62 protein-coding genes and 1 tRNA gene (2 of these 63 running past the window's edge) are annotated in these 57671 nt (G+C 38.2%); 8 read left to right on the top strand and 55 right to left on the bottom strand.

Features of this window, described 5'->3' with window-relative positions; genetic code table 11:
- Window positions 1-542 carry the 5' portion of a UV DNA damage repair endonuclease UvsE gene (uvsE, locus tag LI241_RS00900; RefSeq protein ID WP_008689013.1) on the bottom strand. Its footprint begins 415 nt before the window's first position, so 542 of the gene's 957 nt are visible here — the first part of the coding sequence; it begins with the start codon at window positions 540-542; its stop codon lies off the left edge, out of view.
- Between the two features lie 47 nt (window positions 543-589).
- On the opposite strand from uvsE, the gene LI241_RS00895 reads away from it, so the two are divergent.
- Both LI241_RS00895 and LI241_RS00890 read left to right on the top strand, forming a co-directional pair.
- Complete coding sequence (locus LI241_RS00895; protein WP_008689014.1) at window positions 590-1366, top strand: HAD hydrolase family protein; 777 nt, start codon at window positions 590-592, stop codon at window positions 1364-1366.
- Window positions 1363-1908 carry a GNAT family N-acetyltransferase gene (locus tag LI241_RS00890; RefSeq protein WP_119957486.1) on the top strand — a complete coding sequence of 182 codons (546 nt, stop codon included), beginning with the start codon at window positions 1363-1365 and terminating at the stop codon, window positions 1906-1908. The genes LI241_RS00895 and LI241_RS00890 overlap by 4 nt, the downstream gene beginning before the upstream one ends.
- 118 nt (window positions 1909-2026) lie before the next feature.
- On the opposite strand, the gene LI241_RS00885 is transcribed toward LI241_RS00890, so the two are convergent.
- From LI241_RS00885 to hrcA, 8 genes are all read right to left on the bottom strand, one after another.
- On the bottom strand, window positions 2027-3400 hold the full coding sequence (locus tag LI241_RS00885; protein WP_008689018.1) for an MATE family efflux transporter: 1374 nt from the start codon (window positions 3398-3400) through the stop codon (window positions 2027-2029).
- Window positions 3401-3609: 209 nt separating this feature from the next.
- Entirely contained in the window at window positions 3610-5673 is a 2064-nt protein-coding gene (locus LI241_RS00880) for a sensor histidine kinase KdpD (protein WP_008689019.1), read from the bottom strand.
- A gap of 9 nt (window positions 5674-5682) precedes the next feature.
- Window positions 5683-6399 (bottom strand): response regulator transcription factor, encoded by a 717-nt coding sequence (locus tag LI241_RS00875; protein ID WP_008689020.1) that lies wholly within the window; start codon window positions 6397-6399, stop codon window positions 5683-5685.
- A 137-nt stretch (window positions 6400-6536) separates the two neighbouring features.
- Window positions 6537-6740, bottom strand: coding sequence for a hypothetical protein (locus LI241_RS00870; protein ID WP_008689021.1), 204 nt, complete (start codon window positions 6738-6740; stop codon window positions 6537-6539).
- 274 nt (window positions 6741-7014) lie between these two features.
- Complete coding sequence (gene dnaJ / locus LI241_RS00865) at window positions 7015-8124, bottom strand: molecular chaperone DnaJ (RefSeq protein WP_008978936.1); 1110 nt, start codon at window positions 8122-8124, stop codon at window positions 7015-7017.
- Window positions 8125-8361: 237 nt separating this feature from the next.
- Window positions 8362-10173 (bottom strand): molecular chaperone DnaK, encoded by a 1812-nt coding sequence (dnaK, locus tag LI241_RS00860; RefSeq protein WP_008978935.1) that lies wholly within the window; start codon window positions 10171-10173, stop codon window positions 8362-8364.
- An 18-nt stretch (window positions 10174-10191) separates the two neighbouring features.
- Window positions 10192-10869: a nucleotide exchange factor GrpE gene (gene grpE / locus LI241_RS00855; RefSeq protein WP_008978934.1), complete on the bottom strand. Its 678-nt coding sequence runs from the start codon at window positions 10867-10869 to the stop codon at window positions 10192-10194.
- 9 nt (window positions 10870-10878) lie between these two features.
- Complete coding sequence (hrcA, locus tag LI241_RS00850) at window positions 10879-11895, bottom strand: heat-inducible transcriptional repressor HrcA (protein ID WP_020991171.1); 1017 nt, start codon at window positions 11893-11895, stop codon at window positions 10879-10881.
- A 248-nt stretch (window positions 11896-12143) separates the two neighbouring features.
- Between hrcA and pgeF the strand changes: the two genes are divergently transcribed.
- Window positions 12144-12908: a peptidoglycan editing factor PgeF gene (gene pgeF, locus LI241_RS00845; protein WP_117547284.1), complete on the top strand. Its 765-nt coding sequence runs from the start codon at window positions 12144-12146 to the stop codon at window positions 12906-12908.
- Between the two features lie 108 nt (window positions 12909-13016).
- Here pgeF and LI241_RS00840 read toward each other — a convergent pair whose 3' ends face one another.
- The gene (locus tag LI241_RS00840; RefSeq protein WP_040013871.1) at window positions 13017-14213 is read right to left on the bottom strand and encodes a cation diffusion facilitator family transporter; all 1197 of its coding nucleotides are present in this window, start codon (window positions 14211-14213) and stop codon (window positions 13017-13019) included.
- A 180-nt stretch (window positions 14214-14393) separates the two neighbouring features.
- Between LI241_RS00840 and LI241_RS00835 the strand changes: the two genes are divergently transcribed.
- Both LI241_RS00835 and LI241_RS00830 read left to right on the top strand, forming a co-directional pair.
- Window positions 14394-15287 (top strand): membrane protein, encoded by an 894-nt coding sequence (locus LI241_RS00835; protein ID WP_008689030.1) that lies wholly within the window; start codon window positions 14394-14396, stop codon window positions 15285-15287.
- A 69-nt stretch (window positions 15288-15356) separates the two neighbouring features.
- Complete coding sequence (locus tag LI241_RS00830) at window positions 15357-16208, top strand: NAD(P)-dependent oxidoreductase (protein ID WP_008689031.1); 852 nt, start codon at window positions 15357-15359, stop codon at window positions 16206-16208.
- A gap of 69 nt (window positions 16209-16277) precedes the next feature.
- Here the strand turns inward: LI241_RS00830 and LI241_RS00825 are convergent, their stop codons facing one another.
- The 3 genes from LI241_RS00825 to LI241_RS00815 all read right to left on the bottom strand — a co-directional run bounded on the left by LI241_RS00825 (window position 16278) and on the right by LI241_RS00815 (window position 18774).
- Window positions 16278-17438: an iron-containing alcohol dehydrogenase gene (locus tag LI241_RS00825; RefSeq protein WP_008689032.1), complete on the bottom strand. Its 1161-nt coding sequence runs from the start codon at window positions 17436-17438 to the stop codon at window positions 16278-16280.
- Between the two features lie 90 nt (window positions 17439-17528).
- On the bottom strand, window positions 17529-18272 hold the full coding sequence (locus LI241_RS00820; RefSeq protein WP_008689033.1) for a copper homeostasis protein CutC: 744 nt from the start codon (window positions 18270-18272) through the stop codon (window positions 17529-17531).
- 121 nt (window positions 18273-18393) lie between these two features.
- Window positions 18394-18774, bottom strand: coding sequence for a desulfoferrodoxin family protein (locus tag LI241_RS00815; protein ID WP_008689034.1), 381 nt, complete (start codon window positions 18772-18774; stop codon window positions 18394-18396).
- A gap of 235 nt (window positions 18775-19009) precedes the next feature.
- Here LI241_RS00815 and LI241_RS00810 point away from each other — a divergent pair, with 235 nt between their 5' ends.
- Entirely contained in the window at window positions 19010-19891 is an 882-nt protein-coding gene (locus LI241_RS00810; RefSeq protein ID WP_008689035.1) for an RluA family pseudouridine synthase, read from the top strand.
- A gap of 31 nt (window positions 19892-19922) precedes the next feature.
- Here LI241_RS00810 and LI241_RS00805 read toward each other — a convergent pair whose 3' ends face one another.
- Entirely contained in the window at window positions 19923-21227 is a 1305-nt protein-coding gene (locus LI241_RS00805) for a sensor domain-containing diguanylate cyclase (protein ID WP_008689037.1), read from the bottom strand.
- A gap of 279 nt (window positions 21228-21506) precedes the next feature.
- On the opposite strand from LI241_RS00805, the gene LI241_RS00800 reads away from it, so the two are divergent.
- Window positions 21507-22832, top strand: coding sequence for a class II D-tagatose-bisphosphate aldolase, non-catalytic subunit (locus LI241_RS00800; protein WP_008689039.1), 1326 nt, complete (start codon window positions 21507-21509; stop codon window positions 22830-22832).
- An 82-nt stretch (window positions 22833-22914) separates the two neighbouring features.
- Here LI241_RS00800 and LI241_RS00795 read toward each other — a convergent pair whose 3' ends face one another.
- The 13 genes from LI241_RS00795 to LI241_RS00735 all read right to left on the bottom strand — a co-directional run bounded on the left by LI241_RS00795 (window position 22915) and on the right by LI241_RS00735 (window position 34398).
- Window positions 22915-23703, bottom strand: a complete 789-nt coding sequence (locus tag LI241_RS00795; protein ID WP_008689041.1) for a nucleoside phosphorylase — start codon at window positions 23701-23703, stop codon at window positions 22915-22917.
- 21 nt (window positions 23704-23724) lie between these two features.
- Window positions 23725-24537 (bottom strand): GDSL-type esterase/lipase family protein, encoded by an 813-nt coding sequence (locus tag LI241_RS00790; RefSeq protein WP_008689043.1) that lies wholly within the window; start codon window positions 24535-24537, stop codon window positions 23725-23727.
- On the bottom strand, window positions 24515-25732 hold the full coding sequence (locus LI241_RS00785; RefSeq protein ID WP_008689044.1) for an AI-2E family transporter: 1218 nt from the start codon (window positions 25730-25732) through the stop codon (window positions 24515-24517). The genes LI241_RS00790 and LI241_RS00785 overlap by 23 nt, the downstream gene beginning before the upstream one ends.
- Before the next feature lie 301 nt (window positions 25733-26033).
- A complete protein-coding gene (locus LI241_RS00780; RefSeq protein ID WP_008689045.1) occupies window positions 26034-27338 on the bottom strand; it encodes a patatin-like phospholipase family protein in 1305 nt (434 codons plus the stop codon).
- Entirely contained in the window at window positions 27335-27886 is a 552-nt protein-coding gene (locus LI241_RS00775; RefSeq protein ID WP_008689046.1) for a glycerol-3-phosphate responsive antiterminator, read from the bottom strand. The genes LI241_RS00780 and LI241_RS00775 overlap by 4 nt, the downstream gene beginning before the upstream one ends.
- Window positions 27886-28248, bottom strand: a complete 363-nt coding sequence (locus LI241_RS00770) for a DUF1667 domain-containing protein (RefSeq protein WP_008689047.1) — start codon at window positions 28246-28248, stop codon at window positions 27886-27888. Before LI241_RS00770 ends, LI241_RS00775 begins: the two co-directional genes overlap by 1 nt.
- Window positions 28245-29495: an NAD(P)/FAD-dependent oxidoreductase gene (locus LI241_RS00765; protein WP_008689048.1), complete on the bottom strand. Its 1251-nt coding sequence runs from the start codon at window positions 29493-29495 to the stop codon at window positions 28245-28247. The genes LI241_RS00770 and LI241_RS00765 overlap by 4 nt, the downstream gene beginning before the upstream one ends.
- Entirely contained in the window at window positions 29492-30922 is a 1431-nt protein-coding gene (locus tag LI241_RS00760) for an NAD(P)/FAD-dependent oxidoreductase (RefSeq protein WP_008689049.1), read from the bottom strand. Before LI241_RS00760 ends, LI241_RS00765 begins: the two co-directional genes overlap by 4 nt.
- Before the next feature lie 388 nt (window positions 30923-31310).
- Window positions 31311-31748: a MarR family winged helix-turn-helix transcriptional regulator gene (locus LI241_RS00755; RefSeq protein WP_008689050.1), complete on the bottom strand. Its 438-nt coding sequence runs from the start codon at window positions 31746-31748 to the stop codon at window positions 31311-31313.
- A gap of 15 nt (window positions 31749-31763) precedes the next feature.
- Entirely contained in the window at window positions 31764-32132 is a 369-nt protein-coding gene (gene rplT, locus LI241_RS00750; protein ID WP_008689051.1) for a 50S ribosomal protein L20, read from the bottom strand.
- A gap of 18 nt (window positions 32133-32150) precedes the next feature.
- On the bottom strand, window positions 32151-32345 hold the full coding sequence (rpmI, locus tag LI241_RS00745; RefSeq protein ID WP_008689053.1) for a 50S ribosomal protein L35: 195 nt from the start codon (window positions 32343-32345) through the stop codon (window positions 32151-32153).
- 22 nt (window positions 32346-32367) lie between these two features.
- Window positions 32368-32919, bottom strand: coding sequence for a translation initiation factor IF-3 (infC, locus tag LI241_RS00740; protein ID WP_020991162.1), 552 nt, complete (start codon window positions 32917-32919; stop codon window positions 32368-32370).
- 312 nt (window positions 32920-33231) lie between these two features.
- On the bottom strand, window positions 33232-34398 hold the full coding sequence (locus LI241_RS00735) for a DUF6348 family protein (protein WP_008689058.1): 1167 nt from the start codon (window positions 34396-34398) through the stop codon (window positions 33232-33234).
- A gap of 295 nt (window positions 34399-34693) precedes the next feature.
- On the opposite strand from LI241_RS00735, the gene LI241_RS00730 reads away from it, so the two are divergent.
- Window positions 34694-34769 (top strand) — tRNA-Lys (locus LI241_RS00730).
- Between the two features lie 560 nt (window positions 34770-35329).
- Here LI241_RS00730 and LI241_RS00725 read toward each other — a convergent pair.
- The 28 genes from LI241_RS00725 to LI241_RS00590 all read right to left on the bottom strand — a co-directional run.
- Complete coding sequence (locus LI241_RS00725; protein ID WP_196030026.1) at window positions 35330-35659, bottom strand: hypothetical protein; 330 nt, start codon at window positions 35657-35659, stop codon at window positions 35330-35332.
- Window positions 35660-36296: 637 nt separating this feature from the next.
- A complete protein-coding gene (locus LI241_RS00720; RefSeq protein ID WP_196030025.1) occupies window positions 36297-37112 on the bottom strand; it encodes a DUF3825 domain-containing protein in 816 nt (271 codons plus the stop codon).
- A 102-nt stretch (window positions 37113-37214) separates the two neighbouring features.
- Window positions 37215-37895: a CHAP domain-containing protein gene (locus LI241_RS00715; RefSeq protein WP_227150843.1), complete on the bottom strand. Its 681-nt coding sequence runs from the start codon at window positions 37893-37895 to the stop codon at window positions 37215-37217.
- Window positions 37896-37910: 15 nt separating this feature from the next.
- Window positions 37911-38201 carry a hypothetical protein gene (locus LI241_RS00710; protein WP_008978910.1) on the bottom strand — a complete coding sequence of 97 codons (291 nt, stop codon included), beginning with the start codon at window positions 38199-38201 and terminating at the stop codon, window positions 37911-37913.
- Window positions 38202-38207: 6 nt separating this feature from the next.
- Window positions 38208-38471, bottom strand: a complete 264-nt coding sequence (locus LI241_RS00705) for a phage holin family protein (RefSeq protein ID WP_196028282.1) — start codon at window positions 38469-38471, stop codon at window positions 38208-38210.
- Window positions 38472-38558: 87 nt separating this feature from the next.
- Window positions 38559-38693 (bottom strand): XkdX family protein, encoded by a 135-nt coding sequence (locus tag LI241_RS00700; protein ID WP_196028284.1) that lies wholly within the window; start codon window positions 38691-38693, stop codon window positions 38559-38561.
- The gene (locus LI241_RS00695; RefSeq protein WP_196028286.1) at window positions 38686-39063 is read right to left on the bottom strand and encodes a long-chain fatty acid--CoA ligase; all 378 of its coding nucleotides are present in this window, start codon (window positions 39061-39063) and stop codon (window positions 38686-38688) included. The genes LI241_RS00700 and LI241_RS00695 overlap by 8 nt, the downstream gene beginning before the upstream one ends.
- Window positions 39064-39072: 9 nt before the next feature.
- Window positions 39073-41268 (bottom strand): hypothetical protein, encoded by a 2196-nt coding sequence (locus tag LI241_RS00690; protein WP_196028287.1) that lies wholly within the window; start codon window positions 41266-41268, stop codon window positions 39073-39075.
- A complete protein-coding gene (locus LI241_RS00685; RefSeq protein ID WP_227150845.1) occupies window positions 41269-42270 on the bottom strand; it encodes a siphovirus ReqiPepy6 Gp37-like family protein in 1002 nt (333 codons plus the stop codon).
- A complete protein-coding gene (locus LI241_RS00680) occupies window positions 42261-43079 on the bottom strand; it encodes a hypothetical protein (protein WP_227150847.1) in 819 nt (272 codons plus the stop codon). Before LI241_RS00680 ends, LI241_RS00685 begins: the two co-directional genes overlap by 10 nt.
- Window positions 43079-46291, bottom strand: a complete 3213-nt coding sequence (locus LI241_RS00675) for a phage tail tape measure protein (protein WP_227150849.1) — start codon at window positions 46289-46291, stop codon at window positions 43079-43081. Before LI241_RS00675 ends, LI241_RS00680 begins: the two co-directional genes overlap by 1 nt.
- A complete protein-coding gene (locus tag LI241_RS00670) occupies window positions 46288-46884 on the bottom strand; it encodes a bacteriophage Gp15 family protein (protein ID WP_227150851.1) in 597 nt (198 codons plus the stop codon). The genes LI241_RS00675 and LI241_RS00670 overlap by 4 nt, the downstream gene beginning before the upstream one ends.
- Window positions 46868-47209 carry a hypothetical protein gene (locus tag LI241_RS00665; protein WP_227150852.1) on the bottom strand — a complete coding sequence of 114 codons (342 nt, stop codon included), beginning with the start codon at window positions 47207-47209 and terminating at the stop codon, window positions 46868-46870. The genes LI241_RS00670 and LI241_RS00665 overlap by 17 nt, the downstream gene beginning before the upstream one ends.
- A gap of 12 nt (window positions 47210-47221) precedes the next feature.
- A complete protein-coding gene (locus tag LI241_RS00660) occupies window positions 47222-47743 on the bottom strand; it encodes a phage tail tube protein (protein ID WP_227150854.1) in 522 nt (173 codons plus the stop codon).
- Between the two features lie 4 nt (window positions 47744-47747).
- Entirely contained in the window at window positions 47748-48200 is a 453-nt protein-coding gene (locus tag LI241_RS00655; RefSeq protein WP_227150856.1) for a hypothetical protein, read from the bottom strand.
- Entirely contained in the window at window positions 48190-48600 is a 411-nt protein-coding gene (locus LI241_RS00650; RefSeq protein WP_227150858.1) for a minor capsid protein, read from the bottom strand. The genes LI241_RS00655 and LI241_RS00650 overlap by 11 nt, the downstream gene beginning before the upstream one ends.
- Complete coding sequence (locus tag LI241_RS00645; RefSeq protein WP_227150860.1) at window positions 48593-48940, bottom strand: hypothetical protein; 348 nt, start codon at window positions 48938-48940, stop codon at window positions 48593-48595. Before LI241_RS00645 ends, LI241_RS00650 begins: the two co-directional genes overlap by 8 nt.
- Window positions 48941-48990: 50 nt before the next feature.
- Window positions 48991-49227, bottom strand: a complete 237-nt coding sequence (locus tag LI241_RS00640; protein ID WP_227150861.1) for a hypothetical protein — start codon at window positions 49225-49227, stop codon at window positions 48991-48993.
- Window positions 49228-49425: 198 nt separating this feature from the next.
- On the bottom strand, window positions 49426-49644 hold the full coding sequence (locus tag LI241_RS00635) for a hypothetical protein (protein WP_227150863.1): 219 nt from the start codon (window positions 49642-49644) through the stop codon (window positions 49426-49428).
- Between the two features lies 1 nt (window position 49645).
- Entirely contained in the window at window positions 49646-50605 is a 960-nt protein-coding gene (locus tag LI241_RS00630; RefSeq protein WP_227150864.1) for a major capsid protein, read from the bottom strand.
- 12 nt (window positions 50606-50617) lie between these two features.
- Entirely contained in the window at window positions 50618-51151 is a 534-nt protein-coding gene (locus tag LI241_RS00625) for a phage scaffolding protein (RefSeq protein ID WP_227150866.1), read from the bottom strand.
- A 300-nt stretch (window positions 51152-51451) separates the two neighbouring features.
- Window positions 51452-51652 (bottom strand): hypothetical protein, encoded by a 201-nt coding sequence (locus LI241_RS00620; protein WP_167871391.1) that lies wholly within the window; start codon window positions 51650-51652, stop codon window positions 51452-51454.
- Window positions 51653-51665: 13 nt separating this feature from the next.
- Window positions 51666-53186, bottom strand: coding sequence for a phage minor capsid protein (locus tag LI241_RS00615; RefSeq protein ID WP_227150868.1), 1521 nt, complete (start codon window positions 53184-53186; stop codon window positions 51666-51668).
- Window positions 53186-54739 (bottom strand): phage portal protein, encoded by a 1554-nt coding sequence (locus LI241_RS00610; protein ID WP_227150869.1) that lies wholly within the window; start codon window positions 54737-54739, stop codon window positions 53186-53188. Before LI241_RS00610 ends, LI241_RS00615 begins: the two co-directional genes overlap by 1 nt.
- Window positions 54740-54749: 10 nt before the next feature.
- Window positions 54750-55976: a terminase large subunit domain-containing protein gene (locus LI241_RS00605; protein ID WP_227150871.1), complete on the bottom strand. Its 1227-nt coding sequence runs from the start codon at window positions 55974-55976 to the stop codon at window positions 54750-54752.
- Window positions 55954-56682 carry a phage terminase small subunit gene (terS, locus tag LI241_RS00600; protein WP_227150873.1) on the bottom strand — a complete coding sequence of 243 codons (729 nt, stop codon included), beginning with the start codon at window positions 56680-56682 and terminating at the stop codon, window positions 55954-55956. Before terS ends, LI241_RS00605 begins: the two co-directional genes overlap by 23 nt.
- Before the next feature lie 39 nt (window positions 56683-56721).
- Entirely contained in the window at window positions 56722-57105 is a 384-nt protein-coding gene (locus LI241_RS00595; RefSeq protein WP_227150874.1) for a hypothetical protein, read from the bottom strand.
- 192 nt (window positions 57106-57297) lie between these two features.
- A protein-coding gene (locus LI241_RS00590; protein WP_227150876.1) for a hypothetical protein crosses the window boundary here: on the bottom strand, window positions 57298-57671 show its 3' portion. It continues 91 nt past the right edge of the window; 374 of the gene's 465 nt are visible here — the last part of the coding sequence; the start codon falls outside the window, past its right edge; the stop codon is at window positions 57298-57300.

Here is a 57671-nt window from a genome sequence, read left to right as displayed (position 1 = left end):
TCTCGATATTCTGCCATAAAACGTTTCATCGCTTCCTGTTTATCGCCATATACCCCACCCACATGTAACACCATCTTATGCGTGGCATCCTCACATAAAAGATCCAAAAGCGCACAATGATATTGTAAATCAACTATCGCTCTTTGTACCACTTCCGGATTAGGAGAATTTATAATCGTATATTGTCCAGGATGCATAGAAACCCGCATATCATAGCGTTTAATTTGTTCTTGTAAGAAAGTAAAGGCTGACTGAAACAAAGTCTGCCAGTCAACACTGTTGATAGGACTAGAGCCAAAAGGTATGATGTCTGAACTAATGCGAAACATTTTAATTCCCTGTTGATGATTATATGTCAGAATATTTGATAAAGCGGTTAAATTGTGATCTATCAGTTCTATTAAACGCAACTCACTCGCATTTTTTGCGATACAGCTACGCATTTTTGTATCATCCTGTAATGCCAGTGTACAAGCATATCCAATTTTCATCTTATCACCTATTGTTAGGATGGCTCTTGTATGGCCCACTATTCTTGTCAAAATTCTTTGTTTCCTGTATGATAATACCAAATAGAAAGGTGATTACAATGAAGAAGAAATATATCTTTTTTGATATTGATGGTACATTAACCGACAATGCTACTAAAAAAATCGTACCTAGTGCTCAGAAAGCACTAGATGAGCTGCAAAAAAACGGACATTTTGTGGCGATTGCCACAGGGCGTGCACATTATAAGGCACGACCCTTTATGGAAAGCGTCCATCTGCATAACATGGTTTGTTGCGGAGGAAATGCACTCGTAGTAAACGATGAACTTATCCAAAACATTCCCTTAGATCGTGAACAAAGTATTACCTTATATCATCAAGCAATCAATGCTGGATATGGTGTATTAGCAATGCTAGATGATTCTATTGACCTTTATGGGATAGATGACACGTTTGTAAAACAATGTGGAGAACGTCAAGAACCTACACGCTATGTGTATGATCAAAACTTTCGCATTGAGGATGCAAAAGATATTTATAAACTATATATCTCCGTACCTATTGATGAAGAAGATCGCATTCCTTTATTAAAAGAAGTCGGCCAACTCCGCTTCGTCGATGCTTACTTAACAATTCAACATGACCGAAAAAAAGATGGTATTATAGACATGTTGCGCTATATTGATGGAAAAGCTGAAGATGTTGTTGTATTTGGTGATGATACAAATGATTTGGTCATGTTTGATTCACAATGGACAAGTATCGCGATGGGAAATGCTAAAGAAGTCTTGAAGAAAAAAGCGGATTATGTGACAGATACTAATACACGTGATGGAATATGGAAGGCTTGTAAAAAGTTTGGGTGGATTGCATGAGACATGAGAAACAAACAACAGATGTTTTGTATGTACAAGACTGTTATCTTCGTTTGCTACGAAAAGAAGATGCCGCCATGTATTATGAGAAAGGTTTTGCGCAAGAAGATGAGGAAGTGAGACGTTTTACCGGAACGACACAAACGTTTAGCAAAAAGATGATCTACGATTATGTCGAACGTATTGCTGAAGCTGATGATCGCTATGATTTTTTAATATTTACATATCAAGACGAGTTAATTGGGGAAGCTGTTTTAAATGACATTGATTGGGATGCTAACATGGCTGGTTTTCGAATTGCTTTATTTTCAAGCACACAAACAAATAAAGGCATCGGTAAACAGGCCGTAAAAGCTGTTACGGATTTTGGATTGTATACCTTACAGCTTCATCGCATTGAACTGGAAGTGTTTGATTACAATCCTCGTGCCCAACATGTGTATGAATGTTGTGGCTATCAGATAGAAGGACGAAAAAAAGATGGCTTATATTATGATGGCAGTTATCACGATATTCTTATCATGGCTATCCTTCATCCATAACAACCACTATGAAAATAAAAAAACATCCAGATAGGGGATTCGCTTGGGAATATCAACGCTTACCAGTACAGACCTTTCTATTTGGATGTTTTTTATATCTTTATCGCTTACTAAGAACTTAACAAATACTTTTTGACGGATGGTCTTGAACTAAGAAATCCGGTTTTTTCATATCCCATAAAAACCAACCAAACAGTAACACACCTTTAAAAATGGAGCTTATGGTAATGGCCCACCAAACACCGTTTAAACCAAGCCCATTTCCCAGCAACATTGCCAAAGGTATACGAGCGGCCGTCAAGGTTACGGATATAATCGAAGGTGGCAATGTCCTACCTAAACCATTAAAAGCACCGGCAGTAGTAATTTCCATACACATAAACAATTGGGAGAAACCTAAGATACGTAAATAATCTACGCCCATCCAAATGACTTTTGGTTCATTGATGAAAATCTGAAAAATAAACTGCGGAAATAAAAGCAATATCAAATTACAAAGGATGCCCCAGCTTATCATCAATCTCATAGACAAACGATATCCCTTGCGAATACGCTGTGCATTATGCGCACCATGATTTTGAGCTACAAAGCTATTTAAAGCAGCGGCATAGCCTTCCGCACTCATCCAAGAAATGGATTCTATCTGTGAGCCAACCTTTTGCACTGCAACGGCTGCATCACCCCAACCGGCAATAAAGCGTGCTATCACCATAGAGATGCTGCTAAACAACATACTTTGTAATCCAATAGGCAGCCCAATACGAAATATTTCCTTCATTTCTTCCTTGTGTATATGTGAAAGAATATGTACTTGTAAAAAAATAAGTGTATCTTTTCTTATTGCCATGAGAAATAATAGACAAACAATCATTTGGGCCATTACTGTAGCTATAGCTGCCCCACGCACTCCCATCGCCGGTATCCCACCAAAACCAAAGATAAAAATAGGATCTAAGAGGATATTCATGAGCAATCCCAAAGCGGTCACTATAAAGGAAGTCTTAGAATTTCCCATGGCTGTCAAAATACCCGTGAATATCTGATTAAGAAATGAGAAAATCACCAGGCCACAGGTGATGATTAAATAACTTTGTGCATCGCCTGCTACCTGTGCACTGTTTAATTTAAAAAAGCCAATCATTTGCCGTGAAAAAACGACCGTGACAAAACCAAATGCCAATGCGAAAACAATGCCCATCTGTATGGCACTTTGGGCATAACATGCTGCCTTGTTTTGATCTTGTGCGCCTAAAGAATGTGCAACTTTGACCTGAGCACCCATCTTGGCTAAGGTGACTAGGCCATTGGAAAGCCACATGAACATACCGGCAGCACCGACAGATGCCACAGCATTTGCCCCGATTCTGCCAATCCATAACATGTCGGTAAGATTATATGCCATTTGTATCAAACTGGTTGCCATGATAGGTAGTGCTAATGAGCTTAATGCCGGAAGTATCGCACCATCTAACAAATTTACATATTTCTTCATTATATCCCTCAATTCTATAGTGTGGTTATAGTACCATACCTAGAAGGTTTTTAGCAATTCTTATACTGGAATTATTATCACAGGTGATGTCTTATAAGAACTTCATCGATTTCCTATGAGCTTCTTTTCATGAAAACGATTGAGGATAAAATAAAGCATGCATAGCTAAGAAATTCTTAAACTAGCATGCTTTGTGCGATTACTGTTTATCAGTTTATATTTGCATCAGAAGGCAAAGCGAATTGCACGATAGCTTTAAATAAGTCCCCATCTACTTCAATATGGAATTGACCATTTTGAATCTCCGTAAAGCTTTTAACGATTGCCAAGCCTAAACCACTTCCTTCTCCATGACGAGAAGAGTCACCTCGTTGAAAACGTTCGACAATTTGCGTTTCATCAAAATTTAATGGTTCCGCGGATATATTTTTCATGGTGATTATCACCGTTTCATTTTCTGCTTTCACCATCACATAAACTCTTGTATTGGCCAATGCATACTTCCCGATATTGATAAATAAATTTTCAAAAATTCGCATGGTTTTATCGCCATCTAACGCAACCAAATATTGTTCTTGATCAAAGCTAGTAATGACCTGTAAATGCTTCTCTTGTAATAATTCACTACATTCAGCTTGTGCTTGTTCGATTAATGCTTTGACATCTAACTCCATAAGATTTAACTGAATGTTTCCACTATTAACTTTACTAACCTCAAATAAATCTTCAATCAGACGACTTAAACGCTGTGTATATTGAGCAAGCATTTGTACATATTGTGTTCTTGTTTCTTCTGACAATGTCGTATCTTGCAACAATTCAACATAATTTCGCATACCGGTCAATGGTGTTTTTAAATCATGTGATACATTACTGATAAGCTCCGTTTTCATTAACTGCGATTTTGTTTCTTCACGCACAGCTTTTTCAAAACCACTGCGCACTTGGGTTAATTCCTGTTGTAGTTCTTTAAATACACCATCTACATGTGTATATTCATAATCAAAACGTCCTTCTTCCATCGCCTTTGCATTCTCTAGTAATTCTTGATACTCTAATTTTACCTCTTTCAACTTATCACGCAGCCAAAAGAAAAGAGCAATTGTATATCCAAAGGAAAGGATGATACCAAATCCCTGCAAGGAACAAAAGATAATAACGATTAGCAAATTTATCAATAGCAGTTTGATCAAACTCTGATTCAATTTATCTAGTTCTACATCTGCTAAAGCATTAACATAATGCTTAAAACGCCGAATGATACTGCCAATGAAGGTGCCCTCTTTCAAATAGCGAATCACACCATGGGCAATTATATACTTTAGCAAAAAGAAAATGATTGATAAATAAGCAAATAACAACATCCATGCCGCAAGGTTCGCAAGTAGGCTTATGCCATCCCACATTTCATATCGTAACAATATTTCAGCCAATAAGCCATTCATCGTATAATTAGAAAGCACCACTACACCCATGCAGCCAAAGGTAATCAGGCAACAGGCTAAAATGGAATTGATTTCAAACTTGATTTGCACAAAAATTTTGAACGGTTGACATTGTTCTACGATACGAATCGGTACTAGAAGTATGAATAGAGCTAAAATACAAGCACCTACTCCCATAGCGATAAACACGTAAGGAGTATATTCATATCTGTCATAAATTGTATCATAAACATACATACCATTATTTGTTAATTTCTCAGGGATGCGTATAACAACTGTAAAATCATTACGAAAAGAAACCTTTGCATCATTTTTTTGATCATATAAGGAAGGATCCCGGATAAACGTATTCATACAATCCACCAAATAATCTTTAGCACCATTCGTATAGTTACCAAAATCTCCGCTCAGCTGTAAAGAACCATCTTTCTTAAAAGTTCCTATGCCATAAAACATACTATCATTTTCACTTAAATCATCCTTGACATTCGCTGCTAATCGTTTTTTTGTATTTGCATCATAAACGATATATTGTACATTTTCATCATTTTGGAAACAGGAGACTGCTCGATCCATCAAGCTTATATACTCATCTTCAAAATGACTTTTTTCAGGAAAATTTGAAAACCTTGGATAGGACCATTGTTCATCCGCAAATTGATTCATACTGAGTGCATAGAAGAACAATTCATCTCCCAGTACATTCTGAATGGTTTTATGCATATTCTCTTTATCCATTTTAGATGATGGATAAAAACTGCATATAGTTATGCTGATCACACTGAGCAACATGATCCATACACTTAAAAATATTCTTTTTTGCTTCATGCTTTTCACCTATCCTTTTTCAATTTTATATCCTACGCCCCATACCACTTTCAAATATTGTGGCTGACGAGGATTCACTTCAATTTTTTCACGCAATTTACGAACATGTACCATGATTGTCTCTGTATTGATGGCTTCTTCTTCCCATACTTGCTCATAAATCTGTTTTGCTGAGTACACTCTTCCTGCGGATTCCATCAACAATTGAAGAATAGCAAATTCTTTCGGAGTCAATTTGACACGCCTGCCATCTACATATACATCCTTTGTATAGGTATCGAGTTCTAATCCGCCGACACAGAAACGATGGGGATTTTTCTCTGTTTTATCTTGTTTGGATGCTGTTTGTAGCGATAATATTTGTTCATACCGGCGCAATTGAGAACGCACACGTGCTAATAATTCCATTGAGCCAAAAGGTTTTGTGACATAATCATCCGCTCCTATATTTAAACCATTGATTTTATCGATATCCTCTGATTTCGCGCTTAAAAAAATCACCGGGAAATCATAGTTTTTACGCAATTCCATCGTCATAGTGATACCGTCCATGATCGGCATCATGATATCTACGATTGCCAAATGTACATCATTGGTATGAATCAAGTCAAGTCCTTCTTTTCCATTTTCCGCTAACAACACTTGATAGCCCTGATTCTTTAGATATATTGCGATTGCCTCGCGGATTCCTTGTTCATCTTCAACAACTAATACGGTATGTTCCATATGTTTCAACGCCCTCTCTTATTTACTTGTTTTATTTTAACCGATTTCTATTCACTTGGAAAGCTTAGATATTCCTATGCAGAAGAAATCCTGCAAACGTGCATACCGTACAGATGCAGTATACAAATAGTTCCATCTTATCCCTCCCACCGTTTTTGTTGCTGTATCATATAGCGCTGTAAGGTGGTTTTTATCATAAAGCCAACTGCCATTGCCAATACGATACCATCCATTGTATCAATCGTTCTTAAAAAGGGGGTAGATGCAATGATGATACATAAGGCAATCGTAAACAGTATACAGATGATGGCAAAACTAATTTGTTTTCTTTGTTTTTTCATCTTCATCTCCTCTTTCTTACTGTTATCAGTATGAAGGATAGTTCTTATCAACTGTTGAAATAAAATCTTAAAAATTTCTAAACAATGACATAACGAAGATGAATTATGATACTTCCTTTTGTTTTTATTATTCTCCATCAGCTAGAATCCTTGTATGAACGTAAAACCAACCTAAATTTCGGTATCATAGATTAGATTACTTAAAAGACCAATATTAAATTCAATCTCATATAAAAAAAGACACAACAAGTAATTTGTTGTATCTTTCTTCTTACTATTTAAACGCATTCTTGAATTTTTCAAATGGACTTTCATGATCTTTACGATTACGTATCTTCTCATATAATTCCTTCTCTTCACGAGAAAGCTTTTTAGGTATTTCAACTGTGATTTCCACATACTGATCACCTTGCGAACCTCTAGGTGATTTTACACCCTTACCTTTCAAGCGGAACTGTTGTCCATATTGTGTACCTGCCGGTATGGTTAATTCTACATCACCATACACTGTTGGAACATCAATCTTACAACCTAACGTCGCATCAATCGCACTGATTGGTACACTGATTCTTATATCATTGCCATCACGGACAAACTGATTATGACGAGTAACTAAGATTTCGATATATAAATCACCATTAGGACCGCCATTTACACCACGTTCACCTTTGTTTGGCACACGAACCTGCTGACCAGATTGAATACCTGCCGGAATCTTAATATCCAGCTTTACACGCTTATGCTCATAGCCTTTTCCATGACATTTTGGACATTTGTGGGCAATCGTTTTCCCTGTACCATTACAATCCGGACAAACCGTTTGTGATTGGAAAACACCAAATGGTGTACGCTGCTGCTGAGTTACAGTACCTGTACCACCACAACGACTACAAGATTTCACATCAGATTTACTGCGTGCACCGCTGCCCATGCATTCATCACATTGTTCATCCACATCAATTGTAATCGTTTCGGTTTTACCAAAGATAGCATCCATGAAATCAATGCGCATTTGCATGAAACGATCATTTCCCTTACGTGGTCCATTGCTGGCACGGCGACTTCCACCGCCAAAACCTCCACCAAAGAAAGAACCAAAGATATCGCTCAGATCTTCAAATCCACCGAATCCGGCGCCACCGCCAAAGCCCTGTGCACCATCCATACCGGCAAAACCAAACTGATCGTAGGTTGCCTTTTTCTGTGGATCGCTCAATACTTCATAAGCTTCATTTATTTCTTTAAATTTTTCTTCTGCACCCGGTTCTTTATTTATATCCGGGTGATATTTTTTGGCCATCTTACGATATGCCTTTTTTATTTCATCCTCGCTTGCACCCTTGCTTAATCCAAGGACTTCGTAATAATCTCGTTTTTCTGCCATGCTCATCACCTTCCTGAATTGCTTGTTATAAATAAATGATAAAATGTTCCATTAAATATTCATGTCACATTTCTTCATACCGGGTTTTATTTTATCATACTTTGCCACAAATACCATTCTTTATTTTATTTATGACGCATCATTCTCTTTATGACAACAAACTCGCTATCCTAAATCCTCTTTCTAACAACATACAAAACCTAGCGCAAGCACTAGGATTTGTAGTCGTCAAACATTTTATTTCTTTTCTTCAAATTCAGCATCTACGACATTGTCATCGTTTGCACCCTGTGCATTACCAGCATCATTAGGATTTCCTGCCTGCTGCTGATACATCTGTGCACTAGCTGCCTGTGCTGCTTTTTCCAAAGCATCCAGTTTTTCTTTCACAGCTGCCATATCATTTTCATCCAGTGATTTCTGTAAATCATCACGCAATTTCTGTGTTTCTTCTTTCTGTTTAGCGTCAATCTTATCACCACTGTCAGCTAACATACCATCAATCTGTGCGATAAAGCCTTCTGCACGGTTACGTAAATCAATTTCTTCTTTACGTTTTTCATCTTCTGCTTTGTGTTCTTCTGCTTCACGTACCATACGATCGATTTCTTCATCACTTAAACCGCTAGTATTCTGAATCGTAATAGACTGTTCTTTACCAGTACCCTTATCCTTCGCAGATACATGAACGATACCATTTACGTCAATATCGAAAGTTACTTCAATCTGTGGAACACCACGACGTGCTGGAGCAATACCATCCAGTTTAAACATACCTAATTCCTTGTTATCATTTGCCATTGGACGTTCACCCTGCAATACGCGGATATCAACGGCTGGCTGATTATCAGCTGCTGTAGAGAATACCTGTGATTTGCTTGTAGGGATAGTTGTATTACGTGGAATCAATACTGTCATGACACCACCCATAGTTTCAATACCTAAGCTCAATGGTGTAACATCCAGCAACAATACATCTTTTACATCACCCTGGATAACACCACCTTGAATAGCAGCACCCATAGCAACTACTTCATCAGGGTTTACTGAACGGTTAGGCTCTTTGCCTAAAGCATTCTTAACTGCTTCCTGAACAGCTGGAATACGTGTAGATCCACCTACTAACAATACCTGATGGATATCGTTCTTTGTTAAGCCAGCATCACGCAGTGCGTTGCGAACAGGTTCCATTGTACGATCTACCAAGTGTTTTGTCATTTCATCAAATTTTGCACGTGTTAAAGTAGCTTCGAAGTGCAATGGTCCATCAGCACCAGCAGAGATGAATGGTAAAGAAATCTGTGTCTGTACCATACCGGATAAATCTTTCTTCGCTTTTTCACCGGCTTCTTTTAAACGCTGCATTGCCATTGTATCTTTACGTAAATCAACACCGTTTTCTTTCTTGAAGGTATCAACCATCCAATCAACAACAACGTTATCGAAGTCGTCGCCACCTAATTTCGTATCACCGTTTGTTGATAATACTTCAAAAGTACCATCTGCTAATTCCAGGATAGAAACATCAAATGTTCCACCACCTAAGTCATATACCAAAACTTTCTGTTCTTTTTCTGTCTTATCGATACCATAAGCCAAAGCTGCAGCTGTAGGTTCGTTGATAATACGTTCTACTTCCAAACCAGCAATCTTACCAGCATCTTTTGTAGCCTGACGCTGTGCATCGTTGAAGTAAGCAGGCACTGTAATCACCGCTTTTTCTACTTTTTCTCCTAAATAATCTTCTGCATAACCTTTCAAATACTGCAGGATCATCGCACTGATTTCCTGAGGTGTATACTGTTTTCCTTCCAATTCTACTTTTTCATTTGTACCCATTAAACGTTTTACAGATGAAACAGTATTTTTGTTTGTGACTACCTGACGTTTTGCGGCATCACCGACAATTCTTTCACCGTTTTTGTATGCGACAACAGATGGTGTTGTACGATTTCCTTCCGGATTTGTAATAACCTTACATTCTCCGCCATCCATCACAGCGACACAGCTGTTTGTTGTACCTAAGTCAATACCAATAATTTTGCTCATATGAATTTCCTCCTTAATTTATTCACTCACTTTTACGAGTGCTGCACGTAATACGCGATCTTTTAACATGTAACCCTTCTGCAGAACTTCAATGACCATACCGGATTCTACGCCTTCTTTGGCCTCCTGCATCAGTGCCTGGTGATAATTTGGATCAAATGGTTTATCCTGTGCTTCAATTACTTTGACACCTTCATTTTCCAAAATGTGTACCAGCTGCTGATAAATCATCTCAAATCCTTTCACATAATTTTTGATGTTAGGATCTTCAACCTTTACATCAAGTGCTCTTTCCAGATTATCCAATACCGGTAATACTTCAGTAGCGAATCCCTGGATACGATATTTTCGTACGTTGTCTGCCTCACTCTGCAAACGCTTCTTTAAGTTTTCTGCATCTGCATATGCCTTGAAATACGCATTTTTGCTGGCAGCGACTTCTTCCTTTAATTTAGCGACTTCTTCTTCTAATTCTTCAATGCGCTTGCGTTTTGAGAACTTCGCGCTTTTCTTTTCTTCTTTTTCTTCAGCTTTGGCATCTTTTTTTGCTTCTTTATCATCTGCCTTCGCATCTTTGTTTACTTCTTTATCCGCTGCCTTTTCGTCTTTGCCAGCTTCTTTTACTTCTTCGGTTTTACACGCTTCTTTTTCACAGTCACATGTTGTTTCTTGTTGCAATTCTTTTTCTTCCTGCATGATGACCTCCTATACTTCTTCCTGTCGATACAAATCTTCAAGAACCTTGCTCATATACTCCATCAAAGCAACGACACGGCTATACTGCATGCGGGTTGGACCAACGATCATCAGCTCACCTTCTTCATTGTCATTAACTTTGAACTTACTGCTGACAACAGCAACATCATTCATATGGATCAATTCGTTTTCACCGCCGATTTCAATTGCCATGTTGCCTTCGTGATTGGCAATCTGACGGAATAAAGAGCTGTCTTCCAACATCTTCATCAATTCCTTGAGCTTTTCGATATCTGCGAATTCCGGCTGGTATAACATATTGGTTTTACCGCTGCAATACACATGCTCCGTAGCGAATTTCATGAAAGCACTGACGAAGGCTTCAAACAAGACTTCATGTCGTGCGACATGACTAGCTAATAAAGGCTCAATTTCCTGCATGCGCTCCACGACCTCATTGATCGGTGTGCCGCTCAGCTTATCATTCAACAAATTGCAGCAGGTCTTGATATCGTCTATACTGACCTCGGTGTTAAAATGGAACGTTTTATTTTCCGTATGCCCATGGTCTGTAATAAAGACGGCGACTGCACTGCGTTCTGTCAACGGAAATAGCTGAATGTGCTGCAAGGTTTGATACTTGCTTTCCGGTCCTAACACGACAGATGTTAATGATGTCATCTGCGATAGGATGTCACAGCTTTTCTTGACGATTTCATCCATTGAGTAATGGCGTTCCTTGAATACTTCCTGAAGAGAATTCTTAACTCCTTCATCAAGTTGCTTCTCCATCAGATGTTCAACATAGAAGCGATACCCTTTACTGCTTGGAATGCGTCCGCTGGAGGTATGTGTTTTTTCCAGCAAGCCGACATCCTCTAATGCAGCCATTTCATTTCGTATGGTAGCACTGGAACAAGTGAACTCTAACAAATCCATCAATCGCTTAGAGCCAACTGGTTCTGCTGTTCTGGTGAACTCATCAACAATTGCTTTAAATATGGATATCTGGCGATTTGTTAGCATGTCTTTCACTCCTTTCTAGCACTCCACCTCTATGTCTGCTAACAGTATATTCCTTTTTGTTAGCACTGTCAACACTTTAGTGCTAATTTCCTAAAAATCCTTTGCCATATGCCTCCTTTCTTAGAGGCAAAGGCGTTTGCATTTTAAAAAAAGCATGCTATACTTTCGCTGTATGTAATTCTATTATGAAAATAAGAAAGTTTTCTTATCAAAATCGTATACTAATAGAGAAGAAAGAGAAGGTTATTATGAATAAAATAATATGGAAAGATGATGAAGATATCGTAGCTGGAACAACGCTGCGAGATGCACAAGCAAAAGAAGATAACAATATGGCTTTACATGTGGGAGGAAACCTAACTGACGTAATTGCGAATCGCCAAAGATTAAGCGAGGATCTTGGTATTTCTCTAAACCAATGGGTATTTGCGCAGCAGACCCACAGTGACCATATGCATGAAGTAACAAAGGCAGATGCAGGAAAGGGCAGCTTGCTTTATGTGGATGGTATTGCGGATTGTGATGCTTTATATACAAAAGAAAGTCATATTGCCCTTGGTGTTTTTCATGCCGACTGTGTACCGGTGCTGTTGTATGATCCATTCACCCACCTAATTGCGGCGATTCATAGTGGATGGCAAGGTACCGTAAAAGAAATCACACGAAAAAGTGTTGCCTATTTGCTCGCACAGGAAGGGGTACAGCCTGCCCATCTGCATGCCTACATCGGTCCTGCCATTAACTATCATAGCTTTGAGGTAGGTCAAGATGTCATTGAAAAAGTGCAGCAGATGAGCTTTGATACATCCGCTTATATCACCTATTTGCAAAATGGCAAGGCGTTGGTAAACAACAAAGGATTAAATAAAGCCATGCTGTTACAGCTAGGTGTTCCCGAAGAACAAATAACGGTAAATAAAAACGATACCTTTCAGCCAAATGAAGCGCTGTTCAGCTATCGCAGAGATCATGACTGTGGCAGACATCTTAGCTTTATTATGATGAAACGTTAAATTGAAAGAAACAAAACCAGCCTTTACTTTCACTGAAAGTTTCGACTGGTTTTTTTATGAATGGATATTTTCTAACGATTGCTTTCTAGCTGTACCACTTTCTGACAACTATTCTTGGGCAGCCTCTGTTTTCGATTGACTGGTATAGGCACGATCAAAGGTCACAACCAAATAATAGGTATGCCCTTTCGCGCTTACTTTTTCCGATAACATATCCAAGATGGTCTGGTTGCTCATCTTCACATGGAAAGGTACAACAACATCAAAAATTAAATTGGTGTGGGTTTCTCCAGGTACGATGCGGAAATCATGGATGGTTAGATCTTCATGAATCTCCTTTACGGATGTACGAATGTAATCACGCAATTCATTCGTTAAAGGATCATCAATATTGATGGGATCCATATGCAATACCATTTCCAATCCCATATTGTCTTTAAAATCACGCTCGATGTTATCAATCATATCATGGGACTTTAAGACATCTACTTTACAATCCACCTCTACATGAGCACTGGCAAAAGTGTTATGTGAGCCATAGTCATGGATCATCAAATCATGCATACCTAATACGCCCTCATAACTCATAATCTTTTGCTGAATCTTTTCTACCAGATCTTCACTAGGGGCCTGGCCTAACAATTCATCAAGAGCCTGTTTAATAATACCGGTTCCGGCAAATAGAATGAAAAAGGCAACGATTACGCCCATATAACCATCTAGATTAAAATGAATCAAAGGAGAAATAATAGAAGATAATAAAACTGCTCCGGTTGCCATAACATCACTGATACTGTCAGCCGCTGTAGCTTCCATGATGCTAGACTGCAGCAATCTGCCATATTTTTTATTATAGGAATACATCCACAGTTTCACGGAAATGGAAAATACCAAGATAACTAAAGACAGCCAAGAAAAGGCAACTGCTTCCGGATGAAAGATCTTATCTAAACTTGTTTTAATTAATTCAAAGCCTAGTAATAAAATCAGACAGGCCACCACCATGCTGGCAATACATTCATAGCGTGCATGCCCAAAAGGATGTTTCTCATCAGCCGGTTTGCTGGATAACTTAAAACTAATCAAAGAAATCACAGAGCTTCCGGCATCCGACAGGTTATTGATTGCATCTGCCGTGATAGAAACACTATGCGCTAAAGTACCGGCGATAAACTTAAAGACAAATAAAAGAATATTGTTGGCAATGCCTACCGTGCTGGTTAGATTTCCATAGGCACGACGAACCTTTTCATTTTCAATATTCTCATGATCTGGTATCATTTTTTTTGCTAATAATGCTATCATAATATCACCCTTTTTGTTTTCTGAGTCTATAGTTTACCATATTTTATGAAAAACGCAAAGTCCCCTTCTTATTTCCTAAAGGTTTCCTGCAAAAGAGCATGTGGCGATTGCGATTTGTATCTAACATTGTTTCCCTCATGTTTTTTTTATGAACATCATACGATAGAATAGGTGATGTACATGAAGAAACTCCTGCTTCCTTTCCTCTTATTTAGTTTCCTTATCACACTTTGCTTTGGCTCCTTGACCCTGCAATATGCACAACAAGGATTGACGATCTGGTTTGAAAAGCTGGTTCCCTCGATGTTTGTTACAATGGTACTGGTGAAATTTTTATATCACACACATGCGTTTGCTTTAGTTCCACTGCCTTTTCTTCCAACTTTGCTGAACATGAACAAAGCCGGTGTACAGCTGGTTCTTTGTACAATGCTGTTAGGTTTTCCCACCGGCTCACTGTTAATTGATGAAGCATATCACGAGCATACGTTATCCTTACCACAGGCACAGCGTTTGTTATATACCTGCTGTTTTGCAACTCCTGGTTTTGTCATTATGACTTGTGGTGTAGTATTTTATCATTCGGTAAAGATCGGTATTTTACTTTATGCAGCACAGTTATTCGCTGGCCTTTTTTTATTGTTTTTTACCCGTAAGCAAAGTGTTCAGGCAGCCTTGTCCCCTAGTGCTGCACAGCCCATGATGAAACAGTTGTCTATAGCTGTCAAAGAAAGCGGTCTGTCCTTATATATGATTGGTGGCTACCTCATGTTATTTCTAAGCATCAGCGGGGTGCTGCTCTCCTTTTTGCCCGAAGCTGTTGCACTGCCTTTGCGTATCAGTGCTGAATTTTCCAGTGGAGCTGTCTTACTCCAAAGTCTTCCTTATGCTCCCATACTAATCCAACTGCTGCTCTGTGTGCTGTTGTCCTTTGGCGGTTTCTGCGTCCATATGCAGATATTCTCTATGGTTGAGCATGTTCCTCTATCCTATGGCAAGTTTTTATTGTTCCGTTTGCTACAAGCCCTTTTTTCCTGCTTGTCCTTTTATATGCTGCAGATGTTGTTTTTATGATGTGCAAGTATTCGCATCTTTGCTTTCAAAAGTTGATACGTTATAATAAGAAGCAAGGAAGGTGATTATATGAAAATTGCTTGGATTGGTACCGGAGTCATGGGAAAAAGCATGCTGCTGCACCTTGTGCATGGCGGACATAGTGTTTCTGCATACAATCGTACCAAAGCGAAAGCATTGGATCTAGCCAAGGATGGTGTAAAGGTTTGTGACAGCATTGAAGAATGTGTGAGCGATGCAGAGCTTGTGTGTACCATGGTTGGCTATCCAAAAGATGTTGCGGAGGTTTATCAAAAAATCTTTTCGGCAGTACAAGCTAGTACTATCTTGATTGATTTTACAACCAGTTCTCCAAAGCTTGCACAACAGCTCTACAAAGAAGCTAAGAACCATGGTTTAGATATCTTGGATGCTCCTGTTTCCGGTGGAGATAGTGGAGCAAAAGCTGCCACTTTATCTATCATGGTTGGTGGAGATAAAAAAATATTTGAAACAGTTACGCCAGTTTTATCCCTACTTGGCAATAGTTTGCATTATATGGGAGAGGCTGGTAGTGGTCAGCATACAAAAGCCTGCAATCAAATCGCTGTTGCTGGTGCAGTCGCAGCCATGAGTGAAGCTATTGTTTATGCTGAACAAAATCATTTGGATGTAGAAACCATGTTAGAAGCAATCAAGGGTGGCGCTGCTGGAAGTTGGCAAATCGCCAATACCGCACCACGTGTCTTGCGAAAGGATTTTGCTCCTGGTTTTTATATCCATCATTTCATTAAAGACATGCATATCGTTCAAGAAGAAATGGCTGGCAAAGTTAATTTACCAATGCTGAATACAGTATGTGAGATGTATGAAGAATTAGCAAAAACCGAAGGAAACAATGGTACACAGGCTCTGGTTCATTATTATCGTACAGAGAAATAAACTATCAAAAGTCGCAAAAAGGTCAGAAGTTCTGACCTTTTTTATGCTTGCCATTTTACTGTTTCTTTTTTAAAGTGCTTTTTGATAAATAGCTTTAACATCCTCTTTGGTTAATGGTACAAAAGCAGCTTCTAAACCAGCACATGCTTTCTCTGCCATTACATCAAAGTAGCGATCATCCACAATGCCAACTTCGCGCAATGTTGTAGGAATGCCCATAGCTACAAAATATTCTCTGGTTTTTTGAATTGCCTGATGAGCAATCGTATAAGCATCTTCATCCTTTGACAGGTCCCAAACGTTGACACCGAATTCTTTAAACTTTTCTACAGTATTATCATTCAATACATGTTCCATCCAATGTGGTGTCAAAATAGCTAACCCTACGCCATGCGTAATATCGTAGTAAGCACTTAGCTGATGTTCCATAGGATGTACACTCCATTCAACAGCCTTGCCCAGCTTGATGAAATTGTTAATTGCCCAACTGCTTGCCCACATCAAGTTCGCTCTGGCTTCATAATCATCAGGTTTAGTGATTGCCTTCACACCAAATTCAATACAGGTCTTAAACAAACCTTCCGCCATACGATCCTGCATATATCCTTGCACATTTGAGAAATAGCATTCCATGATATGTGACATGATATCAGCTGTTCCGGCAGCTGTTTGATAAGCCGGAACACTAAAGGTATAAGTTGGATCTAGAATAGATGCTTTCGGACGCATATCTTCATGAGAAGTACCAATCTTATCATTGCTGTCCATATCGCTAATGACGGCAAAGGTATCCATCTCAGAGCCGGTAGCAGCTAATGTTAGAATGCTAACAATTGGTAAGACACTGACAACTTTGCTTGGATCTAAAACAATATCCCAAGCATCACCGCTATAGCTTGTTGCTGCAGCAATGACCTTTGCACAATCAATCGTAGAACCTCCACCGATTGGCAATACGACTTCAATATTTTCCTTACGGCATATTTCTACACCCTTACGTACGGTTGTAATACGTGGATTAGGTTCTACTCCTGCTAATTCAAAATACGTAATTTCGTTTTCCTTAAAAATAGCTGTAACATCATCATAAATACCATTGCGCTTAATACTGCCGCCACCATATACCAGCAATACACGCTTTCCATACTGTGAAACAATATCACCGATTTGTTTCACCTGTCCTTTACCAAAATAAATGGTCGTAGGTATTGTATACGTAAAATTTTCCATGTTTATCCTTCTCCTTTTTTCTTATTATACACCTCAACATCTCATCACTTCTATAGCTTTGACTATTTTATAAGAAATTTATGTATGCCTTTACATCATGGCTTTTCGCAAAGCGCGTACACGTTCTTCACTAACCACATCATAAGCCATTTCATGAGGTGCTGCAGCATAGGCATAGCTCACCTGCTTGCCGATAGTTGTAGGATCATTTTTCCATACCTTGCAAGAAGAGTGCAGCTGCTGAACCTTCGTTATCTCAATCAGATCTTTGGCATTCATTTCATTAACTCCGCAGCCTGCCAAGATTTCCATCTGAGAACCATAGGTTTCTTGTAGATGGGCCAGCATCTCACTTCCTTTTTCTACATTCGGCTGTCCTCCACTGGTCAATACGCGATCCACCCCTAAAGATATCAATTTCTCCATAGCCCCATCCATATCTTTCACACAATCAAAGGCACGATGAAAAACCGCACATTTCCCATAGGAATGGATCAAATCACACATGATACGAACAGCTTCTTCATCGATGGTTGCATCTTCCTTTAAATAACCAAAAGCCAAGCCATCCGCCCCATGTTCCAATAAAAGGGCTGCATCTTCTAACATAACTTTTTTCTCTGTTTCATTATAACAAAAACCTGCTCCACGTCCTCTTACCATGGCAACGATTGGGATTTGGCAATCACGTTTAGCCATGATTAAAGATGCCAGTGAAGGGGTTAATCCTCCCATATGTAAAGCCGAATTTAATTCAGCACGATCGGCACCACCGCGTTGAGCCGCACATACATCTTCATAACTGCCACAGCAGATTTCCAGCTTATAGCCCATATTCATATTCCTCCTGTCAATACAAGTGTATTGTATCGCAGGTGAGAAAGTGAATGCAAGAGCATGAAGAAAAAGACTATGTCCCATAGTCCATTTCTTTCCTATCTTCCTTTTTCGTTAATTATGCCTCAAGGTCTGTTTTCCATAAGCCATGCAGATTACAATATTCGTAAACATGGATTTTGCCTTTATAATCACCTAAAGCAAAAACGGCTTCTGGTTTTTCACCTGGCTTTAAGTTTACTCGATACAAGTTATCACCAAATTCTACTAAGATCATTGTAATGAAGTGTTCAGCTAACATAGGATGTTCCATAGAGCCGACTTTCACATGTAAATTACCATCAACAATTTCAGCTACAGGTACATGTTTCTCTAAAGCTCCATCTGTTGTATTGGCTTTTAATTCTTGCATCTGCTGACCACAGCACATGATTGGAACGCCTTTATCTTCTACTACTTCGACAATATTGCCGCATACTGCACATTTTAATAATTTCATTTTCATTTCCTCCTTGTTTTATCGTTGTTTATAATCTTACGTTGTCAGTATTTCCTTAATACGTTGTCAGTATACCATCGTCCTTTTAAAATGAAAAATGATATGCTCTAAAAATTTTTTGAATGCTGAAGATGGTGCTTGTTTCTTTAAGGACAATCGTTTAAATGAAGTATTTACTCTTTTCATTTTTCCTAATTCATGATACGCTACTTTCAAAAAGATAGGAGTAATCTAAATGAAGATCACAATGAAGTATCATAGTATACAAATCCAAAGCGAACAGGATAGTGATATAGATACACTATTACAAGATCTGCATCAGTCAAAAAAAGCGCGTTATCTCTTATATCAAAACAAGCAATTATATCTCAATGGCAACTTATGCAAACAAAATCAATTGATTACCAAAAATGATGAAGTACAGATTCACTTACCTGATGAGACTTTGTCCTCGATACCGCCAGACTTTACAGAGCTTTCGATTTGTTATGAAGATGAATTATTATTAGCTGTAAATAAGCCAAGTCATCTTTTGGTACATAGCGATGGTGTAGATACATCACATACCTTATGCAATCGTGTACAAGGGTATTATTTGATGCAAGGAATCACTGCACCCGTTCGTCCCTTACATCGCTTAGATAAAGAGACAAGTGGAATCGTTCTGTTTTGTAAAATACCTTTCTTTCAACCATTATTGGATCATATGATGAAAGAAAAACAGATACAACGTGAATATGAAGCTATTGTGGAAGGCAGCATCCATCAGAAAAAACAAACGATCACCTATCCCATCGCCAGAGATCGTCATGATGCCCGAAAAATGCGCGTATCCGCAACAGGAAAACATGCCAAAACAACGATTACTTTACAAAAAAATTATGGAGCCTATTCCTGGATACATGCACGTTTGTTTACTGGTCGCACCCATCAGATACGTGTACATTTGGCTGCCTTAAAACACCCTTTGTTGAGCGATTCTTTATATGGTACACCATCTGATAAAATTCATCGTCTAGCTCTTCATGCCTCATTGTTGACCTTACAGCATCCATTCACAAATAAGAATATACAAGTAACCTGTGAAATGCCCTTGGACATGAAAGACCTGCTTTAAAAAAGCATATCCAACTAAACATACTATACTACTATTTCAACAGCATACAGGCATTATTACGTCCTGCTAGCTTCGATTTATACACACTGCGATCTGCCCGCTTCATCGCATCTTGATAAGTCGTATCATTGGCATAATAATACGCTGCGCCAATACTTGTGGTAACGCGGAACTTCTTACCACTATATGTGAACTGTGCACAGGCAATCACTCTGCGCAAGCGATCAATATACGTATACATATTTTCTTTTGCAATGCCACTGCATAGTAATAAAAATTCATCACCACCCCATCGGAACAATCGATCACTGCTTCTAATTTCCTGCATAATCAACAAACTAAAACGTTTTAAGACATAATCACCGGCATCATGTCCAAAGGTATCATTATATTCTTTAAACTTATCAATATCGAAAAAGATGATCATATATTGTTCCTTCGTTTCTTGAAAACGTTTAAAGGTATTTAAAAGTGTTACATCGGCACTTCCCCGATTAAAACACCCTGTCAGATCATCACGACTAGCCTTATCTTTTAAGATTTCCTGTTCTGTTATATCATGCAAGGTTCCCAAAACCAGAATACATTTTCCCTCATTATCAATAATAGAATTAAAACTGGTCTCAAAGATAAACTGCATATCCCCATAAGGATTGGTGATATGAATGACGCTGTGATCTTGCTGTGGTTTTTCATGTATATTTTTTAAAAAGTCGTCTAGACGTTCAATTTTTAAGACCTTTTTTAACTCTTTGATTGGAAAGGTTTTATGCGGAACACCAAGTTTTTGGCAAAGTGACTCATTCGCAGAAAACACCTTTTTTCCTACGTCATACTCCCATACAAAAACATTGGCAATGCTCATTAACAGTTCGAATTTTTGTTTATCCTGCAACGCTTTTTGAGCTTGTTCATCTTCATGACGTAATAAACACATCGTCCCTATGATACATTTTTCATAACGACAGGCATGTACTTCATACCAATGCTGACCATTTTTAAAAGGCTTAGCAAAAGTAAAGGTTATTTCCTCACAACTTTCTGTTAACAATCGATGAAAGGCATCTAGCATATTTTGACGGTCTTTTCTATTCAACTCCTTAAGGAAAAGGGTAAGAGAGCATCCACTTGGATGCTTTTTAGACCCTTTCTCATCTGTAAAAAATAACATATTACTCATAGGTTCATATCGCCAGCATGTAATCTTACTTAAAGCAAGCATTCGATTGGCGAAACTGCTTACGTTTGGTTTTTGTTCCTCATCATCTGCTCCACAATCCAACTGCTGTATCAAATGCTGTATATTTTGTAAGATTGCCAGTTCTTTTTTATTCACACAAAACACCTCAAATCACAAATGAATCACATTCTTGCATTAGCCCATAGTATAGCAAGGAATTCTATTGAATACAATGCCTTTTCATAGTCTTTACAAAACTAGTGATTTCTCGACAATATCTGACATAACAGGCTTTGCAAGATGCATCTACTTCATTGTATTCATGAAATTTGCATTTTTGAATAAAACTTTTATACAAACTAGCAAGCCGATATGTATCCGTTTACTTTCTTTTTATTCGTGTTATAATTTGAATTAGATAAGGAGGGTTTTATAATGCCAAACGCAAATCCATTAAAACAAATTGTAGTAAAACAGAAGAATGGTCAGCCGGTAGGAATTTATTCTTGCTGCAGTGCGAATGATTATGTCATTGAAGCTGCTTTAGAGGCTGCAAAACGTGATGATTCCTGTGTGCTGATTGAAGCTACCGCAAATCAAGTAGATCAAAATGGTGGTTATACAGGAATGAAGCCTATTGACTTCATGAACTTCGTTATGGAGAAAGCTGATAAAGTAGGCTTGGCAAAAGATCGTGTATTCTTGGGCGGAGATCATTTAGGACCATTGACCTTTGCTTCTAAGCCAGAAAAAGAAGCCATGGCAATGGCTCGTGAATTGGTTCGTTGCTATGTCGCTGCCGGATTCACTAAGATTCATATCGATACCAGCATGAAGGTAGCAGACGATGATCCAAATGTTCGCTTAAGTGATGAAACCATCGCTCGCCGCGGTGCTGAACTTGCACGTGTATGTGAAGATACTTACCAGGAAGTTTTAAAAACCAATCCTGATGCTGTTCGTCCTGTCTATATCGTAGGTAGTGAAGTACCTATTCCTGGCGGTGCTCAGGAAGCAGATGCCGGCATGCAGGTAACACGAGTTGAAGATTTCAAGGCAACGGTTGCAGCATTTGAAGCAGCATTCAAAAAAGAAGGATTGGACGATATCTGGAAGGATGTCATCGCCGTGGTTGTTCAACCAGGTGTAGAAGAAAAAGATGCCGGATGTACGGAATATGATCGCGAGAAAGCAAAAGATTTAATGGCAAGCATTAAAGATTTCCCTAATCTGGTATTTGAAGGACATTCTACCGATTATCAGACAAAATACAAACTACGCGAACTTGTAGAAGATGGTGTTGGCATCTTGAAGGTAGGTCCAGGAATGACCTATGGCATGCGTGAAGCATTGTTTGCATTAGCATATATGGAAGATATGCAGTTCCATGGCAGAGATGATGAAAAATCGCATTTTATTGATGTTTTGGAAGAAGCTATGTTAGAAGAACCTAAGAACTGGTGCAAACATTATCATGGTGATGATAACGCATTATGGTTCAAACGTAAATTCAGTTTCTCTGATCGCAGCCGTTATTATATGCCAAATCCTAAGGTTGCAGCAGCGAAAGATAAATTGATTGCTAATCTGCGTAAAGAAGGTATCTCTCTCGCCGCTTTATCACAGTTTATGCCAATTCAGTATACAAAAGTACGTGAAGGTGTTTTAGAAAATGATCCGGAAGCATTGATCAAAGACCGTATCAAAAATACGATTGATGAATATGTTTTTGCATCCCATCAGGAAGAATTATTCAAATAATAACAAGAAAGCAGAAGGCAGCTCTCCAAGCGAATTTGCCTTCTGTTTTTTATGTCTATCAGAAGAGATGTTTTCCATCCATTCATTTCGTTATTTCTTTATCACTGGATAAGCGTTGTACACAAGAAATACAAGTACGTGTAAAAGCCTCTCGCATTGCATCTGTCACCTTCCATTCCCAAGCGCAATGCTCTGTTTCATGTGAATGAACATCAGAAACCATAAGAATTGCTGCTGTCTGCAAATGCCGGTAATTTCCAATGCTCATAATGGCAGAGGTCTCCATATCAACACCGACACAGCCTTGCCTACGCCATTGCTCTTCTTTTCGCAGGGTTTGACGATAAATAGTATCACAGCTCACAATTGGCTCACTTTTCGCTTGTGGCAATAGATTTTTTAGCTCTTCCCATAAAGGATGCGCAGGATACGCAAAGATGAGATCTTCATAGTAATGATGAGAAGTTCCTTCTTCAGCTAACGCATGGGAAGGGATAAGTATATCACCAACATGGAAAGCTGGATGAAAGGCTCCTATCATGCCTACAGATATAATCGTTTTTACTCCTAGTTCCGCTAACGTTTCCAAAGTATCTGCAGCCTGTGGTGCTCCTCTGCCTCCATCCAAAAAACATGCTTCCATGTTCTTAAAACGATATATTGGGCATGGATTTAAAAAGCGTGGAAATTTGGCGGATAGCTCATCACATTCATAAGTGCGCAAAACATAAGGTATAGCTTTCCCTATGAAGAACAGAATAGCAATTTCCGGCAACTTTTGTATCATCTTTACATCATGGTGAGAACTTTGCATATTACGCTTTGCCGTTATGATGGCTTTTGTTGTATCTTCTTTCTTGCACCACGGCATTCTCATTCCTCCTCGGCACTCTTATTTTGCTTCAATAAGTATTTTCATCGCTTTGATCTCCCAATTTACAAAGGTACGTAAGAAGGCTTCTAGCTGATCTATCACAAGTCTGTCATAGACTGTTTGTGCGATGAAGGCTGCTCCATCTGCATTTGGATGTATACCATCATAACGATAATACTCTTCATGGTCAGCTGTGACACTATGAATATCAATAAGCGGCAGCTGTTTTTCTTTTGCGATGGATTTAATAACGGATTGTATTTCCTTCATGTTACTTTGTGAAAATTGGTGAATTAATGTACCATCTTCACGGATTGAATACATTGTCGAAGGTAACATTAGGTATATAACAGCTTTAGGCAATGCTTGTTGATATGTTTCAATTAAGGATATATAATCTTTTTTAAAAGCCTCAGCATTTTGCCAATTTACACTTTTAGAATCATTTGTACCAAGCATCAAAAAGATGACATCGCTTTGATAAGAAAGACTTTCGCTCATTTCCTTACAATTCCAATACGATAAGATTGCTGTTTTCTGTACAGCTGCACCATCAACACCAAAATTTTTGACTTGGATGGTGTTCCCGAATCGTTTTGATAACTGTGATGGATAACTTTCGCTTTTCCTATCTTGTAAAGTGGAGCCATATGTGATGCTATCCCCAACACAAGCAATTTTTTGGATACTTGATTTTATCGCAGGAAAGGAAGGCAAACGAACAGCTACTTTTGATGTTTCCTTTTCTTTACAACCTCCTACTAGCATTCCTATAATAAGAAATACTATTGTGAATTTTGACACAACTTTATGAAATTGTTTTTTCATCATGTATTTCCTCTTGAACTAACGTATCATTTTCAATACGCAATCGTTTCTTTCTTAATCGATTATTTATAAATTCAGCAAAGAATACATATAAGCAAGCAGTTGTAGGAACAGCCATTACCATACCAAATACGCCCCATAAATCACCAAAGACAAAAATACTCAATAATACCCATAAGCCTGGCAGGCCAACAGAATTCCCAACCACGCGTGGATAAATTACATTGTCTTCAAAATAACTGATTACCTGATAAAAGACAATAAACCAAATACTTTGCAAAGGATCGTGTGAAAGCATCATGACAGCACCAACACTCATCGCAAACATGGATCCAAATACAGGAACTAAAGAACAAACGGCAATAAGGGTACAGATAAGTTCCGGATATGGGAATTGAAACAGACGCATGCATACATAATATAATACCCATAAGATACATGCCTCGGTTAACTGTCCACCAATAAAACTTGAGAAAATACGATTTACACGACTTGCATATTGGAAGACAATTAAAGATGCATCATATCCACAAAAGGCAGCTGTTACCTTACGCAATTGGCGGATAAAATTTTCTTTCCCACTTAATAAATATAAAGAAAACATAAAACCCGTAAAACCAACGGCAAAAGATGAGATGAAATTAGAGGCACTAGATAAAATGCCACTGGCACTACCCGAAAGAAAGGCTATCGCATTGCTGACAATCTTCTCCCATGGCATTTGTATGAATTGTTCCACCTGTTGAATGTCTTCAATACGATAATCAATATGAAAATATTTTAATATCTCATCTATATTTTTAACAATATCGGTAAAAAACGACGAAAGATTTTGCATAAGTGAAATCAGTGAACCGATAATGCTTGGCAAGATGATGCTGCCAATGATGATTAGTAACAAAAAAGCAATTAAAAATGTCAGAAACATGGAAACCATGCGTTTTCTTTTACGCAAAAGCGATGTTTCTTTTGTATGGCGGATGATAAAAGATTCAATCTTTTTCATCGGTAAATTTAAGACATAGGCAAATACGATAGCATATAACAAAGAGCGAAACAAAGATAACACAAAGTCAAAACCATTTACTACATCTTGTACATGCATAAGAAAAAAAGCCAACAGCAATATATAGGTCGACAGATAAACCCATGGTTTTATTCTGTGCAACACTTTTTCATCATGAAATTTATACTTCATAGTTAAACACACCTTTCAAGTACCATTATATCATAGTGGAAATACCTGTGCCAACAAACAGTGGAAGGTGTCGCGCATAGATCATCTTATGATGATGCAAACTTATTAGCTTCCTTTATACCCGTTAAAGTAAACAAGATCGTTTTTTTCTTGATCATAGATAACATGCTTACTATCATATGAATAAAAACGCATCCCTACAAGAATGCCAAGATTCTTTCAGGATGACGTTTTATCTTTTTAATAAAGTTTTTTAAAAAGAGATTTCTTGCATCTTCAGCTATACATGAGCATTCTTTTCTTACCCTTCCATCTTCAAAAAATTCATATGCAAGGCATATAGCATGTAAGCCTTCAAAAAAGAGTCATTAAATACGACACTGATAGCTTTTAACCCAGTGAAACGATCACTTTGCTTATTTTGAGTATCCAATAGATACTGATAAATATAACAAATGATTTCTAATTCACTTTCATTTTTCAATGCCACGATGATGTCACCCACGGAAATGCGGCTAGCCTTCATCTTTTCAAATATGCTTATATGCGCGTCAGCAACATGTAAGATTTCAATTACAAATGCTTGTAACTGCCAAATGCCAATATCTGCTAATCCAAATATCCATGCCGTTTTTTCTAACAAGGCAAAGAAAGGAAACGTATGGTATTGATAAGGCGCAAGACCTTTCAAGACGCGATGATGAACAACCTTTTCTACCACATTAAGCATAGTTTCATGATCCAATAGATCATCAATTTGTTCCAATGCTTTTTGTAGCTGATCATCCAAATGCGCAATGGCTTTTTCATCGTTTAAGGAAAAGGTATAAATAGAACCAAGAAGCTGATGAAATTTCTTCATAGTATCTTGATACCCTAGCTGCATATTGCGATGAATTCGTTTCGTATCAAATAGCAGAAAGCTTCCTAAGGGTACATAGGGTTCTATGTAAATAGTATCTTCCTGTGGTTCATGAATTTGATTTTTTCCAACAGCTTTTAAATCAACGGCTACGATTTGTTGAGCGCCTAAGCTGCGTGCCAGTTCAATCGGTACATTGTCATGATAGCCACCATCAAGATAGTATTCCCCATCAATCTCTTTCATTGGAAATGCCGGGAAACATGAAGCGCTAGCTAAAACATAATCAATGACACGATCTCTGTCCATCTTTTGCTTTAGAAATGGATGCGGTTGGCGGCGTGTGAAATTAACGGTCATACAGGCATAATCAATGTCACTGTTGAAAAAGGCATCTGCATCAAATAAAGGTGTGATTGTTTCAATAAACGGTGTAATATCTGCACCTTTATGATGGATATAGCTTGATAAAAAGTCGGCATATTTCCCTTTCTGAGACATGATCAATTCGATATCTTTATCCAAATTAACACCATTTACCATGATATCTTCCACCTTCAGATCTTTCCACAGATCATAAGCCTTAGGATAATCATGCTGCACATACAATACCCCGATCATTGCCCCAATGCTTGTTCCACAAACCAGATCAAATTGCTGATGCATCTCATCTAAAGCCTTCCATACACCGATTTCATAGGCACCTTTACTTCCGCCACCACCTAACACCAATGCTCTTTTCATTTCTCCACACTTTCCCATAGTTCTCTATGACTAGTTGATACTGCCTGCATACCACCGGATAAACACTTGGCGATATCTTCTTGATTCTCGATCATACCACCGCCAATGACTGGAATATCGCAATAGGCATGCAACTTTTTAACAATCCCCGGTAATAAAGCTGGTAAAACTTCAATATAATCCGGCTGTAAAGCTGATGCCATGTGTACAGAACGCATAAAGGAGCGTGAATCAATCATGAAAATACGTAAGATCGAAATGCATTGATTGCTTTTAGCAGCTTCAATCGCTTTCGGCTTTGTTGATATAATTCCATCTGCATGTACCTTCTGACACATATATTGTGTACCATATTGATCATTGGCAATACCATGAATCAAATCCATATGCACGATGCCTTTTTTGTTATGCTCATGCAACTGTTTTACCAAGTCCTCCATAAAGTTCATATGAAAATCCATGAGGATGCACCATGTATAAGACCCCTTTAGAAAGGCTTCAAATGTCTTCCAATCGGATATCACCGGCAAGATGTTCTGTATGATCATCAAATCCTTCTTTCCATGCTTCTTGATGCCAATAAGTCTGCGCCGCTGTCCGCAATATTTTTTACAATCACATCATTTACATGCACCGGCGCACTTACGCAAACGTGTTTACATGCTTCCATTATAGCAAATAATTTAGCTTTTGGAACATTTCTTGAAGTAATCACCGGCAGTAATGGATAGATAGCATGTTCTATACGTATGGTCGTCGTTAACATGCGCATAGGTTCTATCATCTCCTGACGAGCAAAGGCTGCTCCTTTCAAACAGCTATTTCCTCTGACTTGTATATCATCTTTTTGCTTCGTCACTTCTAAATGACAACTCATTGGGCAAACAATACAGTCAAATGTCTTTTTCATGACTCTTTTACCTCCACAATTAATGATTCCTCTAAAATACCAATATCTGATGGTTTTAAAATAATTCGTTCCATTTCAGAAGGTAATAGATAGCGTTTTGTTATGGTTTTGATAATACGATCCCCTGTTCGTATGTTGATCATCACCTGTTTATAAGGTCTAATGGAACGAACACAAAGGGTGATGTTTTGTGAAGGCTGGGCATCAACAGAATGCGGCAATACATAGGAAATACCTGACCCAGCTTGCGTAGAAAATTGTTTCTGTCGGTGATACTGCCCTTTGATATCTTGAACGGCACATAAAGCCGCTTCATGAGCCTCCATACTGACAAAATCCACAATATCATGGACATGCAAAGCATTCCCACAAGCATAGATATGCGGAATACTTGTTTCATAATGTGCGTTTACTTTTGCCCCTTTGCTCTTACTATCCATTTCCATATCCAAATGATCTGCTAATGACATTTCCGGAAGCAGCCCAATGGACAATAATAAGGTATCAACCGCAAAGCTTTTCTGTGTCTTTGGAAGAATGTTGCGATGTTCATCTACCTGGGCAATGACTACACGTTCCACATGAAAATCCCCTTGAATATCAACGATTGTATGTGATAAATATAAAGGAATCGCAAAATCTTTTAAGCATTGTACAATATTTCGATTTAAGCCATTGGAATATGGCATAATTTCAGCTACCCCCAACACGTTTGCCCCTTCCAGTGTCATACGTCTTGCCATGATGAGTCCGATATCACCACTTCCCAAGATGAAGATGTTCTTGCCAACGAGAATATTTTCAAGATTTAAAAAACGCTGTGCGCTGCCTGCCGTATAGACACCAGGCAGCCGTTTTCCAGGAATACTGATGGCTCCGCGATTACGTTCATAACAGCCACAAGCTAAAAGAATCGTTTTCGCCTGTACCCATACATAGCCTTCTTCTGCATTAACATATTGTACACGTAATCTCTCATCGATCCATACAACATCACTGCATAAACGATAGGGAATTCGATAAGCATGAATTTGATCTATAAAGCGTTGCGCATACATAGGACCACTTAACTCTTCATGAAAAGTCTGTAAGCCAAAACCATTATGAATACATTGCTGCAAAATTCCACCGAGTTCTTCCTTACGCTCTAAGATCAAGATATTATCTATACCAGCTTCTTTGGCCGCAATAGCTGCACTCATTCCAGCACTGCCACCTCCGATAATGATCATATCTACCTGTTTCATCGTCTCCCCTCCTTTGCCACCTCATAATAGCTGTCTTCATCATATTGCACTTCGTGCAATGGTATTTGCAATTCTCTTGCCAATAGTTTAGCGATTTCTACTTCACAATACCCTCCCTGACATTTCCCCATGCCTGGGCGCACACGCATTTTTACCCCCGCAATGCTATGGGCACCACACTTTCGATGGATACAATCGACCACTTCTTGCTCACTGATCTGCTCACAATAACAGACGATATGTCCATAGCCCGGATGCTTTTGTATGAGGGCTTGCTGTTTTGTTTCACTTAAGTTTCGCATAATGAGTGGTTTTTGACGATGCACAATATGTTTTTTCTTATGAAAAGTCAACGGAAGTTTCATGAGTTCTACAATCACATATTCACTTATGGCAGGTGCTGATGCTAAGCCTGGTGAATCAATGCATCCTAAATGAAAAATCCCCTTGCACCTTCTTGATTCTTCGATATAGAAATCATTGTTATTACCAGTAGGCCGACATCCGCTGTAACTATGGATAACTTCTTGATAAGGTACATGTTGAATTATTTTTTCCACCTTTTCCTGTACTTCTTGTAAGCCTGACGTTGTTGTGGCATTATCCACCTTCTTTAATATTTCACTCGTTGGTCCTAACAAAATATTACCATGTATGGTAGGCACTGCCAAAACACCTTTTCCCGCTTTAGATGGGGCAGGATATAATACATGGGATACATAAGGTTGACTACGCTTAGCTAGAACATAATATTGACCACGTTTTGGTGTAATCGTAAATAAGGATTCTGCCTCCACCATTTCCATGATCTTTTGTGCACCTAAGCCAGCAGCATTCACAAGCATATCCACAGAATATTGTCCTTTATCACTTCTTATGACATATCCCTTTTCGCATGCTTTAATATCCAACACTTCTTCATGCAAATGAAGCTGTAAGCCATTCCATAAAGCCTCTTCTACAAGAGCCTCGCATACTTCCCATGGAGTGATGATAGCTGTATCTGGCACCCACAAAGCTTTACGAATATGTTTACTCAAGTTTTTTTCATTCTTTACTACTTCTTCACGTTCTTTTATCTCCACAGTGATACCGCGCTTTTTACCTCTTGCATACAATTCCTGTAAGATTTCTACCTCTTCTTCATTGCTTGCCAATACATAGCCTCCACAAGCCTGATAACCACAGCCTAACTGCTTACATATGTTTTGATACATCTTGGCTCCGCGTTTATTTAATTTTGCCTTTAAAGTACCATCTACAGGATCATATCCAGCATGAACAATAGCACTATTCGCCTTACTTGTTTCTTGTGCAACATCCCCATGTTTTTCAAATAATATTACCTCTACTTCTTCATATTGTGTCAGATCATATGCTAAAAAAGATCCGACAATGCCAGCACCGATAACAGCAATCGTTTTCATGCGATTCTCCTTTCCCATACGCTAAAAAAGCGACATGATAAAAACAGTCTGTTCTGTTTCTCATCTCGCTTTCTCGTAATTTTTTATTAACTTGTACTTATAGTATAGCATAAAACTGTTTTGAATTATGACGATGTTTTACTTTTTTATTTTCTTTTTGCGGACATGATAGTCACGATAATAGCAAATCGCATGAAATAATGTGCTTAACCTTCTCTTTTTCTTTTCAGATTTCACAAGAACACGTTATGAGGACAATCACAAAAGTAACTATGCTTGTTCACATATCGCAAGTATAAGAAATTCTAATAAAACCTGCATATGTTCTAGTTCGTATTCATAAAAGGTGTCATAGAATAGAAAAACGCCTGTATGAACAGACGTTATATTAGTAATGAGATTTAAAGAAATCCATCAGATTTCGTAAAGACTGTATCAGTTCCTGTTCCTTATCCAGCTCCAGCTCATTTAGTAGCTTATCAATCATCTTCGCATGAAAATCATTGTGAACTTCAAGGACATGTACTGCTCGATCAGTCAATTGAAGACGCACGATACGTTTATCACGTTCATCCTTGACACGCTCCACATATCCTTTTTTAACAAGCTTTGAAGCTGAAACGGTGAGTGTTCCTTGTGTTACCATCAATCGCTTGGCAATTGCGGACATCATCTTGGATTCACTTTTGTCAATGGCTTCCAGAATATGTACCTCTGTCATGGATAAGCTGACACCTTGATCCCGCAGATTCTTCTCTTCAATCAACAGGATGTAATTAAAGAGATCTACCAGAAGTTCATTCAGCGTATGCCGTGTGTCATTCATTTATACATACCTCAATTAAGCAGCAGCTTTTTCCAATGCAGCCTTTGCTGTTTCAACGATTTTTGTGAATCCTTTTTCATCGTGAATAGCAATTTCTGACAGCATTTTACGGTTGATCGTTACGTTAGCTAATTTCAAACCGTGCATCAATCTTGAATAAGAAATGTCATTCATTCTTGCTGCAGCGTTGATACGTGCGATCCATAATTTACGCATTTCACGTTTTAAATCTTTACGGTCATTGTATGCGTATTTGAAAGAGTGCATTACCTGCTCGTGTGCAGTTTTATACAGCAAGTGTTTTGCTCCATAATAACCCTTTGCTAACTTTAATACTTTCTTTCTTCTTTGACGTGTTGTATATCCACCTTTAACTCTAGCCATGTTTATATTCCTCCTATCTTACTTCACCAGCATCTGTTTGATACGTTTGAAATCTGTGTTGTGTACCGTAGATGCTTTTCTTAAATGACGTTTCTGTTTCTGTGTCTTACCGTGGAAACGGTGAGAAGTATAAGCGTGACTTCTTTTCAGTTTACCGGAACCAGTTGTTTTAATACGTTTTGCTAAACCTCTATGTGATTTCATCTTTGGCATAAGTAGTACCTCCTATAAATAACTATTTCTTCTTCGGTGCCAGAACACATGACATCGTATTACCTTCCAGAATTGGTTTCTTTTCAATAACTGCGATATCAGAAATTTCTTCAGTGAAGCTATTCATAATCTTTTTACCAACCTCGAGTCTCGTAATCAAGCGTCCGCGGAATCGCATATCCACTTTAACTTTCATTCCATCCTCGATCCATTTGCGTGCATGACGCATTTTGGTTTCAAAATCGTGGCGGTCAATGACCGGAGACAGTCGAATTGGCTTCACCTCGGTTACATGCTGTTTCTTCTTCGCTTCTTTTGCTTTCTTCTGCTGTTCGAAGTGATATTTACCATAATCCAGCACTTTACAAACCGGTGGCTGTGCTTTTGGAGCTACACACAATAAATCCAGTTCCTGGTTGTATGCAATCTCTAAAGCTTCACGACGCATCTTAACTCCAAGTTTATCGCCATTAGCATCAATCACCATGACTTCCTTGAACTTAATCTTTTCATTTACTAAATCGTCGTTTACATTGTTAGGAATAACTCTCTTGTTTATAATAGACACCTCCATTTTGTTGCCATAAGAAAAGCGGGTACTCACTATGCACCCGCTAATATCATCATGTATTTCTTAATATGATGTAGCATTTACCTACGTCTTCAGACATCAGGTGAGAAGGGGTGCTTCTAACTTTCCACTAACTTTTCTGCTTGTTAAGCATACCATGAATTCACTGCCATGTCAAACCTTTTTTAGAAACTGTACTTCATCTTTGCATTCGCTGTTTTCTTTTATGCAGATGATTCTTGCGTATGTACACGCTTTTCTTCATTCAGCTTTACGCTTATACCATATACGAACCATCTTTTAAATGGATGGCGGTTATCTTAATTGATAACCATCGCGGACAAAATAGCCAATTCCAGGTACGAATAGATCCGCTGGAGAATCCCCTTGTTCAATAGCTTTCTGGATCGCTTTGGCATTCGCACTAAAAGCTAATACATTCTGGATACATGAATTCTCAATATCATCCTCTTCAAAATGTTGTTTAACTACCTCTTCAATATACGCATAAGACTGTAGCTGACTCTGATATAATTCACGCGTTTTTTCATTTTTCTTCACTAAAAAGAGTTTTTCACCAAATTCTACATAAGGATATGCATATTTACAATATAATTCCGGAAGAAAGCAGAAAATCTCATATGCTAAAGAATCATCCTCACACCATTTTATGAGCTGAGAACGTATCTTTACATGTTCTTGTTTACCTTTGCATGTTTCAAAAGCCTGCAATGCTTTGCGTGTATATTCCTGTATTTCATTCTTCGTGAAATCACTTTTTTCATAACTGCGTTCCTGTTGAACAAACAGAAAACACTGTTTTTCCGTATGAATAGCACTGATGGTATCCCAGTTTATGGCATATGCCAAAAGCTTTTGACTAAGCTCTTTAGCCTCTTTGCCATTGATCCATACTTCAGCTGTGGCATTTTCTTTGTCCTTTGAAGCAAACACTTTTACCCAATACACCTTTTTATTGCCTAAGCGCAAACAGATTGCCTCTTTCAGCATTGCCCAATAATCTACATCCGGTCCTTCTTTTTTTCCGATACCGCCAAGTTTACTGGCAAATACATCGAAAAAATGACGTTCTTGTGTAAATCCCTCACAAGTATATTGTTTCTCATCATTGCGGATGGCTTTTCTATATAACGATAAAACTTGATCATAATACTGTTTACAGGCGTTTAAGATGGCATCATGTACACTACTTCCACTTGCTGCTATGGCTTCAAATATCGTGTCTTCTAACCAGTCATGATGTAACTGAAATAAAATCTGCACCACATTATCATGGATGGATAAAATATCAGCATATACATAAATATCTTCATCTGATAAAACAAAGGCATCTTCATAACTAATTCCATCTTCACATATCGCGATTAATGACTCTATCATTTCCTCATGTAAGTCCTGTGTGTCTGCTACGATAAAATCCTCATTCTTTTCCGGTTTTGCTTTATTTTTTCTGAAAAACATGGATATCCTTCCTTCCATAACTGTTACCATTATACAATAAATTCCTAAACCTTTCCATAAATGCTACCGGATACCACATAATCACATATTTATCATTTCTATCCATCTTCACTATTCTTTTTCATTTATGAATTTTTTTCTACACAGCTGTTTAAGCAAGCCATGATAGCATTATGGTAATGAACTGTAATAAGATATCTACGTGATAAAAATGCGCTAACTTTTATTACTTTTTTAAAGAAAACACTTGAAATTTGTTTTATATTTGGTATAATAACTGAGCAAGTTAAGTGATGACTCCTTAGCTCAGCTGGCAGAGCAACTGACTCTTAATCAGTGGGTCCAGGGTTCGATTCCCTGAGGGGTCACCATTACATAAATAAGCCGATAATAATCGGCTTTTTTTATATATCATAATCAATTTGGTGTAAATTTGGTGTAAATTACATCAAATATTGCCTGCTGTTTTATTTAATTAAAGCATATGATAATCTATACCAAGCAAGTCACATAAATCAATCAATATGTCAGTATGCATTAATTTAATACCCATGATCTCATAATATATGTAGACAGGTATAGGCAAATCAAGATATTCAGATACTCGCTTTAATGTTATGTATTTGCGTTTTCTTATCGTTCTCACATCCATGTATCTTCCTCCCTTAAACATATCTCATTATTCCAAGGGAGCAGCAGGCAATATATACGGCATTCACCGCACATCTATAATAGCTTATTTATCATTACATTTCATTGGTAATTTTTTCCAATTATTCAATTATTTTACACTTTTTTATTATTCTTTCGATAATTGATAAAATAACAATATATTGGTAACTTTTAGCCAATTTACTGATTTTATACACTACTAGCTATATAATATGTGTGTACAACATATCTCATTATTCTGGATGCTCATGCATCCTTTTTAGTATATATAATATCCTCCAACACATACACCTTTTTTTACCAAGTATAAATATCTAAAATCAATTAACTCTGCTGTATCATACTCGTTCCATTTAATGGTTATTTTTTCGCTTTTATTGCTTTTGTGTATTTCTTTTTTATTGGCATACTTTGTATGCAATTTATTCTTCAATCTCTCGCAACGAAAATTTTCCCCTTGTTCGGTGCTTAATTTTTCGATCATCTTATTGATATCATGAGCCTTGGCAACATTTTCAGCGCCACTTAATAAATAAGCACAGTCATGATATCTTAATATAGTCCACGCTCTTAGCTTGTCTATCATCATTTATTATCACCTCAAAACGATGATACATTACAATGGGCGATTAATATAATGGTAAATATTGTAAACGTCCTTACCTGCATTACTTTTACATATGCTTAATGTATAGAAAAGATTTAGGTAATTAGACAAAAACAATGAAAAAAAGCATATAAAAACGATATTTTGAGTTGCCCAATGCTAGTCTCAAAATATCGTTGGCATCTTTTTTGGTGGAGGTGGCGAGAGTTCGTATTTTATATTGTTTATATCAATTTGTCATCATCTATCTTTAGCGGTAATCGTTTCTTTTATGTATATTTGTGGTATGGATTAATATCGCTATCCAAAGATGGTAAAGAATGAAAATTACACATGACAAAAAACCCATCTCAAATTAAAGAAGTAAGGAGTTTGCGTTTTTTTTAGAAAGCATTGAAAAAAAAAGAAGTTAAAGGTTAGAAAAAACGGTATAAAGAAAGATAATACATGAATAAATCTGAACGCGAAATCTTAGAAAAAATAATTTATTCAAAAATCACTTGTTTTTTTTGAATATTGTCATATAATAGTAGTACAAAGGGGATTGTCCTTTTGAGAATTAAAAATCATTTAGTTGCTCAATCTTGCTTTGCAAAATCTAACAAAAAGAAAGTGGTATTTATTTACCACTTTCTTTTTTAATATCGTCTATATTAAGCCAATCTGTTTCAGGCTTCATTAAAAGCCTTGCATTTGTATAAGCCATATTCAATGTAAATACAGTATTTGCCCTATATTGATTGTTTGATAATAATTCTGCTGCTAACGCACATTTATACCCATTTATATTCAAAGGTAATAAATATGTAAGCTTTTTTTGATAAAATTGTGGAACTACTAATCTATAATTTCGTGCAATTTTCTTTTTCATAATATCAACAGATCCTTTAAACAAAGTTAAAAACATCAACTTATTCTTTGTTAACTCTTTGGGAAATCTATCAACATTATCTTCTATAATGTGATTAGAATTTACAATAATCGGATATTCAGGATTAAAATACATACATTCAGGTTTTTCAAAATAATTAGCTAATTTAGGTACCGTATTAAAATGTTCATTAAATCTTCTATCTGCTTCACTATAGAAACCAATAAAATACCAATAGGCACCTTTATCATGATTTTCGCTTTTTGTAAACATCCCTATAAGACTATCGCCTAATTCGGTTAACAGCCCTGTATTAAAACACGCAAAATTCTCTTTTTCATCAATAAGTACTTTATTTTCATCAACAAGTCGATCAAACGTATGAACAATATATTTATATAGCACTTCTAATTGCCCATTAGAATTAAAAGTCCAGTTTTCATCTTCAGCCATTTCTGCTAATTCTGCAAGTTTATCATCAAAAAATTCCTTCGTTCCTGTATATGCAAAACGCAAAAGAGTGCTTCTCTCTCCTTCAGTTAAATAATCTACATTCTTTTTCATAATTACCTCCAGATCATCGTTAAAAACATTCTACCACCAAATATAAGAATTTCCAATAACAAAAAAAATTCCTACCTCTCAATCAAGAGAAGTAGGGTAATTTTATTTTAGATCTTTTACATTGCGCACATGCAGTAATGTACCTTTGGGTTTTTTACAATGACTTTTCCCACATGCTTGTCCGTTTTTATATGACATAAAGCAATTGCGCGCGCCATTTGTACCAATGGTAAGTGTCTGATTATATCTACCATGTCCACTGCACTTAGTAAGTTTGTCCTTAGCATAAACGTTCATGTAGCATTTTACACCTTTTTCCGTCATATACTCAACGACTGCGATATTACCAAGGGATTTTTTTGTATCTTTATCCCAGCATTTAGGTCGTAGGCATCCGCCGATACCTGTCAGAGTTAGAGTAGCATAGGAGGCCTCCATTGTATTCGTTTGGTTTTGACCGATAACCTTTATCTTATTGTTATCCGCATACGCTATAAACATAGCGATATGTGACCCACCACCATAAGGAGATTTAATCCAAATGACCCAATCACCTTTTTGTAACTTATTTTTAGATACTTCATTAAAATTTTTCAATACACCGTTATTTTTTCGGTTATTCCAAATATCAGCTACATAGCCAGTAGTTGTGCAATTTGTGATAGGGTACTTAGCAAGTTGCTCAAAGTAAGCAAAATAGTCCCAGCATTGCGCGCCGTAATAGCCGTCCACGTCTTTTCGTTTTCCTATTGTTTTATTTATAAACTCTTGCGCTGTCATCATAGTATTTTCGTCCTCCTATTTTTCGATGATACTTTTGAGCAGATTATCACGTATCTTTTTCATGTTTTCGACACCATTGCCGTCAATTTGATGATTCAGTAGGGCCGCCAAGGCACGATTTTGCTCGCACTGCATATCCTCAATAGTGGCTAGTCTTTCATAATCAGCTGTCTGATGTCGTTCTAGTATTTCGATACGTTTGTTTAGTCTTAGAGCCGGTGTGATAAAGCGGTACACCATGATGGCTGCACCGCCTATAACGGATATGCCTCCGCATACGGCCAGTAGCGTTTGTAGCTTATCCATTATTAATTACTCCTTGTTTTTATTTTCAATGAATCGTGTAAAAGCTTGATGCATGCCAGTAGATGCCAACCCCATGAGAGCCCCATAGACGACGGACTCAATGGACACACCCGATACTGCTGCATTTAACACAGCACCTACTACTGCTAAGATGGTAGGTATGTACTTATTCGGTACCTTGTCAAAGCTTGTTTTTAAGATATAACCTATAACTAGGCATGCCACCATTACTACCAATACAAAATACTGTGTAAGATCTTCAAATTTCATATACATTCTCCTCATCCGCTTAGCGGGTAAATTAAAAAGAGTGTTGACGTACACCCTTAGAAACGAGATTTTTCCCATCTAATACATTTAATCTTTATTGTTACGCGCTTTGCGAATTTCAGCAGCTTGTTTTTCAGTGATTGCTCCTAAGGTAACATAACGATCCAATTGCGCATCCGTTACCCAATTACGCAAATAGTTAGCTTTAATGCGATCAAACATTATACACACCTCCTTCCAACACCATTTGCTCAATGTCTGTCATACGTTGTCCAAGTTCCATACGTTCCAACTCTGCGTCAGTCGCCATTTGCCCTAACAATTCAAGCTCTAATGGCTGTGGTTCACTGTACAAGTTTGGATAAACAGCCGAAAGTTCCTCCTCTGTCATCTTCATGACCTTGCCATCTTTTGCTTTATATAGGATCTGATTGATGTAGCGATCGTCATTTTCTTCCATCTCAACTTCTATGTAATTAGGATCAAGCACTTCTTTACCGTTTATGGTTAAGATTGGCTTCTCGTCAACTATACCGTTCAGAAATTCGCCATCAATCAGATCACTTTTATGCTTTAAAATGTAATATTTCATTTTATCCTCCTATAAGTATACTATGAGATAATGCAGTGTCACGTTGGCATTAACAGTAGCTCCTAAAAACACCCTCACAACGGTGTCGGTTGTTTGTACTTTTTCTATGGTATCGTTAGCACCACTAACAAACAAAGGCACAAAAAAGGTATTTGCTGCCCTGCTTAATCCGATGTAGTTTTTATTAGCAGGATTTGTAGTAATTTTTGTGTATTTAACTTTGCTGAAACTATCAATTTGACTAGCCTTAGCAAAGTAAGTGTTAGGATTGTTGCCGTTAATCGTCTTGACTGTCAATGCATCAATGGATCCTTTATCTGTATTGATGTTGCCGATATCGACATGTCCATCACGATACATCCTAATGGGCGTGGATACGTAATTTGTGCCATCATACATAGCGAAACGTATACTACCATCTGCTTCGCTAAATACAATCATTTGGATCTTGTCATTGCGATACAAGTTTTGTAAAGCTACTTGACCGTCACCGGTACCTTTAAATAAAGCAGATCTAGTAGTTAAAACGTCAACATTGGCATTTTTGATATCGCCATTATTTGTTTCTAGTTTGTTTGGCTTTAGTGTCCCTCCGATTTCTACCGTTCCATCTCTGTGTAGTATCAATGGAGATGATACATATTGCGTACCGTTAAACATCGCAAATCTTATACCACCATCTGGCTCCGTCATTACGACCATCACCTGTGACCCATTGCGTAATACCTTAAGCATATATAGCTGTCCGTCTCCGCTCTTATCAAGTGCAATCTGTGACATCTCATTATTGCCATCCGGTAATTCAGCCCACGGCGTCAATGTGTTATTTAATGCTTGTGCGACATAGGTATGTCCGTTTGTGCTATATCCAAGCACAAAGATACCAAATTTAATAAAGTAGCAATTGTTTCCTGTACTATTTGGTAAGTCACCATTAATATTTATTTCTTTAGCCTTATGGTAGACAGTATAGTTCTTGGCTGTCTGCAAATATGTAGACAAGTTTGTTCCGGCAGTAAGTTCCTGTCCCTGATTGCTTTCATATTTGACACAAGATTCTAACAATTCTTTTTTAACCGTTCCTGATGTTAATTCAACCCATCCCGTTAATGCATCGTTGAAAAAACCGGCGAACCAAAACGAGTTATCGCTGGCTCTATTGCATAGCACATACGACCCCATCCGTACATAAAAGCAAGTAGCATCATCACTATTGGGTATGCCGTTTGTTACCTTAATATTGTTGGGCTTGCGATAAAAAGTGTAATGTTCGGTGGTACGCGCCCATTGTTCAATATTTGTTAATGCCGCAAAGTCTTTGCTACCAGAAAACTTTTTTGTCACCATATCTTCGCTATATTTTTTTAGTCCATCTGTAAGTACCTTGATTGCATAGGCATCCGCAATATATTTGCCTTGCTCTGTAACTGTAGCGGATGATGTAATTTGTTCCGGAGAAACATATGTCTTAAAAACACCCAAACTTCCATCTGCATATCCTGCAAACCATGTACTCTTATCACTATTACGGATTGCTAATACAACGGCTCGCACTTTAATGTAAAAACATATTGAGGCATCGCTATCTGGTATCCCATTAGTTATACTAGTGTTAGCTTGCTTACGATAGCAAACAAAATCCTTGGCTGTATTCATGAAAACTGACAAGTCTGTGCCTGTTGATAAATCTTCCGAATATCCATTTGTCCTTACGCAATCGGCTATATTAGATATGATATTGTCATACCTTTCAACCTTACTTATCAAAGAGCCATCAAAATAGACACGCCATAAGGCGACTTGTCGATGCGTACCTCCTTTTGTAAGGTCCTGCTGTACAATCGTAGGATCTTTTCCTACTGATCCTTGCGGACCTTTCACTGCTTTTAATGTAATGGTTTCATCATTCCCATCACGTAAAAAATCTAATACGATAAGATCATTACGCTTATATCCGGACACACCTGCATCCATAGTGACGATTTCGCTATCACCCGGATCTATGATTGCGATATGTCCTTGTACACTCGCAACACCATCATTAATACGTAATTGATTACTGCCTACCGCCTCGGCAGCCATGCAAGAGCCAATATGGTGTATTCCCTCAGCACCTAACAATGATGCGTAAATACGGCTATCATCGTTTGCATAGATATCGACCGGGTCATTTACCCTATCAACGGTTATTTGCCTTAAGCTCATCTAATCACCTACCTTTAATTCAGTCGTCAAAAATGAGACACCATTTTTGATATCTCCTTTAATGATCTTTCTCGTTACCTGCTTTTTCATATTAATTCCCGTTACCCTTTCTGCAGCTCCGACGATATCACCAATTTCTAAATTCAATTCAATTTGAGATATCTCAAGGTTTTTGATCGCACCTATTTCACGAAGTTTTTTGTTAGCTGCTTTTCTTAGCTCTTCCAATGACTCGACTGATGAATAATCATAGATATATGTTCTGAGTTTTAGTCCACAAGGTATATTATCATTCGCATTATCTGTAATAGAGCCATCTTCTTTCACCCAAAGTTCACACAATTGACGTTCTTTTAATTCTCCTTTGCCTAGCGCAATGATATGATTGTATCCATAACTATCTTCTGCATTGATTGGTATTCCATAATCATTGTCAAGACAGATCTTATCCGAAACATCTATCGCAGGAACCACTTCGCAAATAGCTCTCTCACCATCGAATGTAATTTTTATCCTCCCTCCCGCATCTGATAACACATCATCCAAAGTGGTTAGAATATCCTTATATCTAATTCGCCCTGTGATATGGATATTTGATGCGCTTTTTGCTGCTTTAATAAAGTCATCATAACTATTATTTATCATCATCTCCAACACTTCGTTGGCATCACCATCAAAGACAAAATAATCTTCGTTTTTAGGCGGTTTAACAATATGATCCTTTAGCATTCCTCGCCACGTTTTGCATTTAAGCGTTAAGGTCTGATTAGATGTATCTACCTTCACCCCATAGACGATACCACCTATTTCGGACCCTGATTCATCATAAATCAGTGCACCTTTTTTAATGTTGTTTTCATATAGTCCGAGCTTTATTTCAAATTCATTGTCTGCTCCGCTCGCAACTGTCCCTAGATCAACATCAATACTACAATTACGTATGTAACCGAGTTCTTTTATTGACATGATAGGATCATAAGGCTCTGTGTATATTAGGTCCATCTTGGCAGGCTCCTTTCTTCGTATAAGGTGATATCAAAACTAAAAAGTCCGGACCAGCTTACAAGTTGCTTTCCGGCTTCTATCTTGGTGAAGATTCTCGCCTCTTTGTTGCGATTATCGAATGCATTAATTTTCATACCGCTGCCTGTAATTTTAGTAATAGTCTTTTTTATATCGCTACTGTAATCAATTACTAGCTTATCATTTTTTTCAAGATCGATAAAAACCTGATATAAATTTTCGCCTATCATAAGCGATGGATTTATCACAGGACCATAAATAGTTAGTTTAAAATGTGCTGGAACATCAAGCTGATTATATAGGCTTTTCGATCCAACAGTTGCGCGATAATGATACGGATAACGATAAGGATATCTTTTGATATTACCATTTATCGACGGGACGTTCGTCGAATAAAAAGTGTAATTCGATTCTTTTTTCCAAGCTGGATCCTGGCATGTCAATGTCAACACACATACAGCATATCCAAGCATATAATTGCATCCTGTCTGCTCGATACCGTTGATAACGCATTCTAAATAATAATCGTCGATATACATCCTTCCGTTTGAATTCGATATGATATCATCTGATGAGATATCACTTAGATCATTCATTGCCTCTTTCCAGCCAAAAGAATCTATCTCAACGTTAAGTTTTTTACTAATAGGATCTTTATTACCAAAGGTCCGCAACGTCTTGTCGTACTGATGCTCAACAGTAAAAATATCATCAAAATTAGTAATCTGATAAGGACCGGATATAAAATCTATGACTTTGCCCTTGTGATTAATGTATTGTACTTTCATCAGATCACCTCTTTTACGATTCTTCCAAACGTTCTGTTATCATATTTCACGCTGATTCCCGATACAGCCTCAACAAATATATCTCTTAGTTTATCGTAATCGATAACAGATTGCTGATGATCCATTGAAGGTTCATTAGATGCTTGCTTTATTTCGTATTGAACACTGGATGAAATACTTGAAGACATTCTCAATTGTTCAGCGTTTACTGAAGCTTTCATTTTTTGTACCATTTCAGAAATATCAAAAGATGAAAACGACTTTAACATCTTGTTTGAAAGCTCTTCAACGGATTTCTCCGCAACTTTTGCATTTTGTTTAACTCCAAGAGCTACACCACTTGGTATGAACCTTGCCTCTTTAGCAAATTTTTTTGATGGGGATTTGATATGTAAAGCTATTTTAAAAGCGTCCAACATAGAAGTACCTAATGAAGACATTTTGGAAAAAAGCGAACTTGATGTATCATCTATTCCATTTATCACACCATTAATGACATTCGCACCAACTTTAGAATATTGATCATCCTTAGATTTTAGTTTTAACAACATCTCTTCTGCTGTTTTTTCAGCTTTTTTGCGAATATCAGGGTCTTTTGATCTTAACCCCTTCACTACATTATTGTATTTTTCTTGACTTACTCCAAAATATTCTTCTGTATCATCACTAAACATTTCCATAGCTTTCAATGACATGTTTTTTATAGCTGAGCTGTATTCAGGACTTCTTGTATCGACCACTTCAGTTAGTTCCTTTATTTCTTTTTCTTTTTCTTCAACTCGCTCTTTTGCTGCCTTTATCTGTGCTTCTGTTACTTTTTTATCTCCATTTTTTTGCTTTTTTAATAAAGATTCGTAATGATACTTTGCACCGGCTTCTTCTTTCTCGAGTAATTTCTTTTTTTCTTGATATGTTTCACCAGCAGATTCTTTGATTTCTGTCTGTATCTTAGCCCAATCTTTTGCATTTTTACTGCTTGCTAAAGTCATATTGTTCTCATAATTTACAATAGTGTTTGTGTGCTCGTTATAGCTTTTTTCATATCCGTTAAGTAGCTTTTGTTTTTTATTTATATCATCTTCCATGATCCAGTAAGTGGTTGCTCTTGCGTCCTTAGCTTCGGATGCGCCTTTTTGCCAATTAGTACCGTATTCTTTGACCAATTCGTTTTCAATTTTTTGCTTTTCGGCTTGCTTATCCAATATACTGTTATTTAGTTCTGCGATTTGATTTGCTTCTTGCATCTGTTTATTGATAGCTTCCTGGTATAGTGGTTCTTGTGCATCCAATATTGCTTTAACACGTTTTTTCTGTATTAATTCATCTATATTTCCATTAAGTTCATTGTATTTACCTATGATGCCATCTGTCATGGTATATTCAGTTCCTAACGCTTCATTAAGCTCGCCTAAAATAAAATTAGCTCTTGCTTCATAACCTTTTTTAACTTTTCCGTTTTCATCAACAAGGTAACTTAATTCGTTGCGCAATTTCTGTGTGTTTTCTATCTGACTTAGATCATTCTTCAGATTTTCTTCTTGCGTCTCTTTCAAATCTTTCCATTTGTCATTGGTTTCATCAAGTGTAGCTTGCAGCTGTTTCGTTTCTTCATCTGCATCGCCCATCGTTAATGTAAGTGCGACAATTCCTGCTGTTAATGCCCCGACCGCGGCCACTATCATCAACGTAGGATCAGCAGCCTTAACAGCATTCCACGCAGCATGGGCTGCTGTAGAAAGATTGATTTTTCCAGTCAATACACCGACTGCGACTTCTCCCATAGTCAATGTATGGTTCAGTGCAGCTTGTGATAATGTAGTTCCGGCGTTAGCACCTTGAAATAGTTTTAAAGACAATACAGCTTCATCAAACGATTGTTTTAACGGCATTACCGTCGCCTTGGCAATATTATATGCTTTTAAAGCAGCCATTCCGCCGCCAACCGTCGCTAAAACTGTAGCAAGCTCTGTTCCACTATCAACAACGAATGCAAATCCATTAATAAGTGGCGGTAAAGCATCTGCGGCCAATTCAATCGTTTTAGTTATCAATACTCCAAAACCTTCTGCTATCTTATCAACACTTTCTCCTAGCTTGCCGTTTTCCATATCTCTTGATAGCTCGTTTATGCTTTCTTGTGCGGAATCCATCGCCCCTTTTAAGGGCTCTTCAAACTTGCTATATGCCTGTATGCCGACATTTTCTAAGCTGTTGATAACCATTTTAGATTTTTCTTTAAATGTGTCCGTTACCTTATCATAAGCCTCGCCTACAACATCGGTTTGTGTTTCCATTGCTTCGAGATTATTAACAAATGTCTGAGCATTATCCCCTGCCATAGAAAGGGCTGCCTTACCTGCTTCTAACGATCCAAACATATCGATTAAAGATTTTTTATTATCAGCTGCATAGCCTTCCATGTCCACGATAATATCAACGAGCGTGACACCTTCATTCATCAGCTCTTTGAAGGATTTTTTGCCATATCCCATCTCTTCGTACATTTTCATCATGGCCTTGTTGGCTTGGGTTCCGTTCTTTCCTAATTCTGCAATCAATTGATTAAGTTGTGTGGTTGCCTGTGCGGTCGGAGTACCTTGTGCGGTCATACCAGCTAACGCTGCACCCACTTGTTCAAAAGATACACCCATAGCTGATGCCGTAGGGGTTACCTGACTCAATACAGACCCTAACTCATTAACGGTAGTAATACCTTTATTCTGTGTCTGCATCAATACTTTATGTATTCTATCGGTTTCCGAAACATCCATCTTATAGGCATTTAATACCTTGGCCGTTGCAGTTGTAGCGGTGTTGATATCAGTAAATCCAGCTTTTGCTAACTTGGAATTTTTTTCGAGAAATCCTAAAGATTCTGACATATCATCACTGGCTGGAATACCGGCAGATAAGGCATCATACATCGTATTACCAAGTTCAGACGCAGCCAATCCGGTCTTATTTGACAGCTCCAGCATCTTTCCTTGATATTGCGCCATATCAACTTGTGCATCGCCAAATAATGTGCTAGCTTTTGCATTTGCTTGCTCAAATTCTGATCCTAATGAAATAACAGCTGTACTCATAGCCGCTACTAAAGCAACAACGGCCGCAGAACCTGCTGCGACCGTATTTTTCATGGCTGTTATCCCCTTATTAAGTCCTGACTGATCTATTTTTGTATCAATTACGATACTGCCATCACTGTTCACGATTCCACCTCTCTTTCGGGTAGTTTCATACCATTGGCCAATATATTCGCGAACGCATTAGCCTTGTGCGTAACGTTTATCACTTCTGGCAATGCATAGATACGCTTCATTTCCGCATAATATTTACGCTGTTCAATTGACATATCACTGGATATTCTAATCGTCCTAAAGAGCATTGCCTTTTTCATTTGGGATTCTTCTGGCAATTCAACGAACATTTTTTTAAATTTCCACCAATGCAAATATTTAATATTGCTGAGATCAATTCCATAATAATAAAGAAAAGCAGTGTAGATGAGATATTGATCGTATTCATAAGAATACAAACGTTTCATCGACTGCTTTCCTTTTTTAGTTTCATTAGAAGTTTCTCCGCATCTGAAGAACCAAAGCATCTGATCTATAGCTTCTGATACTGCATCTGGAACATAACCATAATAAAGTTCTAGTGCCTTATTAACCTTTTCTATATCAGATTTATCAGATTCCATTAGTAATTCAAATCTTATACCAACACGAAAATCTGATGATATCTTTACTTCATGACCTGCCAATAAGACACTTTTAGGTGTACGATCAAGCAGTATGTTCATTTTTAGCGATTTCCTCAAAAATAAATTGAACTACTTTACAATGATCTTCGATGTCCATAGGGCGGTCAAAGAAGATGTTATCATATGCATGTTTTCCTAAGGTATCATCTAAAAATCGTTTTGTTATTCTTGAGACATCAATATTTACGCCAATCGTGTCTTTAACATTCTTTAACTCCATTTTTTTGATAACGGGTGTCATAGATAAAGTGTATCTTTCGATTGCTTTCATGGTCTTGACATCATATCTGATATAGTATTTCTTACCTCGGATGCTGATCTGTCTTTTTTTTATTTTTTTATCTTCAAATGTAAAGTCCTTCATATTGTTTCCTCCTTATTTAGAGCTTGTTGGCATTGGATTCGATGAATCTGATGCTTCCGTGAATTTTAAATTCTTTGTATCGAAAGCACCTTTAACAGGATCACCTTTATAAAGCAACGAACCTGTTAAAGTCATCGAGTCGCCACCGGCTCCAGAGCCGCTATTATCGACCTTGATTGCTACTTTTTGTTTATAAGCAACACAAGTTCCTTCAGCACTTCCTTTTAACCACATATAGCAATTGACGATTTCTGTTTCACAGTCAGCCCCTACTTTACGTTCACGTCCAATATTTGATATAAAGGTAGTTACTGCATCTTCTTTGTCTAGATCAGCCGTGAAATCAAAAGTTGGTGAATATGCTGTAATGCTATTAGTTCCTGATTTTTGATGGATGTAGTGGCTATCTTTGGTTTTTGGATTCAGATTCTCGGTAAGATCTGAAAAACCTTCACCAATTAATGCCCATTTAGGTGTTTCTGTATCTCCAATGTTTAAATATGATAGTAATTCACAACGTGCTGCAATTGACATTTTATTACCTCACTTTCTTTTTATATGTCAGTTTATACATAGCCATAAAAGTAGCTATATTGTTTTGTTTCCCTGTATCATCTGCAGGGGTTGATACCATTTCTATCTTCACCGGCACATAGCCGGGCAAGGTGAGATTCGGAAAATGATTTTCTGTTTCCATATCGAAGATATCTGCCATGATGTTCAATGGCTTCGTGATCGCCAATATACTGTTGAGATCATTGACCTTTGCTCTGTGATAGATGGCAAATGGCAATTCTGCTTCATAGCCTCCAATAATATTCGTCTTTGTCTTGTAAGCAGTGGATACCTGCTTTACTGCCATTGCCGGAGTTTTGTCCGCGAGGTACTCAATTGATATCGGTACACCAATATTAAGTTCCTGCAGATATTCATACATACTTTCTATGACCTGCGAATTCTCCTGCGAGGTTACGTTATTTCTATCGTCCATTCCTATACACCTTCTTTGCTATTTTCAACCAGTTATCTTTGTACAGAGCCTTTGAACGCTCAAACCAGTGGGAACAGGCCATCGGATGGACCTTTCCAAAATCCAGTTTTTTATCTGTTTTGATTTTCGTTTCTCCACGCCTTGCCCAGGGACGATGTGTTATCTTCCCGATCATCATATACCCATAGTACAAAAACCTTGAGTATGGTGTGTTGTAGATGATAAAATCATCATCGCTCTGGAGACTATGCATGATGGAATTTTTAAGATATCCTTCTTGCATCGGTACGAATTTCTCTGTATCCTTGATGATTTCGCTTTTTAGAAGACGTTTGGCTCTTTTTGTTTGGCGGTTCAGTCTTGCTTTTACTTTAGCTTCATTGAATTCAAACCTACGCATTTGCGATGATCTCCAGAAAATCAGGCTCATTGTTTACTGGGTTGACCTCCACGATACTATTTACGGTATACTCATGGCCTTTATATACGATAAGGTCCACATCCGGACGCAAAGTGAAATGACTTTCTGTATTCTCCAGTTTTTCAAATTCCCGAGGCTCTTTATAAATACGTTTTTTTGCACCTTCAAAAGCCACTAAGTCATTCATATCGACTATGACCAGTAAGTCCCCAGTAGGCTGGATACCCTTCTGTAATTGCTTCATTCCGTATGACGCATCTACGCAAACATGATTCACAGTTGTGGTCTGATACTTTGCCACGCCATCCAGCTCTGCCACCTTATTTCTGATAAGTATCCTGTGCGGCCGGATAAATCTAGGTGAACGGATCATAGGGACATCGACAACAGGCCTGCCTGCCGCAGAGCATTACGCAATTCTGTGACCATCACCGGCGATAACGGAACATTGTTGAACATAGGCACCTGTTTCCCTTTCATCTGATAATTGAATCCTTTCGTTGATACTGTTGTTATATTAAAATCAGAATTACCGTTCAGAGCAGCTTTCCCGCCGTTCTCAGCAATGAAATCAGTCTGTATGCATATGATATCGTTCAAATCCATATCATACTGATTGAGTGACTGTACTTTCCAGTACGGGATATTGCTGATGATGTATGATTCAATTAGCCTACAAACTCCTGGTTCCAGTTCCATGAATTCTGCTACATCTAATGACCCTTGGTACGTATTGCTGTAGTAATCATATGTAACCATAAATAAAAGGGAGTTTGTACTCCCTGTCACCTCCTTTGTTAGTTGCTACTCTTTTTGATCTTTTTGATCTTTTTGATCTTTTTGATCTTTTTGCTCTTTTTGCTCTTTTTGCTGTTCTTTCTGACTTTCTACAAGCTCGTAGCCCTTACGAATTAATCTACCTACCAGTTCCTGGTCCTTTATATTCTCGGATACACCGTCGGCAAATTTCAATCCGTGCGATATTCCTGTGAATTTACTATTGGGGACTCTAACTTTCGCCATCTTACATCACCTTGACCTTTCTAAATGCGCCAGCTTTCTTAGTGTTTTTCAAAACAATACCAGCAAGCATTTCAATTTCACCTGTTTTTACAGCCCCAGGTGCTTTCATATCCGGCAGATAGGTCTTGATGATATTATCGCCTTTCGGAGAAATACCATGAACCCCCTCTAAGCTGATCTGAATCGCATAGATAGATGTTTCCTTAGTGGTTTCATCAATTGCTACACAAGGCACCGTATTAGTCCCGTTGTAGTATTCTCCGATATCAACCATAGGGATACCGTCATAATTATCAACCTGACGACCAAACGCATCTTCGGATTGTGTATAGTATTTTAACTCTCGTGCAACAGCACCCATGATCGTTTTCATACGTCGATTCATTAACAACATATCCGGTTTACCATCCAATGTGGATAACCAGTTGTCGAATGCAAATGCAAAATCTTTAGCGTTTTCAGCAATCTTTGCTGTAGTTGATAAATCAATACTTGTTGCCGGAATTGCCTCGGTAGATGAACCTGTAACAAGCTTATCTAAGCCGTCAAAATCTGTTTCATGCGTTGTGGCATCTGCATTTATAAAATCATAATGAAATTTATTTGCAGCAGCCTTTGTTTTCTGCTGTAGCTGAAATGCAATCTCGGATTTTGCAGCGGTGTCCTCTAGTACACGGTCTACCTGAAAACTACCACCGAAGATTTTAATATCTGCGGATTTTTTTGTTTTCAGCGCCTCTCCTGGTTTGTATTCCTCATTAAGTTTACGACCCTGTGCCGTAGATGGGGTAAGTAACTGCATATAAGAGTACGTCATAGTGCTACCGCCTGTCCCCGGTGATACTGAGTTGTCAAAAATCAATCTGTCTAATAAAAATGATTCCCTGCGGAACTCATCTACGACCATCTGGTCTACTTTGTCGGCCATACCGACTTTTGCTTGTGCTAATGTTAATGGCATTATTCATCACTCCTATTCTTTGCCATAGTGATCTTCTAGGGCTGATTCCCAAGTCGATTCTTTTGTTTCTGGTTTATTGTTATGATTTCCTCCAAGGTTCACGTTCTGTGGATCATCTTCCTCAAAGAGAAAACCGTTGTCTTTTTTGATGTTATCCAGTTGCTCTTTCAAACCGGTAACTGTACCATCATCATTCAGTTTAACGATGTCAGTATCCAGAAAGGCCATCAATGCTTTTTCACTCTTTGGCTTCGCCTCCGCAATCGCTAGTTTGATAGCAGCTTCCTTTTTAGCGGATGTAAGATCATGCTGGTATTTCTTCTCCCAGTCTTTTACGTCCTGCTGCAGTTTTGCTACATCCACACCATCGAATTTTTTGACAGTGTCGGATAACTCTGTAATCTTTGTATCCTTGGTTTTGATTTCTATATCTTTATCCTGAATCTTTTTATTCCAATCAGTGACGTCTATCTGATGCAGATTCATGATACTGTCGATCTGTTCCTTAGTGATTCCTTCAATTTTCTGTAAATCTTCTCGTTTCATAAATATCCTTTCCGTCTACGCTTTATTAACGTGAGTTGCTCTCACTGACTCGCTCGCCTTTTTACGCCTTGCGCTGGGGCTATTGTAAATATGATCTAAAATAAGGCAGTTTACATCCTGGTGGATCATTCATATAAGAGGTCCTTTCTACCGTCTTACGGCCACAAAAAATGCAGGTATCATATTCCCGTATGACCCTGCATCCTTTATCATAATAGATTCGCTGTTTCTTGATATATGCATGTTTACACATTATCTCACCCTCTTTCAGGTATTAGAAAAAGCACCCATCACGAGTGCTTAATCACTGTATACTATTTTATCGATAATACGTTCTGCTTGACGTCCAATATCTGTGATATCATCATTCTCATCCATTGTGAAAACAGTGAAATCGTGTAATGCCTCTATCAAATCATTCGGATCAGCAGATTTTAACAGAGATTCAGCATCTGTGATATTTTTCTTAATGAAATCAATTTCTTTATCATTTAAAACCATAAGAATCTCCTCTCTACTTTTTCGGTGTTGTCTGAATCAATATTTTTGTCACCGGATTCACGGATACGATGCATTCATCAGTGATATAGTTTATACTCTTCTTTCCTGTTTTCTTGTCTGTCTTAGTCTTCATCGTTCCTTGCTTAAGCGCATTCTTGACACTCTGAATGCTAACACCTTTTCTCATACCTTTTACAGGCTCATTGCTACTTTCATATTGACCTATGATGCGATCGATGAAATGCATTTTATATCCTGATACTATTATACCACCTTTTGCCTTTAATCCGATAAGTTCTTTCTCGATATTTTCAGCTGTTGTTCTATATGTATCGAAGGTTACGAAAGAAGAAATATCGCCTTTATTCACCGCTTTTTCATATCCTTTCAGAAGCATATTGTTTTTCCTTACCGTCGTTTCTTTAATCGTGATAGTGCGCTTCTCAATCTTTTCATTAGCGTAATTACGCTTCATATCAGGATGTGCTTTCAGGAAGTCTGCCTGACGTTTCTGCCATTCCCTGACTTTCCTTGCTTCTCTGGTATTGTCCACACCACCAGCCTTATTTACAGCCTGCCTGCGCTTCCATTCACGAATCTTACGCTCATTATAACGCTGTTCCTGATCAAGCTCATATCGGGCATCATTCTCAGTATTGCTGTAATGCTCAAATGGCATATTAGATAATCCTTCAAAGTATGGAAAGAAGCTATGTCGGCAGTTCCATCCTCCAAGACCTGCTCCGGTACCATATCCGGTAGCCTGTTCAAAATTCTGATAGTTCTTGTATTTCTTTTTCCACCAGAAGACTTTTCCTTGCCACTCCGCATGGCTTGGCCGTGCTCCCATATGTGATGTAGTGATTACAAGATTTCCTCCCATATCGTCGAAGTTTTTTTCCTGACACTTACAAGCGGTCTGATTGACACCTGAACGTATTACATTACGTATCACGCTGTCAGGCCGTCTATGTGTGCCACTTTGATAATCGATCCACTGCAATCCGGTCTTAGCAACCCTATCAACAGCAAAACCAACAGCTTCCTGTTGACTGAAAGCTCCACTCTGTATTCCAAGATATGTCTGATCGAGTGATGAGATTAGCAGCTTTCTCGCCGTCTTTGCTGTGGTCTTACATATATTGCGAATTTCTCCATTTGTAGCATTGACACCCTTAAGGATAAGCTTACTTAGACTTGCTTTGTCATATCTGAATGTATTGATAAGCTTTCTATCGTATGCCTCTTTGAAAATCAGGTTATCTGACTCTACCGCCTCATATGCAGCGTTGGATATGATTTCTGAAACTCGCTGTTCACTGATTTTCAATATCTCAGTGATTTGCTTCTTAATTTCAGAATCATGCATTCCTAGTGCTTTTGCACGATTTAGCTGATACCGTGCGGTACTTGTCATTTCATATTTATTTTCGTATATTCGTCTAGCAATGTCTTCCAGTATACTTGTTTCAAGCTCAGTGAATAAGTATTCTATCTCATCAGAACAATGTGCAAGATAATACGGATCCAGCATCAGTCATCCTCATAGGTAATACCTTTTTCTTTATTCGCCGATTTCAGTATCTCTTTTGCCTGTTCTTCAGTTTCACCCAGCCATTTTACACGCCATTCCCATTCCAACATGATACCAGCACTCACCAACTGCATGTCCATAAGCTTTTCTGCCTCTTCATCATTGAACATCGTATTGTCAAATTTCACAGTGATCTTAGCATCCGGATTCACTGGCTTCCCGCATAGATCCCTTCCAATAGTAAGAATCGAACGCGTCATTTCTGTCAAGATATCCTGTATCACCACACGCTGCTTCCAAACACTTTCTGTCAGATCTTTACTGCTTGCCTTGACCTCGGTTGCTGTTGCCATCGTTTGTATACTGAATTGATATTTATTCTGACCAAAACCTACCTTTGAAGAGAGCAGATTCAGTGCAAATTGGATACCGTTCTTATTCTCTTCCACACGCAGTGATGGATTGTATTCCTGGAAGAATCTATCTGTTGTTGGCATCTGTTGTCCGACATTGACAAACATGCTCTGTTCAATTGCTTCTCCAGCCATTGGCTTCTTGATAATAACAGGCTTTCCATTGCTATCAAGCTTCGGTTTACCGTCATTTCCCATTACAGTTATATCCTCTGTACTGATGACATCCTGACTCATGAATACCTTCTTGCGACCTAAAATAAAATCTGTATACATGTTGTCATAGGCGATATCACATACCTGAAGCTGGTCTATCGCATTTGCAAATATCGATATCCCCATGGGTATCGTTTCAAGGATATTGTTTTCGATGTTTGGCGTCAATATGAAGAAAGGCTTCGCTGGAAGGATGTACCATAGCGCTTCTCCTTTCGGATTAGTGTTGACCGGCGAATATGAATCGCCGCTTTTCAGATAATAATGATTTTCAACCTTGTAATGGCCATCTTCCAACTGCAGCATGATCTGCAGATACATATAAGACTTTCCTGATATTTGTTTACTGCTGGCGAATGCGCATTCAGTAATATCATCACCATCCCATGATAATGGAATGATACAGCAGGCTTCTTTGATACACTTGATTTTTACACTTTCCGCTGTCAGCTTTCCCTTCAACACTTTTGCTTTGTGGGGTACTAGGATGAACGCAGCTGTTCCTAGAGCATACTCTTTTTCTACGGTCTTGTTGCCGTTCTTCCAGAACTTAGACAATCCAAAAACGCCCCCAACTTGTTCAATTTCATCACCAGTGACAAATTTCTGAGATTCGTTTATTTTGTTATCTTTGCTGTCATCTTTTCCATCTGTGCCAACATCTACCGTTTCGTCAATGATCACCGTGGTCTTATCATTTAAAAGGAGATTTGCCCAGTCCTCGCATACCTTTTTCGCCATCTTCAAGGATTTACGTTTCATTGTCATTAACTCTTTTTCAATGTTGGTCACCTTATACTGATGGAATTTTGGCACATATCCCTGCCACCACTGTTTCCAGTATTCGATGTTTCCATAATACTGTTGTAATTCTTCCGGAATTTCATGTCCTAGATCCTTTAGAACCTCATAAACGTTCTTCATAGCATCCCTCCTATCTGAATGCGGTAATGTAATCCATAAAAAAGCTCCAACTGTAAAAATGTGCATCGAAGCTGTCAACATCGGTAGTAAAATCATCCAGGATAGCATCCTCGTCCTTTTTTTCATCGTAAAGGACCGTAGCCAATGCTTCTGAGACTGTTGGGACATTCCGGAATAACATACGCTTCTGACCGAATAGCAGGTTGTAGACAAGAATTCTGTCTTTCCCTTCTACCTTTTTGCAATCACATACAACCGTCGTATAACCAGCCCGCTGTATATATCCTCGGATACTGTTCAGAATCACCTGTTCCGCATTATCAACGAAGATATAGGCAGGATAATATCCCTCTAGGATGCAGAGCTGTATCATTTCCACACATGCACGGCAAATACTTACCGTATCGATCGTACCTTTTGCATGAATGATCTTCTTTTCTAAGAACGTACAGATAGAGCTGTATCCCGGTGTTATCCCAGTAGCCGCAAGCGTAGAATGCGATTTCGTACCACCGATATCCAGACCGATATTTACCATCTGAAAAAAAGGAAGTATCTCTACTTCCCAAAGTTTTGGGTTATCTGCGTATGGTTTGAATATCAGTCCTTCAGCGTTACACCACTCTCCAAGGATATACCGGTTAAACTCTACAGTACCGAAATACTCCTTTTTCAGTTCTTCCCTGACATCTCCAGGCAAGAAAGGATTGTCATCCAGCTTATACTGCTGACAGTACACATCTGCATCACTGTCGATGAACAGTTTTAGCCAGTGCTTAGGATGCTGTGGGTTTCCAGTGCCATCAAACAGACTGTATCCAGTTCTCAACCGTGATTTCAGTAACTGAAAGACTTCTTTGTTCCAGTCAACTGTTTCATCGCCATAGCAATATTTCAATGTGGATCCACGCAGTCTAGCGACTGAGCTTATCTTCTCAGCTCCTAATACATAAGCATCCTCACCAAATAGATGGACCTTATTGGTTCCTTTCCGGATATCTCCTACCAAGTCAGATCCCCAGTATTCACGCATCGGCTCCAGCACGTTACGTTCGACTGTTTGCTGTGTAACACCTATCAGAGCATTCAAACCTTCTTTACCGTGACGCTCCCTTAGCCGTTGCGGTATCAAATAAGTAAAGTCAAGATAAGTCTTACCGGTACCAGTGGCACCTATCTTGAAGTTCCAGCGATGATTCCCTTCGCGAATGAATTCAGCCTGCTTTTTGCTCAGCATCTTTTTGCATCTCCTCCAGAATCTTATCTACCTTTGAAAGCTGGTCTTCCTCTCCTTTTGCTATGGTAAGCTTATCCGTCTTCGCTCTGATTTGCTCCAGCTGTGCTTTCTGAATCTCACTGGCAGTATCCCAGTTCTTGTGCAGCAGCTCGTCATACTCCTTTACGAGCCTCAACAAGGTTCCGATTGCCCTGGACTGTGCCGACATGAAGGTCGCATGTTTGTCCCATGCCTGTTGAACTTCCCATTTTTCTCCGCAGACGTTGCCGTCCTTTTCTTCGATTTTTTCTACCGTTTTATCTTTCTGGTCTTTGACATACATTAGTCTCTGTCCACGTATGATCGCTGCATACTGAAGTTGGATATTGTCCCACAGTAAATCCAATGGGTCATCCTCATGTATTTCATCTAATATCGCCTTCGTTTCCTCTGGCAGCCACTTCGTAAAAAAACCATGCTTTTCTGCATGGCGGTTACCTGGAGGACCAGTGGCATTGTGATTGCCAGGCTGTCCTCCGCGTTTTCTTTTTTTCCGAACGTTCGCATCAGATTTATCCGAACGCTCGCTATCCCATTTGTGAGTAGACTTCCAACGCCGAACGGTCCCTTCCGGTAGATCCAGCTGCTTTGCTATGTCTATCAACTTCATACCATCAAGATACATCTGCTTGGCTGATTCTATCCTCTCATCCGGTTTCTTCGGCATCTTATCACACTCCTTTCTGGGTAAAATAAAAGCGCTAGTTTAGCGCTCATCACTATTTTTTAGATAACCTTGACTATTACATTCCGGACAATCGCAAACAAGTTTATTTGTATAGGCTTCTTCCCAAACTCTGCATCTTATAAGTAATTTATCTTTATCCCAACATCTTGTACAATACGGTCCATCTTCGACACCATTATCTTTTTTCATATAATAGGCATCACCCTTTAAATAAATTTCATCCGCTATTTTATTTAAAGATTTTAATTTATCTATTTCTTCCTTTAGTGAGCGGTTTTCATCTTGTAATGAATTGGCCATAGATTGAATTGACATCATTTCTTTCACCAACTCATAATTATCAGACTGTTGTGCTAATTCAAAAGCTTTTTTAACACCCGCTAATAAAGAACTGATTTCCATGTTATCAACCACCCTTCTCAATATTATCATACTACAATTCGAGTAAAATAAAAAGCACCTAAATAAATTAGATGCCTTACATAAGGGGAGAGAAACAAAGACCAACAGGATACAGGGAGGTGAAGGGGGCTACCTCCCTGCTCTATCCATGCTACTACTATATCACGCTTGACATGGAAACGGGTTTCCATTTTAAGAAATTTTTCTTGCAATGTTCGTCACGATCCTCTTTGATATCTTGCATACATTTCCTTTTGTAGTAAAACACTTCTCTGCGACCGCCTCTGCATTCTCACACTGATTGTTGATCAAGTATTCCACAACTATCTCACGATGGACATCGTTCTTGATGTTATCCACCCATCCATTCACCAGCTCCATGGCCATCTCATGCTTATCCTGTTCCTTGATCAGTTCACTTTCCCTTGCGATAAGCTCATTCTCCCAAGGCGATAGGCAACCTTTAGAGTCCTTTGACACCTTGATAATACCAGTCGATGTAGATCCGCAAGACAGCTCCTCTGCGATGCTCATCAATTCTTCCTGGATGAGATCAGATGCGTGCT

This window comes from Longicatena sp. 210702-DFI.1.196 (assembly GCF_020563125.1).
Classification (GTDB): domain Bacteria; phylum Bacillota_I; class Bacilli_A; order Erysipelotrichales; family Erysipelotrichaceae; genus Longicatena; species Longicatena caecimuris.
The sequence above is the reverse complement of the archived record's forward strand: the minus strand, read 5'-3'. Positions and strand labels throughout refer to the sequence as shown.

Coding starts and splice junctions, on each gene's coding strand:
- LI241_RS00895 (WP_008689014.1), top strand. CDS start 590: ATGAAGAAGAAATATATCTTTTTTGATATTGATGGTACATTAACCGAC.
- LI241_RS00890 (WP_119957486.1), top strand. CDS start 1,363: ATGAGACATGAGAAACAAACAACAGATGTTTTGTATGTACAAGACTGT.
- LI241_RS00885 (WP_008689018.1), bottom strand. CDS start 3,400: ATGAAGAAATATGTAAATTTGTTAGATGGTGCGATACTTCCGGCATTA.
- LI241_RS00880 (WP_008689019.1), bottom strand. CDS start 5,673: ATGAAGCAAAAAAGAATATTTTTAAGTGTATGGATCATGTTGCTCAGT.
- LI241_RS00875 (WP_008689020.1), bottom strand. CDS start 6,399: ATGGAACATACCGTATTAGTTGTTGAAGATGAACAAGGAATCCGCGAG.
- LI241_RS00870 (WP_008689021.1), bottom strand. CDS start 6,740: ATGAAAAAACAAAGAAAACAAATTAGTTTTGCCATCATCTGTATACTG.
- dnaJ (WP_008978936.1), bottom strand. CDS start 8,124: ATGGCAGAAAAACGAGATTATTACGAAGTCCTTGGATTAAGCAAGGGT.
- dnaK (WP_008978935.1), bottom strand. CDS start 10,173: ATGAGCAAAATTATTGGTATTGACTTAGGTACAACAAACAGCTGTGTC.
- grpE (WP_008978934.1), bottom strand. CDS start 10,869: ATGCAGGAAGAAAAAGAATTGCAACAAGAAACAACATGTGACTGTGAA.
- hrcA (WP_020991171.1), bottom strand. CDS start 11,895: ATGCTAACAAATCGCCAGATATCCATATTTAAAGCAATTGTTGATGAG.
- pgeF (WP_117547284.1), top strand. CDS start 12,144: ATGAATAAAATAATATGGAAAGATGATGAAGATATCGTAGCTGGAACA.
- LI241_RS00840 (WP_040013871.1), bottom strand. CDS start 14,213: ATGATAGCATTATTAGCAAAAAAAATGATACCAGATCATGAGAATATT.
- LI241_RS00835 (WP_008689030.1), top strand. CDS start 14,394: ATGAAGAAACTCCTGCTTCCTTTCCTCTTATTTAGTTTCCTTATCACA.
- LI241_RS00830 (WP_008689031.1), top strand. CDS start 15,357: ATGAAAATTGCTTGGATTGGTACCGGAGTCATGGGAAAAAGCATGCTG.
- LI241_RS00825 (WP_008689032.1), bottom strand. CDS start 17,438: ATGGAAAATTTTACGTATACAATACCTACGACCATTTATTTTGGTAAA.
- LI241_RS00820 (WP_008689033.1), bottom strand. CDS start 18,272: ATGGGCTATAAGCTGGAAATCTGCTGTGGCAGTTATGAAGATGTATGT.
- LI241_RS00815 (WP_008689034.1), bottom strand. CDS start 18,774: ATGAAATTATTAAAATGTGCAGTATGCGGCAATATTGTCGAAGTAGTA.
- LI241_RS00810 (WP_008689035.1), top strand. CDS start 19,010: ATGAAGATCACAATGAAGTATCATAGTATACAAATCCAAAGCGAACAG.
- LI241_RS00800 (WP_008689039.1), top strand. CDS start 21,507: ATGCCAAACGCAAATCCATTAAAACAAATTGTAGTAAAACAGAAGAAT.
- LI241_RS00795 (WP_008689041.1), bottom strand. CDS start 23,703: ATGCCGTGGTGCAAGAAAGAAGATACAACAAAAGCCATCATAACGGCA.
- LI241_RS00790 (WP_008689043.1), bottom strand. CDS start 24,537: ATGATGAAAAAACAATTTCATAAAGTTGTGTCAAAATTCACAATAGTA.
- LI241_RS00785 (WP_008689044.1), bottom strand. CDS start 25,732: ATGAAGTATAAATTTCATGATGAAAAAGTGTTGCACAGAATAAAACCA.
- LI241_RS00780 (WP_008689045.1), bottom strand. CDS start 27,338: ATGAAAAGAGCATTGGTGTTAGGTGGTGGCGGAAGTAAAGGTGCCTAT.
- LI241_RS00775 (WP_008689046.1), bottom strand. CDS start 27,886: ATGATCATACAGAACATCTTGCCGGTGATATCCGATTGGAAGACATTT.
- LI241_RS00770 (WP_008689047.1), bottom strand. CDS start 28,248: ATGAAAAAGACATTTGACTGTATTGTTTGCCCAATGAGTTGTCATTTA.
- LI241_RS00765 (WP_008689048.1), bottom strand. CDS start 29,495: ATGAAACAGGTAGATATGATCATTATCGGAGGTGGCAGTGCTGGAATG.
- LI241_RS00760 (WP_008689049.1), bottom strand. CDS start 30,922: ATGAAAACGATTGCTGTTATCGGTGCTGGCATTGTCGGATCTTTTTTA.
- LI241_RS00755 (WP_008689050.1), bottom strand. CDS start 31,748: ATGAATGACACACGGCATACGCTGAATGAACTTCTGGTAGATCTCTTT.
- rplT (WP_008689051.1), bottom strand. CDS start 32,132: ATGGCTAGAGTTAAAGGTGGATATACAACACGTCAAAGAAGAAAGAAA.
- rpmI (WP_008689053.1), bottom strand. CDS start 32,345: ATGCCAAAGATGAAATCACATAGAGGTTTAGCAAAACGTATTAAAACA.
- infC (WP_020991162.1), bottom strand. CDS start 32,919: ATGGAGGTGTCTATTATAAACAAGAGAGTTATTCCTAACAATGTAAAC.
- LI241_RS00735 (WP_008689058.1), bottom strand. CDS start 34,398: ATGTTTTTCAGAAAAAATAAAGCAAAACCGGAAAAGAATGAGGATTTT.
- LI241_RS00725 (WP_196030026.1), bottom strand. CDS start 35,659: ATGATGATAGACAAGCTAAGAGCGTGGACTATATTAAGATATCATGAC.
- LI241_RS00720 (WP_196030025.1), bottom strand. CDS start 37,112: ATGAAAAAGAATGTAGATTATTTAACTGAAGGAGAGAGAAGCACTCTT.
- LI241_RS00715 (WP_227150843.1), bottom strand. CDS start 37,895: ATGATGACAGCGCAAGAGTTTATAAATAAAACAATAGGAAAACGAAAA.
- LI241_RS00710 (WP_008978910.1), bottom strand. CDS start 38,201: ATGGATAAGCTACAAACGCTACTGGCCGTATGCGGAGGCATATCCGTT.
- LI241_RS00705 (WP_196028282.1), bottom strand. CDS start 38,471: ATGAAATTTGAAGATCTTACACAGTATTTTGTATTGGTAGTAATGGTG.
- LI241_RS00700 (WP_196028284.1), bottom strand. CDS start 38,693: ATGTTTGATCGCATTAAAGCTAACTATTTGCGTAATTGGGTAACGGAT.
- LI241_RS00695 (WP_196028286.1), bottom strand. CDS start 39,063: ATGAAATATTACATTTTAAAGCATAAAAGTGATCTGATTGATGGCGAA.
- LI241_RS00690 (WP_196028287.1), bottom strand. CDS start 41,268: ATGAGCTTAAGGCAAATAACCGTTGATAGGGTAAATGACCCGGTCGAT.
- LI241_RS00685 (WP_227150845.1), bottom strand. CDS start 42,270: ATGGACCTAATATACACAGAGCCTTATGATCCTATCATGTCAATAAAA.
- LI241_RS00680 (WP_227150847.1), bottom strand. CDS start 43,079: ATGAAAGTACAATACATTAATCACAAGGGCAAAGTCATAGATTTTATA.
- LI241_RS00670 (WP_227150851.1), bottom strand. CDS start 46,884: ATGAACATACTGCTTGATCGTACACCTAAAAGTGTCTTATTGGCAGGT.
- LI241_RS00665 (WP_227150852.1), bottom strand. CDS start 47,209: ATGAAGGACTTTACATTTGAAGATAAAAAAATAAAAAAAAGACAGATC.
- LI241_RS00660 (WP_227150854.1), bottom strand. CDS start 47,743: ATGTCAATTGCAGCACGTTGTGAATTACTATCATATTTAAACATTGGA.
- LI241_RS00655 (WP_227150856.1), bottom strand. CDS start 48,200: ATGGACGATAGAAATAACGTAACCTCGCAGGAGAATTCGCAGGTCATA.
- LI241_RS00650 (WP_227150858.1), bottom strand. CDS start 48,600: ATGCGTAGGTTTGAATTCAATGAAGCTAAAGTAAAAGCAAGACTGAAC.
- LI241_RS00640 (WP_227150861.1), bottom strand. CDS start 49,227: ATGGATTTGAACGATATCATATGCATACAGACTGATTTCATTGCTGAG.
- LI241_RS00635 (WP_227150863.1), bottom strand. CDS start 49,644: ATGGCGAAAGTTAGAGTCCCCAATAGTAAATTCACAGGAATATCGCAC.
- LI241_RS00630 (WP_227150864.1), bottom strand. CDS start 50,605: ATGCCATTAACATTAGCACAAGCAAAAGTCGGTATGGCCGACAAAGTA.
- LI241_RS00625 (WP_227150866.1), bottom strand. CDS start 51,151: ATGAAACGAGAAGATTTACAGAAAATTGAAGGAATCACTAAGGAACAG.
- LI241_RS00620 (WP_167871391.1), bottom strand. CDS start 51,652: ATGGTTTTAAATGATAAAGAAATTGATTTCATTAAGAAAAATATCACA.
- LI241_RS00615 (WP_227150868.1), bottom strand. CDS start 53,186: ATGCTGGATCCGTATTATCTTGCACATTGTTCTGATGAGATAGAATAC.
- LI241_RS00610 (WP_227150869.1), bottom strand. CDS start 54,739: ATGAAGAACGTTTATGAGGTTCTAAAGGATCTAGGACATGAAATTCCG.
- LI241_RS00605 (WP_227150871.1), bottom strand. CDS start 55,976: ATGCTGAGCAAAAAGCAGGCTGAATTCATTCGCGAAGGGAATCATCGC.
- terS (WP_227150873.1), bottom strand. CDS start 56,682: ATGCCGAAGAAACCGGATGAGAGGATAGAATCAGCCAAGCAGATGTAT.
- LI241_RS00595 (WP_227150874.1), bottom strand. CDS start 57,105: ATGGAAATCAGTTCTTTATTAGCGGGTGTTAAAAAAGCTTTTGAATTA.